Here is a 42,029-nt window from a genome sequence, read left to right on the forward strand (position 1 = left end):
TTTTTACTTCATCTTTTCAAGCAGTCAGATTCATTATTTTTCCGCTTTGCTTTTCATTCCGAGGTATTTTTGCCAACTCGTTATATCATCTCAAATATACACTTATAATACAATTTTTTACTGGATAAAGAATAACAAGGTGATTGTGGCGAAAAGCTATTAGGTTCGCCAATCGCCTGTCGAGGCTGACTTGGTTTATTAAGTAAGGTGAACACGATGCAATTGTGCAGCAGCGGGGGCCGCGCGAAGGCTTAATTATTATGTTAAGTTTTTTTATTTTTTCTCAAAGAAAGCTTTTACTTCAGAGTAATAATCTTCACCGTATTGTTTATAAAATTCACCGTTTGGTTTAATGATTAAAAATCCAGCACAATTTTGATGTTCCGTAAAAACATTTTCATAGAAGAAGCCTGAATCCATTATAAATTCAGGCATTTGCTCATAAATCTCTTTGTTATATGAATCTTTGGCATAAACAAAGAAATCAACTGCATTATAATTAGAACTCATTCTTGAAGAGATTCTAATTCGATTATTAGCTACTTGTTTGTTGTTTTTAACACTGTAACCAACATATATACAATTTGGTGCTTTTTGGTTATAATTTATTAGAATTGACTTGTCATTTGGAATTGTAGTTTTTAATTCTACTTCCAATCTTTTAATCAGTTCTTTGTATTCATGTTTATTTAAGGTTCCTGAGTAAGCTGTTCTGCTTTTCTTGTATTTGGTATTTGGTTGGGTGTTTACATTAGTATTAGTAATAGCTTTATTAGTTCCACAAGAGATGAATAAAATGCTGAAAATTAAATAGATTACTTTTTTTAATTTTTTGTTCATAGACTTTGATTTAATCAAATTAAGCACATCCGGTTTTTTAACTCAATTATGCACTTTAAATACAATTATTTGTTGGATAAAGCGCAGCAAGTTTTAGGTGACGCACGGGAGCAGGTGCACAGGCCACAAGAAGGTTTAGTTGTTGGCAATAGGTTTTATTTTATTTCTGTTGTATTTAACAATATTGCAGGGGTTAAAAGTATTCTTTTGTGAGGAGTTTTAAACAAGTAATTTGCAAAATCATATTTAATCCTTAAATTACTATTTGTTAAATTAGCTGACTGTTCAGAGGTTGTTGTATTAAAAGTTTTGGAATAATAATTATTTTCATTGGATAATTGAAATTTCAATTTAGTACGATCTTTATTTTTTGGAAGAATTTTTTTATCGTTTTCATCTAAGTAATATAAAGCTTCTATATATACAAATAATTTCGTGTTTTCTTTGAATAAAATATCCTCTTTGTGTTCAATCTCAATTCTGTTTTTCTGTTTTGAGTTTAAATAGAGGGTATCGGTGGAGTAAATGTTTTGATTAAACTGTAGTGTTTGTAAGTTACCAAATGGTAAACTTTCTTCTACTTCAAAAAAGTGAATCTTATAGGCTGTTTTATATTTTACTTTATCTACATAAAAAATAGTATGATTAATGTTTAAGTTATTTTTGTAATTATGAAAAATAGTACCAAAGGTTAGTTCTGGCATCAATAATCTACTTCTTGAATGTCTAATTCTATTTGATTCTCCTAATATAATATATTCGTTTTTTTTTGAAGAGACTACAACATCATCTAATCTTATGTATTCTTTAGTTAAAAAAACAGGTTCGTTCAGGTTTTCCATTTTTATTATACTTGTTTTATAACCTGTTTTAATAAACTCTATTTTGTTATACTTAATATTACTAGGTATAACAGTAGCACTATTATTTTTTGTTACATTGGTGTAAACAACTTTATCGTCATTATAAAGTATAAAAGTAACAGAATCTATTAAATCATACGTATCAGTATCTAAAACAATAAATTTTTGGCCAAAAATGTTTAAAGAAAAAAATAATAAAATATAAAAAATTGTTTTCCTCATTTTATCCTATTTAAGAATAAGCCGTACTGTTGAATTCAACAGTACGGCTTTCGGTTCATTATTATTTAAGGTTGATATTCTTCATTACACCCAACTGTTTCTTGTCCATAGCCATTTTCTTTCATAACTGGCTCATCGTCTGTAAGTTTGAAACCTAGAAAATAATATGCTCTATATACACCTCTTTCACCATTTACACAAGCTCCATAAGAATAGCGCCAACCTAGCGCGATTGGTTGAGGATTGCCTGTTACTGGATCTGGAATGGTAGGATTTCTAATAATTCAGATAATATCAAACTGGTCTGTTGGTTCATACTCATGATATTGACTGATTTCATTATAAACTACTCTTTCTGATGTTTCTGTATTTGTTACAGTTAATGTAAAGTTTACTCTGTCTACATCTACAGTAGTACCCGCTCCATCTGTTTGAGTATTTTCAAATGAATATCTACTAGCTATTTCTTCATCTCCAACAAAAACTTCTCTAATAATATAACCATCAATTTCAGCTGTTCTGATTGTTGATTCGGTGTAGTTTTGAGAGGAGATTAAACCTTCATTTAATGATTCTCCTTCAATTGCTGCTTTTTCGTCAATTTGTTGATTGTCTACTGAACAACCTGTAAAAATAATCGCACTAACGAAAAGTGCAATTAAAAAATGCAATGATAACTTTAAATTTTTCATAATTATTAAAATTTAGTTTGTGCCTACTATTGTTTTATGGTTCCTGTTCGGCTAATTTCCCCATTTTTTTTCTAATTATTGCCAACTGATAACATCTAATCAACATACACTCTTAATACACTTTATACTGGATAAGTGCAAAAAGTTATTGAAGTGAAAATTTAGCAGGTTCGCCAATAGCCTGTCAAGGTTGACTTAAATTTCAAGTCAAGGAGAACACGTTAAAATCGGGTACCAGAAAGAGCATTTTGTTTGTATTCCCAAAAATATATAACTTTTTAGAAATATGTTATTATTTACAGAGATTTTTATTAAATAGCATTAGGTTTTATGTTTATTTAAGAAGCAGGTGATATCGTTTTCAAGGTCTTGTTTTAAATATGCTAATGCCCCCCTACTCCTGGAAATGGTGATTTCACAAAGCTGAAGTCAAGTATTTTTTGATAGATGCATTGCTCTACTAGGTAAGGCACTAAGTGCTCATAAATTTGATTGTTTGTACTTGCTGTGGCTTGAATAAAGATATATTCTGGCAGTTTATCATTACAGCATAACGCCTTGATTCTTCACAATATTCATTTATAAAATAGGTGAGTTCACTGAACTGGAATTTTTATTATTTGTTTTGATGATAATGGAGCCGTTTTTATTGTCATCTGCTGTGCTATCGGCTTCTTCAAAGGCTGTAATTTCAATTCTTTCTAACTTTGGTGGTTATTGAACCAAAGCGACAATAGCTTATATAAATATTGGGTTTCCTCTGGCATAGAAATTTATAAAAATTTGCGCGTTTACCTAACTAACGGTAAAGGACAAATCTTTGTAGTAACATTTAATCTTTGAAATTAGAATTTTCTAATTAATTAATGCCAGAATTTTAGAGTAGTCTACAAAAAGGAGAGGCCTAACTGCAAAATCAGAGTACAATTGAAATTAAAAAGATAGACTTGGATTACTTTGAAGAGTGAAAAAATTGAGCTTAAAATGATTAATGTATCAGTTAAAGAAATAAAAGAACCTTTTCTAGCCTCTAGCAATACATTTTTGATACATTTATCGCAATAAAAAAACCTTAAACACTTACTATTTAAGTGTTTAGGGTTCTTAAAGTCGGGGTGGCAGGATTCGAACCTGCGACCTCCTGCTCCCAAAGCAGGCGCGATGACCGGGCTACGCTACACCCCGAGTGGTGTATTTGGGTTTGCAAATATAAAACTATTTTTTAAACTCACAAACATTTTTTTTTGCGGAGAGACCGGGATTCGAACCCGGGCATCCAAAAAGGATGACAGCTTAGCAGGCTGCTGCATTACCACTCTGCCACCTCTCCAATATGTATGAACGTTGCAACCTAAATTGCGATTGCAAATATAGAGTCTTAATATGTTCTTACCAAACTTTTGCGAGGCTTTTTCTTACTAATTTTAAGACAAAAAGCTAGCATACTATAAACTAGTTATTTATACTTAAAATAAAAAAAATAATTAGCTTAATTTAATGGGAAAACATTCTATTATTGAAAGATTTCCATTTCAAAACAAACCTTTCCAATGCTAAAACGGATAAATTTTTAGCCAAAAAGCTAAGATTGCTTTATCGAAAAAATGTTGTATTTTTAAAAGTAAGTAAAATGTTATGATTGCAGAGTCGAGTTTAATTGATTTTATAGCTGAAAAAAGATGTTGTGCCAAGAAGGAATATATTTTTAAACAAGACCAACCAGCTTTATTTTATCTTCAAATTGCTTCTGGAGAGGTAAAAATGAATAATTACCAGCCAAATGGTAAGGAGTTTATTCAGGCCATTTTTTCGGCGCTTAGAAGTTTTGGAGAGCCTCCTCTATCTGCCGATATCGTTTATCCTTCCAAAACTATGGCAACCTAGAGAAGTTATATTTGGCGGCTTCCTAAATCGGCTTTTTACAATTTACTTCGTCAAGAGCCTGATACGCACATTAGAGTAAGTCAAGCTATTGCCAAACGTTTACGCTAAAAAGCCTTAATGCCAGCTGGAATTACCACAGCAAAGTCCGGTAAATAGGATTTTGAAAATTCGTTTTCTATATTTAAGGCGTGCAACGTATAATTGTCAAACGCATTTATGAAACGCCCACCAACATGATGGATATAGGGTTTTAATTGATAAAATTTGGCCGCGAGGTATAAGCAAGGAAGATGCTGAGCTTGACGAATGGCTTAAGGAAATTGCTCCTTCTCCAGTTTTCAAAAAAATTTCACCAATGAGATGATCGTTTCGAAGAATTCAGTAAAAAATACCAAGAAGAGCTGAGTGAGAATCATGAGGAGGTCATAAAAGAACTTAAAAAGAAACGAGAAAAGCATCAAATTTGTTAGCTTTACGGAGATAAAAACACCCAATCGAACCACGTGAAGGTTCTTGAGGAATATCTAAAAAACAATAAATTTTGCCACCTTTGAAAAGAGTAGAACAGATACGAGATTTTAGTAGAGAACATCATTTTGGTTTGTTATTAGGATGGAAAATTAAAACAGGTTTAAATAAAAATATAGACCCTAATCGTATACTAAGGTATGTGAACTGGTTCTGGAAAAACCATCTCATTCCCCATTTTGAAGAAGAAGAACGTTTATTATTTCCTTTATTACCCGAAAACAATTCGCTAAGAAAAAAGGCATTAGAACAGCATGAGGAAATTTACAAGAAAATTACAAATCTACAAGCAGAAGCTTCAAGTTTACTAGCTTTTAAAGACCTTTTAGATGCTCATATTCGCTTCGAAGAAAGAGAACTCTTTATGGAAATTCAAAACAGAGCCACATCTCAACAACTCGACCAAGTTGCAGAACTACATCAATCAACCAATTTTGTTGAAAATACCGAAGATATGTTCTGGAAATAATTTTTATTACTTTTGCCTAAAAATATAGCATGTCTAGCTTTATCAAAATCAGTTTAGTAAAAAATATCATCTTCGGATTGCTTTTTGGGGTAATTTATCTTCTGTTAAATTATTATTCTGGATTAGAACCGACCTACAACTTAATAATTGCTATGTGCATTGGTTACTTTATCTCACCAAGATTGCGCAAGCATAAAACTCAAATGGGATATATAACTCAAGTTTTTTGGTTGGGTAAAAAAGTTTATCAAGAATAATGGTTTAGCTTAAAAATTCTTTTAATAGCTTTTGCGTTGAAGCATCTAGTTGCTGATTTATTTCTTTCTCTTTAAGTTGCGGTATAATTTTTTTTGCCAATTGTTTTCCCAGCTCAACTCCCCATTGATCGTAACTAAAAATATTCCAAATTACTCCTTGAACAAATATTTTATGTTCATATATCGCTAAAAGCTTACCCATAGAACTTGGGGTGAGCTTATTTATTAAAATACTCGTACTAGGCTTATTCCCCTTAAAAACCTTGTAAGCAGCTTGACGTTTTTTAAGATCTGGTGTAAATCCGGCTATTTCTTTTTCAACCTCTTCGGCACTTTTCCCTGTTAATAAGGCCTGACTTTGAGCAAAGAAATTTGCCATTAAAATACCGTGATGCTCTTTATTGGGATGCAAAGGTTTTTTAAAACCGATTAAATCTAAAGGAATTAATTTGGTTCCTTGATGTAATAACTGAAAAAAAGCGTGTTGTGCATTGCTTCCTACTGCTCCCCATACAATGGTACCGGTTTGATAATTTATTGGTTCTCCTGATCGATCGGTTTGTTTTCCGTTGCTTTCCATAACGGCCTGTTGTAAGTAGGGTATCAATTTCTCTAAATAAGTAGAATAAGGCACTACGGCTTCAGTTTCGGTTTTAAAAAAGTTATTATACCATACACTTATCAAGCCCATTAAAACTGGAATATTTTGCCTAAAAGGTGCTTGCGAAAAATGCGAGTCCATTTTTTGAGCTCCAGCCAACAAATCAGTAAAGTTTTTATATCCTAGCGCACAGGCTATAGACAGTCCAACCGAACTCCATAAAGAAAAACGACCTCCCACCCAATCCCACATAGGGAAAGTGTTTTCTGGTAAAATTCCAAAATCTTGAACAGCTTTAAGATTGCTCGATACCGCTACAAAATGATGCTCAACTGCCTCTTGACTCGCTTTTTCTACAAACCATGATCTTATAGTAGAAGCATTTACAAGGGTTTCTTGAGTGCCAAAGCTTTTGCTTACCACGATAAAAAGGGTTGTTTCTGGATTTATTTTTTTAAAAAGCTCTGCTGTATGATCGCTATCGATATTTGAAATAAAATGTGTTTGCAAGTGATTTTTATAATGTTGCAATGCTTCTACTACCATTTTTGGCCCTAAATCACTACCTCCAATACCAATATTTACAATATCTGTAAACGCCTTTCCGGAATAACCTTTTTTCTCTCCCCTAATTAGTTTTTCTGAAAAAATGTTTATTTGCTCCAGATTTTGCTGCACTTCTTTAGGTTTTTCTGCAGCACGCAAGGCAGTATGCCATACCGCTCTATTCTCTGTTTTATTGATTTTTACTCCATTAAATTGATCTTGAATAGCTTGTTCTAATTGCATCTCATGCGCTAAATCAAGCAACAGCTCAACTGTTTTTTCATCAATTCTATTTTTTGAAAAATCTACATAAAAATCCTCCCATTCTAAACTGAGCTGCTCTACTCGTTTAGCATCCTGCTTAAACCAAGTCAACATTTCGGCTGTCTCAATTTTCTCAAAGTGGGCTTGTAGTTGCGCCCAGGCTTTTGTTTCTGTAGGATTTTTTGCAATTAATGCCATTACATATTTTGTTTATGAAAATCAATAAGACCTTCAATAGGGTGCCTAATAATTTTTCCAGGGGCTAAATTCTTATTTTTTAAGCAATCTACAAGGATTTCTTTAAAAAAATAAGCTATTGAACCAATAAAATGCACGGGGTAATCTCGAGTGCGTTCATCGGGTAATAAACGATTGTCGATAAAAAGATTAAAACCGTTTTCTAATAACGATTTAAAATAAGGTTTTTCTTGGCTGTAGTATTCATAGATAAACTTAGAAAACTGAGCTAAGTAAACATTAGGAGCTTCTTCTTTATACAATTTGTTTTTAAGGATATCTGGACTTAGCTCAAACCTATTTTCAAAATGAATTTTTAGTTTTTCGGGCATTCTATTGTAAAAAAAATCCTGCAAAAGTTGCTTACCAAAATAACTACCACCGGCTTCATCCATTAAAGTATAACCAAGTGCCAAAAAAGGTAAATCCACTTTATTACCATCAAAAAAACAGGAATTAGATCCCGTTCCCAAAATACAAACCACTCCAGGGGCATTGGTCACCGCCAAACAAGCGCCAAGCATGTCTTCACTTACATGTATTTTAGCCTGTTTAAATGCGGTTTGCAAACAGTGCTCAACAATAGCTGTTGGTTCTTTTGTGTTGCACCCAGCACCATAAAAATATACCTCTTGAATTTGTGAAGCATGAGCCAACACTTTCTCATTTTCTAATATTATAGTTTGAAGTTGCGACACACTTAATACGGCAGGGTTTAATCCTGCCGTATTGGTTTTTAATACTGTATTTTTATGGTAATCTAATAATGCCCAGTCGCATTTGGTCGATCCGCTATCAGCTATTAAAATCATTTTAAACTTGCGCTATATTCGGCCAAATCGACTAACTTACTGGCATAGCCATACTCATTATCATACCAGGCAATTAACTTAAAAAAGTTATCATTTAACTCCATACTAGCATTGGCATCAAAAACACAGATGTTTGGTTCCGACACAAAATCTTGTGACACCAATTCTTCTTCGGTATAACCCAAAATGCCTTTCAAATCATTTTCGGCCTGGTGTTTAAATACTTTTCTAATTTCTTCTAAACTAGTTGATTTTTTTGTTTTAAGAGTTAAATCTACTACCGAAACATTGGGTGTAGGTACTCTAAAAGCCATACCCGTTAATTTACCTTTCAATTCGGGTACTACTTTTGTAACCGCTATGGCAGCTCCTGTTGTAGTAGGAATAATATTATTTAAGGCACTGCGCCCTATTCTATAGTTTTTACGAGACGGAGAATCAACTACAGACTGTGAGGTGGTCGAAGCATGCACGGTAGTCATTAGCCCTTCTTCCAAACCAAAATGATCATTCACAATTTTTGCTAATGGCGCCAAGCAATTTGTTGTACATGAGGCATTACTAAATACTTTTTGATCTGCAAGCAAATCCTTGTGATTAACGCCCATAACAAACATAGGAGCATCTTTTGATGGTGCCGAGATAAGTACTTTTTGAGCACCAGCGCTTAGGTGAGCACTAGCACTTTCTACTGTTTTAAATAAACCGGTACAATCTAAAACCAATTGAGCATTAACCTCATTCCATTTTAAATTTTCAGGATTTTTTTCTGCGGTTACCCGGATTTGTTTACCATCTACCACCAAATCTCCGTTTTTGGTAGAAACTTCAGCGTCAAATCTGCCGTGTACAGAATCGTATTTTAATAAATAAGCTAAATGATTTACATCAACCAAATCATTTATTGCCACTACCTCAAAAGCATCATTTTTACTGGCAATTCTAAAAGCCAATCTTCCTATTCTACCAAAGCCATTTATAGCTATTTTAATTTTCTTCATATTTTTATTATTAGATTGATGTTATTATATGGATGTTATATCGGCTACTCGTAACAAATCGATATCAATTTCATTACTTCCTGCTAGCGCCTGCTCAAAAGGAACATTCACAATTTTCTTATGAGAAATTCCTACCATTACCGCTTTTTGCTGATTGATTAAAGCATCAACCGCGCCGATTCCTAACCTGCTGGCCAATACCCGATCATAACAACTAGGTGAACCTCCACGCTGAATATGACCTAAAACGGTCACTTTCACTTCATAAGAATCTAAATTAGTATCGATATAATCGGCTAATTCAAAAATGTTTTTCCCAATTTGATCTCCTTCCGCTACGACGATAATACTAGAGGTTTTACCAGATTTTCTACTGCGTTTCAATGATTCTAGTAGGCGTTCTTTTCCTAAATTTTCTTCGGGTATTAAAATTTCTTCTGCCCCTGCTCCTATCCCAGCATTTAAAGCAATATCACCCGCATTGCGCCCCATTACTTCAACGAGAAACAAACGATTGTGCGAATTGGCAGTATCTCTTATTTTATCTATTGCTTCCACTACGGTATTCAGGGCGGTGTCGTACCCTATGGTATGATCTGTACCGCGAATATCGTTATCTATAGTTCCTGGTACGCCGACAATAGGAAATTGAAATTCATTGCCAAAAACTTCGGCTCCTTTAAAGGTTCCATCTCCTCCTATTACCACCAGCGCATCTATAGTATGCTTCTTTAAGTGTTCAAAAGCTTGTTTTCTACCCTCCCTAGTCATAAATGCTTTAGATCGAGCCGACTTTAAGAAGGTTCCTCCCCTATTTATAAGATTTTTTACCGTTCGCGGACCTAGCTCTTTAAAGTCTCCTTCGATAAGACCTTGATAGCCACGATAAACTCCTGTACATTTAATTTCATGAAAGGCACAAGCCCGAGAAACCGCCCTTATAGCGGCATTCATTCCGGGCGAATCACCACCAGAAGTGAGCACGGCGATATGTTTTATTTTGTTTGTCATAAGACCAAAGTTATTTGATTTATACTTGAAATCCTATCTTTTAAAAAAATTGTCTATAGAAATCTGATATTTCTCAATCTTTAGGCTTATTCAGCTTTATTTGTTTGAGGTATATAATCAAATTCAATATAAGAATCTCCAAAAACCGTATGTTCTTGGGCTTCGAAATCGCTTTCTTTGGCCTTGAAAATATTCTCTACATAGTTTTGCGGATTGATATCTATCAGTGGAAACCAAGTGCTCTGAACCTGTATTTGTAACTTATGACCAGGTTTAAAAGTGTGGTTAATGTCTTGAATTACAAAATTTACATCTGTTTTTTTGTGAGGTACAAAGGGTTCTGGCTTGGCGAAACTATTTCTAAAACGCCCCCTTATAACTTCACTTCTCACCATCATATGATAATTGCCCATGGGTCTGGCCTTATTGTTCTCTTTATGATTCTTGGCCTCTGGAGGGTGAACATCAATTATTTTAACCACCCAATCGGCAGCGGTACCTGTCGTGGCTACTTTTAGTTTAGCCATAATTTCACCGCTTAATTTTAGTTCTTCTTGTAATACATCGGTTTCAAAGACCAACACATCTTGTCTTTTGGCGGCAAAACGCTGGTCACCTGTCATATAAGGACGAGGTGTAAATCTAAAGTTCAAATTTTCTGTATGCGGCACAGGTTTCAAAGGATCGCTTATAAAGCTATGCTTTTTTTCGGCTTTTGGACTTGTGCTCAACTGATTTTTATCGGCTAGATAAAATTGCATTTTTTTAGTTTGTTTTGGTGGCCAAGCGCTTAAACTATCCCATTTTTTTAATCCGGTGTCATAAACTAAAGCTTCTGGTAAGGAATTTCTTTTTTGGTTATTGGTTTTTAAATGCTGCTCAAAAAATTGCGTCTCAACCTCTTCTTGAAAAAACTGACTGATGTTTTCACCGAAAAACACTTCTCCAACAGCCTGACGTTTTTTAGTACTCGCCCAACCTCCGTGACTCCAAGGACCAAAAACCAAGGTATTCACATTCTTTTGATGAGCCTCAATAGTTTTGTAAGTATGAAAAGGGCCATACAAATCTTCTGCATCAAAAAGTCCGCCTACAGTCATTACTGCGGGTTTTATTTTTTGACTTTTTAAATGCTGAATGATGCCTCTTTTTTGCCAAAAAGAATCATAATTAGGGTGTTCTTTAAGTTGCTGCCAAAAGAAATTATCTTTGTAATAAGTATCTAGCTTACTTAACGGTGTATGATCTAAATAAAATTGATACGCATCTGGAGTACCGGGTTTAGGAAAATTGTACCAAGCCTTTTGAGTAGGACCATCGTGCTGCTCACCAAACAAGGCTGTGGCCATCCAATAACTTAGCATATAAGCTCCGTTGTGATGAAAATCATCAAAGAAGAAATCTCCTATACAAGCCTGAGGTGAAACAGCTTTAAGAGCAGGGTGATTCGCTAATAAAGAATAAGTAGCGTAAAACCCAGGGTAGGATATGCCCCAAGTACCCACGCGCCCATTATTATTAGGCACATTATTTACCAACCATTCAATGGTATCATAAGTATCTGATGCTTCGTCAATTTGGTTTTTCTTTTTTTTCGGAATAAAAGGACGCATATTATCATAGCTACCTTCGCTCATCCATCTACCCCTCACATCTTGATAAACCACTATATAACCCGCTTGCATCATTTTTTTATTGGGTCCTATTTTTCTAGGAAAATTCTCTTCCCCGTAAGGCCTACAGCTATAAGGAGTTCGCTGTAAAAGTATAGGATATTCTCTAGAAGTGTCTTTGGGGGTATAAATGCTCGTATGCAATTTTATACCATCGCGCATGGTAATTTGCACTTCTTGTTTATTATAATTTTCTTTTACCGAAAAGTTATCGGTTTGACCGAAAGCAAATCCGTTGAAAAACAAAAAAACTAGAAGTAGTTGAATGACTTTTTGGTGTATCATAGATCTAAATTTGACCTTAAAAATATAAAAAAGCACAAGTGCATCCTAGTGTTTAGCTTATGGATTAAGGCTAAGCTAAAAGCTAATTAAAAAACTAAAATTTAATTAATAATAAAAACAGAACCAAACAGTTTGACTATCAATTACTTGAACTTAAAGTATAACTTCAATTCCTTACTATAATAAAAATAGATTTGCTAAAAAACTTTACGTACCTTTGCAGCTTATTTATACTATATGAACAAATTTGAAGAATTAGGGCTTGATGCCCAAATAGTGAATGCTGTAAATGATATGGGTTTTGAAAGCCCAAGTGAAGTACAAGAGAAAGCTATACCTATTTTATTAGAACAAGATACCGATTTAGTGGCACTTGCTCAAACAGGAACTGGAAAAACCGCTGCCTTTGGTTTTCCACTTATCCAGCGTATAAACGCAAACTCAAAAAAAACACAAGGATTAATTTTATCGCCAACACGCGAACTTTGTTTGCAAATCACCAACGAATTAAAAAATTATTCTAAATATGTTAAAGGTTTATCTACCGTAGCTATTTACGGAGGGGCCAGCATAAGCGAACAAGCTAACCAGATTAAACGTGGTGCGCAAATCATTGTTGCCACTCCGGGTCGAATGAAGGATATGGTAGGCAGAAGAATGATTGATATTTCAACCATAGACTACTGTATACTAGATGAAGCTGATGAAATGCTAAACATGGGTTTTTACGAAGATATTACCGACATTTTATCGCACACGCCTAAAGAGAAAAAAACCTGGTTGTTTAGTGCAACTATGCCAAAAGAAGTTGCTACCATTGCATCTAAATTTATGCACAAACCGGTAGAAATTACCGTGGGAACCAAAAATGAAGGTTCTAAAAATGTAAACCACGAGTATTTTTTAGTAGGGCCAAGAGATCGTTATGCCGCCCTAAAAAGATTGGCAGATGCACACCCAGATATATTCTCGGTTATCTTTTGCCGAACTAAAAGAGATACACAAAAAGTTGCCGAAAAACTGATAGAAGACGGTTATAACGCCGCCGCTTTACACGGAGATTTAAGTCAGAATCAAAGAGATTTGGTTATGCGCAGCTTTAGAAGTAGACAAATACAAATGCTTGTAGCTACCGATGTGGCCGCACGAGGGATAGATGTAGACGACATTACCCATGTAATTAATTACCAACTTCCTGATGAAGTAGAAACGTACACACACCGAAGTGGGCGAACAGGTAGAGCGGGTAAAAAAGGAACGTCTATGGTAATTATCACCAAAAGTGAAATGCGTAAAATTAAAAGTATTGAGCGCATAATAAAACAATCTTTTGAGCGAAAAGAAGTACCTAGCGGAGAAGAGATTTGCCAAGTACAGTTATTGCATTTAGCAAAAGACATCAAAAACACCACGATTAATCACGAGATTGAAGAGTACTTACCTCAAATTGAGGCGCTTTTAGCGGATTTCTCTAAAGAAGAGATTATAAAAAAGGTTTTTAGTGTAGAATTTACACGTTTCCATAATTACTATAAAAATGCAAATACCATAAATTCGCCTAAGCCTGGAGATCACGCTGCCGAAGATAATGGATTTAGCACTCGCTTCTTTATAAACGTAGGTGAAAAAGATGGTTTTGACTGGATGTCCTTGAAGGATTTCTTGAAAGAACAACTCGATTTAGGTAGAGATGCTGTTTCACGTGTAGATGTGAAAAATAACTTTTCTTTCTTTAATACCGATACTGCCGAAGTTGAAAATGTATTGAGTACCTTTAAAGAATTTAGCTATCAAGGCAGAGCAATTAACGCCGAAGTAACAAAAGCTAACGAAGGAAGACCCGATAAATTTAAGCGTAAACGCGGTGAACGCAAAGGAGGAAGAAAAAAGTTTGACGATCGAGGAGGTGATCAAAAAAGGTCTTCAAGACGATCAAAACCTAGAAACGCTGGCGGTAAACGTTCTGCAAATATTAAAAGTTCTGTAAATAGAAGACGTAATAAAAAATAATTTATTTACTTTACAAAAAGTAGTAAAATGAAGCCCCAAGCTGTACGTTATATACTCTTTTTACTGCTGGCTACCTCTTTTTATACGGTGCGAGCGCAAAAAGATTCTTTACAAACCATAAAAGGAAAGGTGCTAAACGCAGCTAATGATGTACCGCTTGATAATGTAAATATCATCAACTTAAATGAGGTAAAGGGCACTACTACAAACAAAGAAGGATATTTTGAAATAAAAGCTCGAGTAAACGATACCTTGTATTTTAGTTTCTTGGGCTTTAAATCTATTCAAGTTAAGGTAACCAATGACTGGACTCGCTTTGGCGATGTAAAGGTTAAAATGACTGAAATAGCCATTGCTCTAGAAGAGGTTACACTATCTCCGCTAAAACTTACGGGGTTTCTAGAAATAGACGCCAAAAATATACCTATATACGAAGATTCCAGGTATAGTATATCTGGACTTGATTACGGGTATGAAGCAGGAAATAACACTCCGGGTGCCTTTACTAAGACCCTACAAGCCATCACCAATCCCGCTGATTTGCTTTATAATGTCTTTGGAAAAAAACCTAAGCAAATGCGTAAATTGCGCAAAATGAAGCAAGATGATGAGATCAGAAACTTGCTGCAAGATAAATTTAATCGCGAGACTTTAAGTGCTCTATTGCAAGTAAGGCGAGTGGATATTGATGAAATTTTACAAAAATGCAATTACTCTAAGCAATTTATCAAAACCGCTAATGACCTTCAAATTCTTGAAGCCATTAGTAGTTGCTATGAAGAATACAAGGTTTTAAACAGGAATTAGTTATTCTGCTTTTTTTTGACGCAGGTATTTTTCTATAATTTTATCGCTGCTTTTTATACTATTGCTAGCCCATAACATACGCGTTTCTAATTGTTCCTTTGGAGTGAGCCTCCAGTCTATTTCCTTGCGTTTAATCGCACTGGTTACACTCTGCAAAATAATAGCCGCAGAAACCGAAATATTTAAACTCTCTGTAAAACCAGCCATAGGAATTTTTAAGAATCCGTCGGCTTTTTGCATTACTTCATCACTTAAGCCAGCTTTCTCGGTACCAAAGAAAAATGCAGCAGGTTTATCTATATTAAAATCGGGTAATAAACAAGCGTCGTTATGCGGCGTAGTAGCTACAATTTGATATCCATCCTGCTTTAAACGAGTAATACAATCAGCTACTTGATTATATCGATTTACTTTAACCCATTTTTGAGCACCCATTGCAATCTCTCTGTCAATTCTCTTTTTATTTCTTTCTTCAATAATATGAATGTTTTGTAAACCAAAAACATCGCAACTTCTTATAACAGCACTGGTATTATGTAATTGGTAAACATCTTCTGTAGCCACGGTGAAATAATTGGTACGCTGTGCCAATACTTCTTGAAATCGTTGTAACCTTTCTGGCGTTAAGAAACTTTCTAAATGGGCAAGGAGATTCTGGTCTATCATGAATTTATCTATAAAGAAAAAGGCAAAATTAGTGTAATTTTTGTATACTCGTGGTTTATTCTGGATTTTATGACACAAGATGAACTGATTACGTTAATCAACAAAAAAGATGAGCAGGCTTTTGACTATTTATACGATATGTATGCTCAAAGCTTGTTTGGTGTCATAGAAAACATAATTAAAAATAAAGCCCAATCTGAAGATGTCTTGCAAGAAGTGATGGTGAAAATTTGGAGAAATTTACCCCAATACGATCCAGAAAAAGGTAGGTTTTTTACTTGGATTGTGAATATAGCACGTAATTCAGCTATAGATAAGTATAGATCTAAAGCATATAAAAAAGAAAGACAAAACTTAGCTTCGCCCATAATTCCTGGCACATCTACACTCCCTAAAGCATAGGTTTTTGAAGTCATTGTCAACTCGTTTTGGCCTATATCGCCTTGAGCAACTAAAGTAGCCAAATCGTCTGCACTTTTATGCACATTTACATAACCATCAAAATTGAGTAAATCTTCATAGGTAATAGCCATACCGTTGTTCAATTGACTAAAAGTGGTTGTACTCATACCAGTAGAACCATCGATAGGTTCTAAACTTACGGCGATGTCGCCTCCTTCTGCTGCGGTGTTCATATGAATATGAGCAGGATACATATCTCCTGGTTCTGTACCTTCTAATTCTACCATTACTCGTGTCATATTATTATTCGTTTTTTCAAAGGTTACCGTACCCATAATGCTTGGGTCTGACACTGACATAAGCGGATAAGTTTTACTTTCAGGCATTATAGGTGTCATTCCAGCGTCGTCGTCATCGCTACAGCTAGCTAAACATAAAAAGGCCAGTACTAAGGTTGTCAAAATTTTTGTTTTCATAATTTCTTTTATTTGATTAAACATTTTTGATTCTACCTTACTTACGAGCAAAAATGTAGTTCGGTTTTTAAAAAACTGATTTATTTTTAAAAAAAATTGAGAACAACTGATAAGTCATTGATTATAAACACCCAAGAAATCCATAAAAATTTTATTATTTTTTATTTTTTAAATTGCTATTTAATTATTCAACTAATATGAAAAAAAAGCTAGTAGTTTTAAGTGGTGCTGGAATATCTGCAGAAAGCGGTATTCAAACTTTTCGCGATGCTAATGGTTTATGGGAAAATCATGATATTATGCAAGTAGCCTCTCCCAGAGGATGGGAAGAAAACCCCGATTTGGTCCTTTCATTTTATAATCAAAGACGCAGACAATTGAAAAAGGTACAACCTAATGCAGCTCATTTGGCTCTAAAAGATTTAGAAAAATTTTATGAGGTTTGCATCATCACCCAAAATGTAGACGATCTTCATGAACGCGCCGGAAGCACCTCTGTTATTCATCTTCACGGTGAACTCTTAAAAGCCAGAAGTTGTGTAAATGAAAATGAAGTGCTTTACTGGCCAAATGATTTAAATATTGGGGATTTTTGTTCGCAGGGAAAACAACTAAGGCCACACATTGTTTGGTTTGGCGAGGCTGTACCTAAGCTGGAATTGGCCATTTCAAAAGTTACTCAAGCCGATATTATAATGATTGTAGGCACTTCTATGCAAGTCTATCCCGCAGCAGGTTTAGTTGATTATGCCGCCCCAAAAACTCCTATTCATGTAATTGATTTAAATCCGCACACTAAACCAAAAGGCAATATTTTTGTCTATCCAGAAAAGGCGAGCCTAGCTTTACCCCAACTGGCTAAGGTACTCATAAAACAGGCTTAACCCATTTTAGGCGATTTAGGTTTTATATTTTTTACTCTGATTTTTCTTGATAAAATCCTACTAGATTTATCAAAGGGAATAAATGTTATTGCAATACCACTCAACAATATTAAGCTACCTACAAGCATTTGAAAGCTTATGGGTTCATTTAAAAGCAACCAGGCTAAAAAAGCTGTTAAAACCGCCTGGCCTAGTAAAGCCAAACTAACGCGTGTGGCCCGCATTTTACTAACGGCATAATTTAGCGCTAGCCAAGCTATTAATTGGCATACCACAGCCTGGGTAAGCAAAACAAACCAAGCTTGTGCAGAGTGATTGATTAAGTTTTCTTGTGCGATTAAATTTAGTATTCCTAAAAAAACCGAAGAAGCGGCTAGGTTAATCAGCATGAAGCTGGTAATTTTCATATGGTCTAACACACGTTTAGACACTAAAAAATAAATAGAGTAAAAAACACCCGATAAAATTCCGAATAAAAAGGCTCGATCAAATTCAAGATTTAAAATAAATTTGAACCCTACAATGGTTACCATACCCAAAAGTGCTACTACTGTTCCTACCCAAAAATTTGTTCTTGGTTTATCAGCTAAAAACAAGAAAGCGCCTATACCTACCCAAATCGGCGACAAATTGGTGAGTAAGGTGGCTTGGGTAGCCGTTGACTCCTCGATTGCAATATTCCATACGGCAACATCGGCACCAAATAGGGCACCACAAAGTAATGCTAAAAATATAAATTTTAAAGATGACCATCTAAAGGCTTTAGTAAACAAAACTATTGGGAGTAAAATAATAAAAGCAAAAAACATGCGATAAAAGGCCGAAACCAATCCAGATGTATACCCCATTTTAACCAATATAGGGAAAACCGATATACCTAAAATACCGGTTACTAAAGCTAACTTTTCCCGTTGCATAGCACCAAATTTAAAAGGCCAAAATTAGTTCAAATTTCAATACGATTATTTTTTTAACAAAATTATAATCAACTCTTTTTAAGTAAATTAAAAAGCCTGTTTCTTAAATTTAAATTGTTATAACTCTAGTGCTGTCCTTTTCGGATTTAATTCGTAAAAAGCCAAGGCAATTTAGGCTCAATATATTTTAAGCTAACAAAAAAGAAATTATCTTTGTTTGCTTATTGAAAACAACACAACTATTTTTATGAATGCACTACAAGCCATAAGTCCGATTGACGGAAGGTACGCTTCAAAGACAAAAGAATTGATACCTTTTTTTAGCGAAGAGGCTTTGATTAAGTATCGCGTTAAAATTGAAATTGAATATTTTATCGCTTTATGCGAAATACCCCTACCCCAACTGAGTCATATTGAAGCTGACTTGTTTCCAAAATTACGCACCATTTATGAAAACTTTACCAGTGATGATGCACAGAAAGTTAAAGATATAGAAAAAGTTACCAATCACGATGTTAAGGCCGTTGAGTATTTTATAAAAGAAAAATTTGATCAATTAAAACTAAGTGAAGCTAAAGAGTTTATACATTTTGGGCTCACCTCTCAAGATATTAACAATACGGCTGTGCCCCTAAGTTTAAAAGATGCATTAGATCAAGTCTATATCCCAGAAATAGACGCGGTTATTGAAAAATTAAACCAACTAGCACAAGAATGGGAAGCGATTTCACTATTGGCGAGAACTCACGGTCAACCCGCTTCTCCTACTCGATTAGGGAAAGAAATCGCCGTATTTGTAGAACGTCTTAATCAACAGCGCAAACTTTTATTAGAGCTACCAACAGCAGCCAAATTTGGCGGTGCTACAGGTAATTTTAACGCACATCACGTAGCTTATCCTAATGTAGACTGGAAAAATTTTGCAGAGAGTTTTGTCGAAGGTTTAGGGATGAAACATTCTTTTCCTACAACTCAAATTGAACATTACGACTATCTAGCCGCTTGTTTTGATGCTCTTAAACGAATCAATACAATTTTAATTGATTTAGATAGAGATATATGGACCTATGTTTCAATGGATTATTTTAAACAAAAAATAAAAAAAGGAGAAGTTGGTTCATCGGCAATGCCACACAAAGTTAACCCAATTGATTTTGAAAATAGTGAAGGTAATTTAGGAATTGCAAATGCCCTATATGAGCATTTGGCAGCAAAATTACCTATAAGCAGATTACAACGTGACCTTACCGATAGTACTGTACTGCGTGCAATTGGTGTGCCTTTAGGGCATAGTTTAATCGCATTTAAAGCTACCTTGAAAGGATTAAATAAGTTACTTTTAAATGAAGAAAAACTACAAGCAGATTTAGAGAGCAATTGGGCGGTCGTTGCCGAAGCTATTCAAACCATATTAAGAAGAGAAGCCTACCCATCGCCTTATGAGGCATTAAAAGGACTTACTCGAACCAATGAAAAAATAAATGCCGAGAGTATTGCTGCTTTTATAGAAACTCTAGAAATAACCGACGAGGTTAAAAATGAACTTAAACAAATAACACCACAAAATTACACGGGTATTTAAAAAACCAGACGCCCGAATGGTTTTATTACCCAATTATAAAAGGTTATTGTATTAACTTTTCAATAACTAAAAATCTATTTTAAGATGAAAAAAAATTATATTGTACTTTACCTAATCTGCATATTGAGCTTAATAGCTTGCCAAGAAAATACAAAAAAGACGGAAAAAGGTGTAGAAAAAACTAAAATTAACGCTAAGAATAAGGAAACCAGTACAGTTGGTTTTAAAGACAATCAAACCGAAACCGATTTTAAGTACTATTTAGCACTACAAGAACAATTGGTAGCGGGCCAAGCAGAAAAATCTAATGCCATAGCTAAGGATTATATTCAAAATGCCATTAATAAAGACACTGAAATTTTTGAAATATACCAGTCTATCACTAATGCCAACGATATAGAATCTATACGTGAGCATTTTTTAAAATTATCTATTGTTTTAGAACAAGAAATCGATAAGCATTTAAATTCTGGTACTATTTATAAAATTAACTGCCCTATGGCATTTAATAATGGAGGTGGTTTCTGGTTTTCTAAATCTGAAGAAGTTCTTAATCCATATTTTGGAGATAAGATGCTACGTTGTGGAAGCGTTACCGCTACGCTTAGAAAATAAGTTGGAATAAAACGAGTGTAGTCCTAATTGCACTAATAGAAAAATATGGTTTATCTGGTTGTTTTAAATGGGTAAACCATATTTTTTTAAAAGCCATAGTTTCTATTTTCTCGCCTATTACAAAGAAAAAATCGCATTTAATGCTAGTTTTCTAATGCTACATTAAATTCAACACCTACTTATAAATACTTAAAACGCAAGGCGAGTTTCTTAATTGAAAGTAGGATATGAACAATGATTTTAACCCTAAAAAGATTTACAGATTTTGAATTACTAACTCCTTGATGCTAGATCTTGGTAAATAAACCCTACTTACCTATTAATTATTATAGAGGGTTTATAAAGATGATTAAAATGCTCTCCTATTGCAGCAAAATCTGAAGTGAAAATTTAGTCTACCTACTAACAAGCCTAAAGCTAAAACTAGCTTTTTGAACAAATAACCAAATCAAAATTACCATTTCGCTAATTTGCTATTCTAAAACATTCAAAAAGAAATTGTACCTTTACAAGAGTAACTAACCTAAGATGGTCGAAGTTAATAATCAATAGGTATTGTTTCAAATATCAGCTCGAAATAGGATTAAGCTAGTAACAATTAAGTATGCCGTTGGAGATTGAATAGAAGAGATAGCTTTCAGCATTATTTTTGTATAGCAATATCATAAATATAGCAACAGTAAATTAATTTTCCTGTTTTTAGAATTAATTAAAACGTATGCTAGTTATAAATAAATTAGTACAGGAGTACTCGTAAGCGCTTTGAACTCTGGAAATATTTTTAATGAAAAACACCATATTATTTATCATTTTATTGGTAGCTGGAGGATATTTAGCCTATATCGTTTTCAATAAAGAAATGCCAAAACCAAGAAGCTATTTAACTGAAAATTCACCAGAAACTTCTCAAAACAAAAAATCAACTAATCATAGTCACGTAAACTTGATAGGGCAAAATCAATGCTTGGTTTGTAAGCAAGAAATTAACATAAATGAAGAAAGTTCAGTTCAAATAAAACCAAAACAATTTTTAGTTTCAAACAGTTTATATGCTAGTTCTGAGATAAAGATAAGGAGTGTACAACCCGATTTGTCCCATTACTACCAGTTAAAAGTAAAACCTAAATCTTATAATCCTATTTACTACCGCCAGGCTCGGCCCTCACCAGGAACTTTTAAATTAAACCCAGCACTAAATAAGTTCCTAATCACGCAACCGGGAGAAGTAATCGGTAAATTTTTTCCTAAAAACTTCGCTGGCTACCAGCTTGCTTATTTAAAAGCTTTAAGATCTTCAAATAAAACAAATAATATAATCTCATTAGAAAATAATTTGTACCAAATTGGATTAAACGCAGAAGAGATAAAAAAAATTAAAAAAACGGGTAAACCCTTGCCCTATATTGAATTTAAAGCACCAAATTACGGAAAAATAATCTTAATTGATTCTAGTGAAGCAAATGAGGAGCAATTTGATTTGCCGCTTTTTGAATTTAGCAATAAGAATCTCAAAGAGCTTACATTTAAGATTCCTGATAGTTGGAAAATGGCAAAAAACTTTACCGAAAAAATTTTTGTTACCATTAACAATAACGACATTCCTTTAACCTACCTTGAAAAACATGGTTTGATTCTCAAAAATGAACAAGAAACCTTAATTAAAATACTAGTTGACTTTAAGAATATTCCTTTTGAAGACGCCGAATTACTTAACGTTTTTCTACCAAAACAAAGATCCGAAAAGGAAAAAAAACCGCTTTTAATTCCTCAAGAGTCTTTAACAACGAATGCCAAAGGAGAACAAATTCTATATGTAAAAACCTACCCTAAGCATTTAATTTTTGAATCGCGCAAAGTGGTAGTTAAAAAACACTCCAAACTCAATTACGAAGTTATAAAGGGGCTTCGACCAGGTGAGTATATTGTAACTCAAAATGTAGAAACGCTAAACGCCATAGAGAGTATCTACGAATCAAACTATCAAAATTAGAACCATATTTACTTACAAAACACAATAAACAAGAATAATTTTAGTTTTAGAATAGCATAGTAAATTTAAATATATGTCGGCTATTTTACAAAAAGCATATAATCATTGTTTTCGTATATTAAAAGAGAGTAGATGTAATTTCCTAGACTTTCATAATTGCCAACACACCCAAGAAGTCTATAACATTGTAAAAACAATTGGGACATATGAAAAGCTAGATAAAGATGAATTGGAAATCGTTTTATTAGCAGCGCTTTTTCATGATACAGGAAATACACAAACTTTTCAAGGTCACGAGATGCTTAGCGCACATAAAGCTAGCTGTTTTTTGAATCAAAATAAATATCCCAAAACAGGTATTGAAAAATTAACCAATTGCATCTTAGGAACCAAAATGCCGCAACAACCTAAAACTATTTTAGAGAAAGTGCTTTGCGATGCAGATTTAGCACATTTAGGATCAACCGATTTCCAAGAAAAGAATAAATGTTTACGTTTAGAGTGGCACAACCAACTCAATTTATCTTTTACAACCAAAGAGTGGCTAGAGCTGAATTGCTCTTTTCTGGAGAATCATACTTATTTTACAAGTTTCGGAAAAAAGTTTCTAGAGCCTCAGAAGCAAAAAAACATGATTAAAATAAAGAATTTATTAAACCAAAACAACATTCAAAAAATTGCTTAAGTAGTATAAGTTCCCAAAAAATTTAAGTAATTTTGTTTTATGAGGTTAGTTGTTTTTATCTTTTCTGTATACCTGTTGGGACTTAATTTGGTTCCTTGCGATGATGGTTTACACAATGAAAACAACCTTAGTAATTCAAATTATATAGAACAAACGACTGCCAATTTTTTGGTTCTTGAAGCTATTCAAGAGTATAATGATTTAGAGCATCACCACGAGTTTGACCTTTGCTCTCCTTTTTGCCAATGTCATTGTTGTCACATCCACATCATTTCAATGCCAAGTTTGAAATACCAGTTGAATTTGAGTTTAAAAAAACGACAAAAGCCTCAATTGGAGCAACAATTCCTAGAAAACTATCCAAAAAACCTATTGCAGCCTCCCCAGGTCTAAAAATTATTCCATAAAAAAAACTTGGCCTCATAGGCTAAGCCTTATTGTTTAATTTTTTATATCTATTATATGATTAACCGCATTATTGATTTTTCAATCAAGCATAAAATGCTTATTGGAGTGTTCATTCTAATTTGGGTAATACTGGGGCTTTATAGCGTTAACCAAGTACCAATAGACGCCACTCCAGATATTACCAATAATCAAGTTCAAGTAATTACCGAATCGCCAAATTTAAGTACAGAAGACGTTGAGCAATTTGTTACCTACCCTATAGAGTTGGCCATGAGTAACCTTCCAGATGTTGAAGAAGTACGCTCAATTTCTCGCTTTGGATTATCGGTAGTAACCATTGTGTTTAAAGATGAAATGGGCACCTACCTACCTAGGCAATTGGTAAGTGAAAAACTAGAGTTGGTTCGCGCCGAAATACCAGAAGGCTTTGGCAACCCTAATTTAAGTCCTATTTCAACAGGTTTAGGAGAGATTTATCAATATACCTTAGCCGTAGACGATAACTTTAAAGATGAATACACCCTAACCGATTTAAGAGTAATTCAAGATTGGATAATAAGCAGGCAATTAGCCTTGGTATCTGGTGTTGTAGAGGTAAATGCCTTTGGCGGAAAGGAAAAGCAATTTGAAGTGGCAGTTGACCCTCGTCGATTAAAAGCTCTAGACCTAACCATCGCCGATGTTTTTCGCAGTTTAAAATCTAACAATCAAAATGCTGGAGGTGCTTATATCGAAAAGAATCATCAAGCTAATTTTATTAGAGCCAAAGGCTTAGCTAAAAATATCAAAGACATAGAACAAATGCTTATTACCACCAAAGCAGGGGTACCGGTGCGCGTTAAAGATGTAGCTAAAGTAAAAATAGGACACAATTTAAGGTATGGAGCGCTCACTAAAAACGGTAAAGGCGAAACGGTTGGCGGTATGATCTTGATGCTCAAAGGAGCAAACTCCAATGAGGTCATTCAAAATGTAAAAGATAGAATGACCCAAATAGAAAAAAACCTACCAGAAGGGATTAAAATTGAACCTTATTTAGATAGAAGCAATTTAATTGAACGCACTACCAGTACCGTAAAAAATAATTTACTAGAAGGAGGCTTAATCGTTATTTTTATCTTAGTCTTGGTTTTAGGAAACTGGCGAGGAGGGCTCATTGTAGCCTCTACTATTCCATTATCTTTACTTTTTGCATTTATTTTAATGCATTACTTTGGGGTATGGGCCAATCTTATGAGCTTAGGAGCAATTGATTTTGGTATTATTGTAGATGGTGCTGTAATAATTGTAGAAAGTAGTGTTTTTTACCTGAGCGCCTATTTATTAAAGCATAAAAAAATAACGCAATCTAACAAAGAGAAGCTTGTTTCAAACTCCTCAAAGAAAATGATGAATGCCGCTTTTTTTGGTCAGCTCATTATTATCATTGTTTTTATTCCTATTTTGAGTTTAGAGGGTGTTGAGGGTAAGATGTTTAAACCCATGGCCCTAACATTTATCTTTGCCATGCTCGGCGCTATGATTCTCTGCCTCACATACGTACCTATGATGACGGCCTTGTTTCTTAAAGCAAAGCCTGCAAAAGTAAAACGATTTAAAAAAATAAATCAAAACATTAAAAAGTTAGAATCGGCTTACACTAAAGCCCTGAGTAAAAGTTTAAACTGGGGGCGCTGGTTTGTGGGCAGTGCAATAATTTTATTAGCGCTTGCCTCCTATACTTTTATTCAGATTGGAGCAGAATTTATTCCGCAACTTGATGAAGGTGATATTGCTTTTCACACCATACTTAAACCTGGAAGTTCGCTTAGCGAAACGGTTGCCACTACCACACAGGTAGAGAAAATAATTTTAGATAAATATCCAGAAGTCAAATCGGTAATCAGTCGTATTGGTGTAGCCGAAGTCGCTACAGATCCTATGCCTATGGATATCGCCGATACTTTTATCATATTTCATAATGATCTTGAATGGACTACTGTGCCAGACAAAGAGGCTTTTATAGCCGCTGTAAAAGATGATCTTAATCAAATACCCGGTATTTCATACGAGTTTACGCAGCCTATAGAAATGAGATTCAATGAGTTACTTACAGGAGTTCGAGAAGATGTGGCGATTAAGATTTTTGGTGAAGATTTAAATCTTTTAGCGCTTAAAGCGGAAGAAATAAATGAACTCATAAAAAATGTGCCAGGAATAGCTGAGGCTAAAGTTGAAGCTACCACTGGATTACCTCAAATAACTATCGATTACAAGCGGAATAAACTGGCACAATACGGTTTGAGTATAGAACAAATAAATGACCTCATTACTACCAGTTTCTCAGGAAAAAAAGCCGGGGTAATTTTTGAAGGCATTAAAAAATTTGATTTAGTAGTGCGACTCCCTGAAAATCAACGAGCCAATGCCAAAAGTATTGAGAATCTATTTATAAAACTGCCCACAGGTAATCAAATACCCTTACGAGAAGTAGCAGCGGTTAAGTTTGAAACTGGCCCTATGCAAATAAGTAGAGATAATACCAACCGGCGTACCTATGTGGGTATAAATATAAGAGATCGAGATGTGGCTTCGGTAGTACAGGACATACAACAAATTTTAGACAAAAAACTAGTACTCCCACCTGGATATTACTTAGAGTATGGAGGCGCTTTTGAAAACTTAGAACGAGCAACAAAGAAACTTAAAACCCTAGTCCCACTCGCTCTATTACTCATTTTTATACTCATTTATTTTGCCTTAAAATCCGTAAAGCAAACCTTAATAATCTACATGGCTATTCCGCTAGCAGCCATCGGCGGTGTGTTTGCTTTGGTTTTGCGTGGGATGCCTTTTAGTATATCGGCGGGTATTGGTTTTATTGTACTTTTTGGGGTGGCCGTTTTAAACGGACTTGTTTTAATTAGTAGTTTTAACGCGCTCAAGCAAAATAAAGAGTTATCCTTACGTGAGCGCATATTAACCGGAACCAACCAGCGTTTGCGCCCTATTATGCTTACCGCATTAACCGATATTTTAGGTTTTTTACCTATGGCGCTATCAACCTCGGCAGGTGCTGAAGTGCAGCAACCACTAGCCACTGTGGTCATAGGTGGCCTTATAACAGCAACTTTACTAACCCTATTTATTTTACCTATTTTGTATCAATGGATTGAAACAAGAAAACATAAGAATACCAATAAAAAATGGGCATTGGCTACCATTACATTGCTATTGGTAAGCATCCCTACACAAGCGCAAAGCATTGAAAATCTACCAGCGTTAAGCCTAAAAGCCGCAATTGATACGGCAACAACCAATTTTCCACAAATTAAAAATGATTTACTTACGGTAGAACAGAGTTTACAAGCAAAATCAGAAGCTTATAATTGGGGGAATACGCAAATTTTCACCGGTGCCGAAGAACTTAAAGATGGTCGCGGAGTGTATAATCTTATTGGTATTAGTCAAAACAACATTGAACTTTTAGGTATAGGCAGTAAAACAGCTTGGGCTAGGGCAAAACTAGAACAGGCAGAAGGTTTAAAAAAGCTTTCTTATGAAAATCTAAAAAAGACCGTAAGCATTAAATGGACAGAAGCTTTAATTGCCAAAAAAACGCTTGAAGTATATTTAGCTCTTGACAGTATCTACCAAGAATTTGAACGTGCTATAAATATGCAATATGAAGTTGAAGCAATATCCACCATGCAAAGGGATGCAGCAAAAAACCTAATCTTGCAAAAAAATATAGCCTTACGCCAAGCGAAAAGTGATGTAGAGACTAAGCTTTTAGGCCTAAATCTATTTTTATTTACCAATACAATTTATGATGTAGCCGATCATCTAAACACAATAGATAACTGGTCAACAAAAAACTTTGAGGAAAAAGAACATCCAGAATTTATTCTCAGTCAAAAAAACGAAGCCTTGGCCCAAGCAGTTTGGCAAAAAGAAAAAAGTAAACGCCTGCCTAGCTTTAACCTAGAATATGTTTTTCAAGAAGTAAATAATCAAAAAGGTTTTGCAGCCTATCAAATTGGTCTAAATATTCCTATTGTAGATGGGACCTTAAAAAGCCGAATAAACCAGGCTAAACTTGCCTATCAAAAACAAAAAAACAACCTCGACTTTAAAAAACGAGAACTAGACCTTAAGTTTAAAATGGCTTATAGCAACTATCTGCAAGCAAAAAGCAACTGGGAAAGTTACCAAAACACCGGTTTAAACTTAATTAAAAAACAGAAAAAAGGAGCGCTCTTTGCGTTTAAAGAAGGTGCCATTAACTATATTGAATTCACACAATTGGTTAATCAAGCAGTTGAAACCGAACTAGATGCATTGCAAAGCTTACAAGCTTATTTAATGGCAGTTCACAATCTTAATTATTACAATCCTAATTAATCATGAAATATATACTATTATCTTTATTGTTGTTTGGCTTTACCGCCTGCCAGAAACAAGATAAACCTAATCAAGAAAAAAACGAAATTGCAACTGGTGTCGAGCACCACGATGATATTTTACTTAGTAAAAAACAGGTAGAAGTATTAGATCTTAAATTAGAGCGTTTGCAAAAGCGCAATATGGGGCAAACCATCACGGTAAACGGCACTTTAGAAGTTCCACCACAAAATGAAGCAAGGGTAAACAGCCCCATAGGAGCAAATGTTCAAAATATTTTGGTCATTGAAGGGCAACAAGTAAAAGCCAATGAAATCATAGCCTATCTGCAACATCCCGACATTATCGAATTGCAAACTACCTATTTAGAAAACTATAACGACCTGATTTACTTGAAAAAAGAGTATGAACGGCAAAAAAAATTATACGAAGCCGGTGTAGGATCGGGAATGAACTTTCAAAAAGCTGAAGCCGATTTTAGAGCTAAAAACGGTCTAATAAAAGGCTTGGAAGAAAAATTAAAACTGCTAAATATTTCGGTGACCAGCTTGCAACAAGGAACAATACAAAATAAAGTAGCCATTAAAAGTCCACTTGATGGATATATACAAAAGGTAAAAGTCAATATAGGGCAGTTTGTAGCTCCTCAAACTACTCTAATTACTATTCTTAATGACCATCACGTTCACGCCGATTTTTTGGTTTATGAAGACCAAGCTCATTTGGTAGAAGAAAACCAGAAAATCAAATTTAGAATCGGGTCAAGTGAAAAAGAATTCGAAGCGATTATCTTTGCCACCTCAAAATCTCTTGAAAAAGAAGCCAATGCTATTCACGTTCATGCCGAAATTAAAGAAGATGACTTTAAATTCATTCCGGGAATGTATTTAGAAGGCCGTATTTACTTAGAAGAAACAATGCAGTGGGCTTTTCCCAATGAAGCCATTGTAAAAGAGGGTACAAATGCTTTTGTTTTTGCGGTAAACCCTAATAAAGAAAATTATAGCTTTGAGCCTATATCGGTAATTCCTCAAACTAACGATGGCAGCCATACGGCTGTAAAATTTTTAGATGAGCAGCCAGATAAAACGCTTTATGCTATGAACAACGCTTATTATATTTTGGCTGAATCTAAAAAAGGAGAAGCCGATCACAGTCATTAATATCCATTCACATGAGAAATTCAGACACTTTTACATTTTGGGTAGCAGCCATTATAGTTTTACATTTTATCGTTGGCTTTATTTGGCTTATTATCAAAATGTCACCTAAAAAATCAGATAAAAAAAGAGAATTAGACCAAGATAATGAGTAAGCGGCTTTATAAAAAGCATAATTATTTCTTAATTTTGCCTAAAAATTAATTAAATGCTAATAATTGGAATTGCTGGTGGTACTGGCGGTGGTAAAACGACAGTAGTAAACACCATTGTAGATGAATTGAAACACGAAGAGGTGGCTGTAATCTCACAAGACTCTTACTATAGAGACACCAGTGAACTCAGTTATGAAGAACGTACACAAATCAATTTTGACCACCCACAATCAATCGATTTTGATTTATTGGTTAACCACCTAAAAGCTTTAAAAAAGGGAGAAGCAATAAATCAACCTATTTACAGTTTCAAAGAGCATAACCGTACAGGAGAAACCATTTTAACCCACCCTAAAAAGGTGATGATTGTAGAAGGAATCTTAATTCTAACCAACCCGAAGTTACGCAAAATGTGTGATATTAAAATTTATGTGCACGCTGATAGCGATGAGCGACTCATAAGACGTTTGAAGCGAGACATGAATGAAAGAGGCAGAGATCTTGATGAAGTTTTAAACAGGTACCAAACCACCTTAAAACCCATGCACCAACAATTCATTGAACCTACAAAAGAATTTGCCGATATAATTATACCCTACAACCGCTACAATACAGTGGCGGTAGATATAGTGCAAACTATTATAAAAGAAAAATTAGCTTAGTCTCAAAATCCTTACTCAATTCTGTTGGTAAGGATTTTTTTTCAAAATCATTACCCTAACTCAGCAATCGAATATTTTGTATCTTCGTACTATGCGATTAAAAGCCTTATTTCAAAATCCTTGGTTTAAATTCTTGAGTAATAAATATGTGCTCCTGCTTTTGCTATTCGGGATCTGGATGCTTTTTCTAGACAGCAATTCTTGGTTGGTTCATCAAGAACTAAATGAAGAAATTCACGAATTAGAAGAGAACAAGGCTTTTTATGTAGAAGAAATTAAAAAAGACACCAGCATTTTAAGGAAACTCGCTGAACCAAAGGAGTTAGAGCGCTTCGCACGCGAAACTTATTTTATGAAAAAAGAAAATGAAGAGGTGTATATCATAGAATATAAAACAAAACATGAGCAAGAATAATACAACGCTTTTAGCGGATTTTAATTCGGTTTCTGCAAAAGAGTGGAAAACAAAAATACAAGCCGATCTTAAAGGGGAAGATTATAACAACTTAATTTTTCAAGATAGAAACGGAATTGATATAAAACCATTTTATCACCAAGAAGAGACTGAAATTGGCTATATGCCAAAATCTCCAAAAAATTGGTTAATTACAGAGTCTTTCGAAATTAGTGCAAATACAAATATAGATGATGTTCTTGAAGTTCTAGAAAAGGGAACACAAGCACTTTGGCTCAAGTTTAAACAAAATAGCCCTAACCCTATCGCTTTTGTCGAGGCTCTTTACTCTAAAAACATTCCGGTTTATCTAGATTTTGAATATCAAAAGGAAGAAGAAATTAATACTTTAATAGAGTTCCTATCCGGCAAGAATCACCAGTTTTCTATAGGGGTAGACTGTATCGGTCATTTAGCTAGCACAGGAAATTGGCATCAAAACCTAAGAAAAGATTTTGAAGATTTTAACTGGTTGATTAAGGCGCAAGGTACTTTCCCCATATTCCTAAGTATTCGTACAGAAATCTATGAAAATGCCGGGGCCAATCATATACAACAGGTTGCTTATGCGATGGCTCACGTAAACGAATACTTAAATCATTTAAGTGTTCATTTTCCAGAAAAATCGAAAAATTTTAAACCGCTATTCCATGTAAGCATAGGTGGAAATTATTTTGCAGAAATCGCCAAATTAAAAGCTTTACGAATAATATACAGCGAGATTGCCGAAGCCTACGAAATACCACAAGATATAGAAATCTTAGCATTTCCTAGTTTAAGAAATAAAACTTTATATGATTACAATGTAAATATGTTGCGCACCACAACAGAAAGCATGAGTGCCATCTTAGGTGGTGCAAATTGGGTAGCAAATACAGCCTATGACTCCGTTTTTCACCATGATAACAATTTTGGCCGACGTATTGCTCGTAATCAATTGCTAGTTTTAAAAAATGAAAGTTATTTTGATAAAGTGAGTAATCCTGCAGATGGAAGTTATTACTTAGAAAGCCTAACCCAGCAAATATCCGAAAAGGCATTAAGTATTTTTAAATCTATAGAACAAGCTGGTGGTTTTATAACTGCTTTAACGGATGGAACCATACAACGTAAAATAGAAGAGATTGCACAAGAAGAATTAAAATCTTTTGAACAGAAAGAAAAAATACTAGTGGGAACAAACAAGTATTTGAACCTTGATGATAAAATGAAGAATGAACTTGAAAAAACACCTTTTCTAGAGAAATTTCCTCGCAAAACTTTAATCAAACCGATTATTCAAAAACGTCTTGCAGAAGGAATAGAAAATGAGCGTTTAACTAACGAATAAAGCAGCCATCAAGATTATGAAAAGAAAAGATTTACAACATATTCAAATTAAAAAGCAATCGGTAAAAGTCCCGAATACAAACGAAACTTTTCTCACAGCCGAAAAAATAAGAATTAAAAAAGTATACAGTCCACAAGATATTGCCAGTTTTAAGCACCTCAACTATGCAGCAGGAATACCGCCTTATCTAAGAGGTCCTTACAGTACGATGTATGTAAAAAGGCCGTGGACCATTAGACAATACGCAGGGTTTTCAACTGCCGAAGAAAGTAACGCATTTTATAGACGCAACCTAGCGGCTGGTCAAAAAGGACTATCGGTTGCCTTCGATTTACCAACCCACCGAGGCTATGACTCCGATCACGACCGCGTGGTTGGAGATGTAGGAAAAGCTGGTGTTGCCATTGATTCGGTTGAGGACATGAAAATACTCTTCGACCAGATTCCATTAGATAAAATGTCGGTTTCTATGACTATGAATGGTGCCGTACTGCCTATCATGGCTTTTTATATTGTCGCCGCAGAAGAACAAGGCGTAGCACCTGAGCAATTAGCAGGTACCATTCAAAATGATATTTTAAAAGAATTTATGGTGCGTAATACCTACATATATCCGCCTAGCCCTTCGATGAAAATCATTGCCGATATTTTCGAATACACCTCGCAAAACATGCCTCGTTTTAACAGTATTAGTATATCTGGTTACCACATGCAAGAAGCAGGCGCTACTTGTGATATCGAGTTGGCTTATACCCTAGCCGATGGTCTAGAATACATCCGTAAAGGATTAGAAGCAGGAATGGATATTGATAGCTTTGCTCCGCGTTTATCCTTTTTCTGGGCCATAGGTATGAATCATTTTATGGAAATAGCCAAAATGAGAGCCGCTAGAATGTTATGGGCAAAACTTGTAAAACAATTTAACCCTAAAAACCCAAAGTCGTTGTCTCTACGCACACATTGCCAAACTAGTGGATGGTCGCTTACCGAGCAAGACCCCTTTAATAACGTGGCCAGAACCTGTATTGAAGCTGCCGCAGCAGCCTTTGGCGGCACCCAAAGTTTGCACACCAACGCACTAGACGAAGCCATTGCGCTACCTACCGATTTTTCGGCACGCATTGCCCGTAACACACAATTATACCTACAAGAAGAAACTCAAATCACCAAAACAGTAGATCCTTGGGCAGGAAGCTATTACGTAGAAAGCCTAACAAATGACATCGCCCATAAAGCTTGGGAACTCATTCAAGAAGTAGAAGAATTGGGAGGAATGACCAAAGCCATTGAAAAAGGTATTCCTAAAATGCGTATTGAAGAGGCTGCTGCACGTAAACAGGCTAGAATTGATAGCGGGCAAGATATTATTGTAGGCACCAATCAATACCGACTAGAACAAGAAGACCCAATTGTAACCCTTGAGGTAGACAACCAAAGTGTGCGTAAACAACAAATCAAACGCCTAGAATCATTACGCAAAAATCGTAATGAAAATAAAGTACAAGAGAGTTTAGAAAAATTAACTCAAGCCGCAAAAACAGGCAAAGAAAATTTACTGGCCCTAGCGGTAGATGCGGCAAGAAACAGAGCTAGCATTGGCGAAATTAGTCTAGCACTCGAAAAAGTTTACGGAAGACATAAAGCACAAATAAAATCATTTAGCGGCGTGTATAGCAAAGAAATAAAAGACGACGAAAGCTTTAAGAAGGCGAGAGAAATGGCCAATCAATTCGCTACACTTGAAGGTAGAAGGCCTAGAATTATGATAGCCAAGATGGGGCAAGATGGGCATGACCGAGGCGCAAAAGTAGTAGCCACAGGATACGCCGATGTAGGATTTGATGTAGACATCGGTCCTCTTTTTCAAACCCCGCAAGAAGCAGCAAAGCAAGCCGTAGAAAATGATGTGCACGTTTTGGGTGTGTCGTCTTTGGCGGCCGGACATAAAACTCTGGTTCCTCAAGTTATCGAGGAACTTAAAACTTTGGGTAGAGAAGATATTATGGTCATAGTGGGTGGAGTAATTCCTTCTGCCGATTATGAGTATTTATTCAATGCTGGTGCCGTTGCCGTTTTTGGGCCCGGAACAAAAATTAGCGATGCAGCTATTCAAATACTAGAAATTCTTATCGATGAAGAGTAAAATTAGTTTAGTCATCCTTTTTAGGGCGTTACCCTAAAGGGTCGGGCTTTTGTTACAATCTTTGAGGTGTAAAAAAACCTCAAAGTATTTTCACGACAATCCCTAACGCAAAGCCATAGGATTTCTAATTTTAATTATTTTTATTAAATCAATGCCTATGAAAACTACTAAGACGCTTGTTTTTACTGTATTTATAATGTGCTGCCTCCACGCTATTGCCCAAGAAAAAATTGCCAATTCCAATTTTGATGATGCTTTAGCTCAAAAGTATGAAGCCGATGATTACGGAATGAAGTCTTACTTTCTGGTGATTTTAAAAACCGGTAAAAATAAAAGTCAAAACCAAGAATTATTGGCTAAAAGTATGCGCGGTCACTTAGATAATATTAAACGATTAGTTGAAAATGGCAAGTTGGTGGTAGCTGGCCCGTTAGGCACCAATCAAAAAAATTATCGCGGTATCTTCATTTTTCAAGGGGTAGAAAGTCAAGAAAAACTAGAAGCCATCTTAGCTACAGATCAAGCAATTAAAAATAATTTTTTGGCCTATGAGATTTATCCGTGGTACGGTTCTGCCGCCTTGCCAGCTTACTTACCCGTATCTGATAAAATTTGGAAGAAAAAGCCTTAGCATTTAAAAAACAATCCCAAATATACTCAGCATATACGGGATTGTTTTTTGCCTTATTATTCGTTTATCATTTCTTTATAAGTTTTTGAGTATATATAATATCATCAGCTTGAAGCTGAATATAATAAAATCCGTTTGGTAAGCCTTTCAAAGCATGAATTGATTCCTCTCCGCTAAAAGAATCAAGATTTAATTCCTTAATTCGCATACCCAATTGATTATAAATCGAAATCCTTAGGTTTTTACCGATAAGAGATTCGGCCTTGACCTGAAAATAATCCGTAAAGGGATTAGGGTAAACCAGCAAACTAGACTTTTTTAATAGTGGGTTAGCCAAGTTCTTTTGCTTGAACAACAAAGCAAACCGATTGGCAGCGATACTCTGCTGTATATCTTCATCGATTGTGAAATCTACTTGATTTGCCCCTATCGTAAGAGGAGTCTCTTGGTTTAAGTATCGATCTAATAAAAATACACTAACACCACCAAATGCTGGTAGATCAAAATTAAGACGGTAATTATTAAATCGGTAATTATTTACAAAGAGGTCTAAAGTGTCACCTATTACTGGCATTTCCCTTCGTTCTATACTTAAGTAATCGTTTTGATTGATTATGGCAATATTCTCATCTAGATTTCCCATTTTGGCAGCATCGGCCTCAGTCACTTGGTTGGTGTAAGCAGCATCAAAGCGTATAATAAAACTATCGGTTAAGTGCATATTAGAAGCCTCATTGGCATACAATTGACCGATTAAAGCCAAATCTTGCGGTTTATTCGATCTAAAAACCTGTGTGAAATTTTGCTTTACTTTATCTGCTTGGTTAAAAATTATTTTAGGGTTTGCTCCTCCGGTACGCACAAAAAACGCTTGATTTACCTGAATAATAGCATTTGCTTCTGAGCCGTCTGAATTGGTACCCGAAGGTAAATCTACCACAACAAAACCACCCCGCACATTCTTATTAGGATCCCAAATATAATATTGGTTCGGATTAATGTCTACAGATCGCGAAAGAACCTGATTTAAGTCAACTTGTGCTTGATAAGGATTACCGACAAAATTAAACGCTCCCGGTGTTGCGTTTAACTCACTGCTAGGCACTTCAAAATTGCCAGCTTGAGTCAAATTACCACGCATACGCAGGCGCGTGGTGTCTGGCTGACTTGCGTTTTGGGTCACATTTATGTCTCGACTACCACGCACCATTAAACGATAAGGAGTTCCTGCTTGCAAAGAGGTAGTCAAAGTGCTGCTAACAGCAAACCACTGTTGGTTCACATTATCAAAACGCCATAAAGAAGGGTTACCCGAAGGCGTTGCATCAAAACCGTTTTGACCAGTAGTTGAACCTGTAATATGCGTGCCGTAACCTGGATTAGGATTTAAAAAATTTGAATAATCCAGGTTGTTTGCCCCTTCTTGCCATTGATCGTGAATAGTTCTCGTGCTGGTTACCGAACTACTTAACAATCTGTAGGCTCTCTTTGGAGGGATAATTCTTTCTACCTCAACTTCTCCCTGTATATTCATGGTATTTGGTATGGGTCCTAAAGTACCCATTTGAACGGGGCTTTTGCTTCCAAAAATTAATTCACCGTCTATTTGCATTTTGTTTCCGCTCAATTGTAAATAATGGTGATTGATTAGTTTTTTATTTGGAGCAATAAATAGGTTCTTACCGCTAAAATCATTTTCACTCATCCAATCATCACCAATAAGTATATCTTTTGTGGTGGTAGCATCTGGCGACAATTGATTTACCCACTCATTGTTCATGAATAACAAGTAGTCTAGCTCGCCAGGATTTGCTTGGGCACTATCGGTTTCAATAAATTCGTTGGTAAGTATATTTTGGTAATTTCGCTTATCTTCTACTGCAATGTCGTTTTGCGTATCATCTAATAAGTTGCCATCTGCGGTATTCGCTGTACCGCCAATGAACATACGCCACCTTCTTGCTTTACCTGTTCCAAAAAACATATTTTGACTACCAGCAATAAACTGAGTATTGGTATTGATTGCCCCAAATTCTTGTTCAAAGGCTGCTTGTGTGGCTCCGCGTGAAATTAGCATAAAAGCATTTGGATGAATGTACGTATCAGCATTAGATCCTACCGCCAAGTCGCCTACCCTCCAAACGTTATTATTGTCCATTACCAATTTTATGTCTTTCATTTCAATAATTTGGTCTGAGGCATTAAAAATCTCGATAAATTCATTTTGATAATCAGCCGCATCGCTTATTTCGGTTATAAAAACAGTTCCGGGAGTAGGAACAACCGTAGCATTAAATACAGAAAAACTCAGGCTATTTTGCAGGGGAAACAAACCATCGTCAACACTTAATTGTAATCCTGTACCACTTTGAGTATGCGATATATTGTCAAATGATACCTTTCCGTTTACCGCGGTTTCGGTAACAGGACTACCTGCTAAACTACCTGTTGAGGTTAGGTTAACACTGAGGTTATAATCGGTGTCTATATTTCCGTTGGCATCGGTAGCAATGACCTGCACAGGTGGACTCATAACTTGATTTACAAAAACATCACTAGGCTGTTGCATAAAGCGTAATTCGCTGGCATCGACCTCAATACTAAAAACATTACTCGTAATGTCTCCCAGCAATAGTGGATCTGAAAAAGTTGAACCATTGTTTGCGGCTGTAAATCTGTGATTTGTCGCTGGAATTTTAAATTGAAGATCGGCTCCGTCTACTATATTAGTTTCTTTCAAATAAACACCCAGCAAAAATTCTAAAGACGCACCATCGCCTATGCTAATAGGCGGATTAAATTCTAAAATGATTTCTTGATTGCTAATATTGATTTGATTAATAGCATAGGAATTTAAATTTTCATCGATTAAGGTAAAATCTGCTAAATGGTCTTCCCACAAAGCCGTATTACCAGAAGCGGGCACAAAGCGCATTTGATTTACATAAGTAGGTAAATTGTCTCCGCTGCCTTGATCTTCTATAATGAACCCAAAAACCTCCTCTGCATTACCAGAAAGTGTAGCATTTAAAGCATCGATATTGGTTCCTGTCACCTGACTTAAAGGAGAGTAAACTTCTGTGGTGGCATCACCATTAATAGTGGGTGTGCCGTATATTTCTATATGATCTATAGCGATATCTTCATCTCCACTGTTTAAATTGAATTCAATTTTTAAGTTTAAGGATTGTCCTGTGGCAGGAATACTTTCCACAAATTGTTGAAAACTAGGACTCAATGCAATACCATCTCCTACCCCATCGAAATTGGTATCTATAGCTGGTTCTGTATTTGTACTACCCCCTCTAGACTCTATATGCAGTAAAGGAGTATAGCTACCGCTATTATCAACCTCATAAGAAATATGCACATAATCAGACGAATCCCAATCTTCATTGCCGTCTGAAGCATCCTCTTCTGCTAAGTAAACACGAAATTCTAAATTGGTATAGTAGGCGATATTGATATTTGAAAGCATTAAGCTTTGTTGAGCCGAAGCTCCCTCTCCATCAATATCTTGCGCGGCAAAAAAGAAATTACCTAACTTTCCCAAATAGCTCGGGTTTATATCTGTGCCGTCAGTGCGGATAAAATAATCTTCACTATTATCTGTAAACTCGAAGATACTGGTGCTATACCCCGCATTGGTTTCAAAATCTTGCAGATAAATCTGAGTTTGGGCTTTTAGCGAAAAAGTTAAAATAAAAAAGAAAACAATAAAAAAATAGGTTGAATAACCCTTGAAGGAAGCAAACATAATTTTAAATTTTTAACAAAAAAAATTTACAAATTATTTTACTTAAATGTTAATTTAATTTGAACAAAACGCTACAAAACATTAATCTTTTCAATTATAAACCCTAAAAATTTAATCAAATAGCAAACTAATTAAGTGATATAATAAACCCCAAATCATAAAACAATTTGGGGCGTATTGGTGTTAAGTATTTAATTTTTAATGATTTTTTTACCGATAGAACCTCTAATGGTATTGATTTTTACAAAATAAGTCCCTTGTGAAAGGCTTAAAATATCTACCCCTATTGATGCTTTTGAATGAAGGATTTGTTTACCAGATAAATCAAAGATTTTAAGCGAATTTATTACTATTCCTTTGGGCGTATTAATTTTTAATTCGTTCACCGCAGGATTCGGATACAGTTTTACCTCGACTAACTCCATCTGATTTGCAGAAAGACTCCCATTGTAATAGCACATATTATCGTAATAAGCATCCTCTCCATAATTATTATGCAACATATTAAAACCTTCAATATTTAATTGAGAAAAATTATTGGGGGTGTAAATTAAAGTATTATCTAAATAGTACTTTACTGCAGAAGCACTTACTTCTATACGAACATTTACCCAGCTTTGAGGTACCCAGCTAGCAGAAGTATAATCTGAAGAATAATTTTCATCGATAATAATATACACCATACCACGATTTTCCATTCCTATTCCGGCAACGGGCACAAATGTATCATTCGCATCAATTCCGTAAAGGGTGAATTCAAAATCTGAGCCTAAAGTATCGGTGATGAATGTATCATAAGAAAATGTAAAATCTTGACAGTTTCACATCCAGCAAGTTATCCTTCTTTAATAATAAGTATTTTAGCGTCTGTTTTTTCCTTTACGGACTTTATTCTTAACGTAAATTAATTTGTATTTGCTTTTTGACGTTTCCCGTTGTTCTATTTCAAATTGTTGAGTGGCTTTTATTAAAGGAGTCAGTTTTTCAAAGCCATAATTTCGGGAATCAAAGTTTGGTCTTTTTTTCTGGATTAATCCGCCTACGTCACCCAAAAAAGCCCAACCATCATCGTCAGACAAATCGTTTATAGTAGATCGGATTAAACCGATTTCCTTCTCGGTTATTTTATCTAAATTTTCTTCCGATTCGCCCTTATCGGCCGACTTATTTTCACTTTGATTTTTAAGAATTTCGATATAAATGAACTTATCGCAAGCCACAATAAATGGATTGGGGGTCTTTTTTTCACCTATTCCTATAACTTGCATTCCCGCCTCCCTTAAACGGGTAGCCAAACGTGTAAAATCGCTATCGCTAGAAACCAAGCAAAAACCATCCACCTTCTCACTATATAAAATATCCATCGCATCAATTATCATAGCAGAGTCGGTTGCATTTTTACCCGTGGTATACCCATATTGTTGTATGGGGGTAATGGCATTTTCTAACAACAAACTTTTCCAACGATTCAATCCTGGACGGGTCCAGTCACCATAAATCCGTTTGATTGTAGGATTTCCATATTTAGCAATTTCTTCCATCATTTCTTTTACTGGAGAAGAAGGAATATTATCACCATCTATTAATACGGCTAAATTTATATTTTGACTCATAATTTTTTAAAGTTAATAAAACAAAATGCGTTAACGCTGGCGTTCTAGGCAGAAAGTTACAGTTTTTGGAGGTAAATCCAAAACCAACTATAGTGTTTTAGTTAATTTAAAAGGGACTATGATTTGTACAAATTTTTATTTGCATTTAACTTTTTATACTTTCCAAAAAATTATGAAATACTGCTCTTTAGGATTTGACCTATAAATCTTTAATTTCTTTTAACTTTGTAAATTCTAAGGCTATTTTATGAAAAAGCAAGTACAAAATTACTTTTTGAGCATTTTATTTTTATTGCTAGCAACGCTTAGCGTGTCTGCTCAACTACAGGAAATAGATACAACCCTAACAACAAATTCACTAAAGGTAGGAATCGCGGGGAGCCAGCCTTTTGTTTTTAATAATGAAGAGCAAGATGGCATCGCATTAGAAATTTGGGATCGAATTGCGAACAAACAAGAATGGGATTACGAATTAAAGAGTTTTTCGACTATAGAAACAGGACTCCAGCAGTTAAATAGTAACCAAATAGATATGCTTATTGGCCCTATAAGTATTACTTCAAGACGAGTAAAGAGTTACAAATTTACGCAACCTTTTTATCAATCTAGTTTAGGTATTGCTTCTAGACAAGACGAAAGCGGGCTGTGGCAAAGAATCAAGCCTTTTTTTAGCATAGAACTTCTTTTAGCTGTAAGCGGATTTTTACTCATATTAGCGGTAGTAGGTACGTTACTTTGGTTAGCAGAGCGTCACGAATCACCAGATCAATTCCCTAAAGATCCTGTAAAAGGAATAGGGAATGGTATGTGGCTTGCTATTGTAACGATGAGCACTACGGGTTATGGCGATATGGCGCCCATTACTTTAAAAGGGCGAATCATTGCTGGAGCATGGATGGTCATTACATTGATTTTTGCTGGATCAATGATTGCGGGTATCGCAAGTACATTAACTTTAAGTGGATTAGGTACCTCTACAATCGATAAAATTGAAGAAATTTCAGGAAAAAATACGGCCACACTAACGGATTCACCTGCCATCGCAATTATTAAAGAACACAAGGCTAAAGTTACACAAGTAAGTAGTTTACCTGAAGCAATGCAACTGCTCAAAGACAAAAAAGTAGATGCCGTAGTTTACGATCGCCCACAGCTACTTTATTATCAAGTCAACCACCCCGAAGAAGAAATTTATGTGGCTAAAGCCGAATATTATAAACAAGGATATGGTTTTGCTTTCCCAGAATATACCAATAGACTAAGTACTATAAACTTGAAGCTACTCGAGTTAGCTGAAGAACAGGAAATACAAAAGATAGTTGACCGGTACCTTGGTAAAGACGACTAAGTTTTGTTTTTTTTTAATTAGGATTTTGAACAATAAATTAAAAACAACTTAAAATACAAGAAATCATTTAATGGAAAAACGACGTGTTTTTCAAACTCAATTATAACCGTACATATTCCTTTTTACATTATCGAGAATAATTAAAAGTTGCAGATTTATTTTATTCAAAGCTATTGTGACAAACTACCTAAAACGCTAAGTAAGTGTTATAACAGAATGCTTTAAAAGTAATGCTGGCCGATAAATTGCACAAAGAGTGCAATGGCCCTAATCTAAACCAATGAAATTCTGATAATTATTGTTGCGCTAAAATTATAATTATCTATTTATCATTTCAAAAAGCCTCTCCCCCAGTAACATTTTAGACCCATTATAGAAAAAACAAGCATTAATTTGAATGAGCTATTATCATATTCCTGTTGTATAGCAGCCCCTGCGCAAACGCTTAATCCTTAAAGGGAGAAATTCATTAAATTCTTTTTGTAGGCTTCCCCTAATTAGAACTGCTTAGTTTCCCAAAATTATATTATTATTTTGTTTTTTAATTCATCTTTTCAAGCGGTCAGATTCATTATTTTTCCGCTTTGCTTTTCATTCCGAGGTATTTTTGCCAGCGGCAGTCAGTCTCAAAACTACCAATTAATGCTCTTAAAAATAATATTTTTCTGATTTTTATGAAATTTATCGAGGAGTCAATATTTTTTGAAAATGATTTTTAGGGGCGTAAAAACAGTTTAAAATGAGTGCTAGTTGCATTTCTAGGTGA

Annotated in this window: 35 protein-coding genes and 2 tRNA genes; 22 read left to right on the forward strand and 15 right to left on the reverse strand. The window is 35.0% G+C overall.

Going from position 1 to position 42,029, the window contains the following annotated elements:
* Positions 1-273: 273 nt before the first annotated feature.
* The 5 genes from FT993_RS11700 to FT993_RS11720 all read right to left on the reverse strand — a co-directional run bounded on the left by FT993_RS11700 (position 274) and on the right by FT993_RS11720 (position 3,947).
* Entirely contained in the window at positions 274-840 is a 567-nt protein-coding gene (locus FT993_RS11700) for a hypothetical protein (protein ID WP_147862746.1), read from the reverse strand.
* Between the two features lie 155 nt (positions 841-995).
* Positions 996-1,925 carry a hypothetical protein gene (locus FT993_RS11705; protein WP_147862747.1) on the reverse strand — a complete coding sequence of 310 codons (930 nt, stop codon included), beginning with the start codon at positions 1,923-1,925 and terminating at the stop codon, positions 996-998.
* 284 nt (positions 1,926-2,209) lie between these two features.
* Positions 2,210-2,617, reverse strand: a complete 408-nt coding sequence (locus tag FT993_RS11710; RefSeq protein ID WP_147862748.1) for a hypothetical protein — start codon at positions 2,615-2,617, stop codon at positions 2,210-2,212.
* Between the two features lie 1,110 nt (positions 2,618-3,727).
* Positions 3,728-3,802: transfer RNA gene (locus FT993_RS11715), tRNA-Pro, on the reverse strand.
* 62 nt (positions 3,803-3,864) lie between these two features.
* Positions 3,865-3,947 (reverse strand) — tRNA-Ser (locus tag FT993_RS11720).
* A 305-nt stretch (positions 3,948-4,252) separates the two neighbouring features.
* Here FT993_RS11720 and FT993_RS11725 point away from each other — a divergent pair.
* The 4 genes from FT993_RS11725 to FT993_RS11740 all read left to right on the forward strand — a co-directional run bounded on the left by FT993_RS11725 (position 4,253) and on the right by FT993_RS11740 (position 5,755).
* Entirely contained in the window at positions 4,253-4,501 is a 249-nt protein-coding gene (locus tag FT993_RS11725; RefSeq protein WP_147862749.1) for a cyclic nucleotide-binding domain-containing protein, read from the forward strand.
* Between the two features lie 277 nt (positions 4,502-4,778).
* Positions 4,779-4,865, forward strand: a complete 87-nt coding sequence (locus FT993_RS12530; protein WP_255504499.1) for a hypothetical protein — start codon at positions 4,779-4,781, stop codon at positions 4,863-4,865.
* A gap of 186 nt (positions 4,866-5,051) precedes the next feature.
* Entirely contained in the window at positions 5,052-5,498 is a 447-nt protein-coding gene (locus tag FT993_RS11735) for a hemerythrin domain-containing protein (protein WP_255504497.1), read from the forward strand.
* Positions 5,499-5,527: 29 nt separating this feature from the next.
* Complete coding sequence (locus FT993_RS11740; protein WP_147862751.1) at positions 5,528-5,755, forward strand: hypothetical protein; 228 nt, start codon at positions 5,528-5,530, stop codon at positions 5,753-5,755.
* A gap of 4 nt (positions 5,756-5,759) precedes the next feature.
* Here the strand turns inward: FT993_RS11740 and pgi are convergent, their stop codons facing one another.
* The 5 genes from pgi to FT993_RS11765 form a co-directional block, all read right to left on the reverse strand.
* On the reverse strand, positions 5,760-7,364 hold the full coding sequence (gene pgi / locus FT993_RS11745) for a glucose-6-phosphate isomerase (protein ID WP_147862752.1): 1,605 nt from the start codon (positions 7,362-7,364) through the stop codon (positions 5,760-5,762).
* On the reverse strand, positions 7,364-8,215 hold the full coding sequence (locus tag FT993_RS11750) for an N-acetylglucosamine kinase (protein WP_147862753.1): 852 nt from the start codon (positions 8,213-8,215) through the stop codon (positions 7,364-7,366). The genes pgi and FT993_RS11750 overlap by 1 nt, the downstream gene beginning before the upstream one ends.
* Entirely contained in the window at positions 8,212-9,216 is a 1,005-nt protein-coding gene (gap, locus tag FT993_RS11755) for a type I glyceraldehyde-3-phosphate dehydrogenase (RefSeq protein ID WP_147862754.1), read from the reverse strand. Before gap ends, FT993_RS11750 begins: the two co-directional genes overlap by 4 nt.
* Positions 9,217-9,240: 24 nt before the next feature.
* Positions 9,241-10,227: a 6-phosphofructokinase gene (gene pfkA / locus FT993_RS11760; RefSeq protein WP_147862755.1), complete on the reverse strand. Its 987-nt coding sequence runs from the start codon at positions 10,225-10,227 to the stop codon at positions 9,241-9,243.
* A gap of 86 nt (positions 10,228-10,313) precedes the next feature.
* The gene (locus FT993_RS11765; RefSeq protein WP_147862756.1) at positions 10,314-12,185 is read right to left on the reverse strand and encodes a CocE/NonD family hydrolase; all 1,872 of its coding nucleotides are present in this window, start codon (positions 12,183-12,185) and stop codon (positions 10,314-10,316) included.
* A gap of 237 nt (positions 12,186-12,422) precedes the next feature.
* Between FT993_RS11765 and FT993_RS11770 the strand changes: the two genes are divergently transcribed.
* Both FT993_RS11770 and FT993_RS11775 read left to right on the forward strand, forming a co-directional pair.
* Positions 12,423-14,195, forward strand: coding sequence for a DEAD/DEAH box helicase (locus tag FT993_RS11770; RefSeq protein ID WP_147862757.1), 1,773 nt, complete (start codon positions 12,423-12,425; stop codon positions 14,193-14,195).
* Positions 14,196-14,222: 27 nt separating this feature from the next.
* Positions 14,223-15,002 carry a carboxypeptidase-like regulatory domain-containing protein gene (locus tag FT993_RS11775; RefSeq protein ID WP_147862758.1) on the forward strand — a complete coding sequence of 260 codons (780 nt, stop codon included), beginning with the start codon at positions 14,223-14,225 and terminating at the stop codon, positions 15,000-15,002.
* Here the strand turns inward: FT993_RS11775 and FT993_RS11780 are convergent, their stop codons facing one another.
* A complete protein-coding gene (locus FT993_RS11780) occupies positions 15,003-15,668 on the reverse strand; it encodes an RNA methyltransferase (RefSeq protein ID WP_147862759.1) in 666 nt (221 codons plus the stop codon).
* A gap of 138 nt (positions 15,669-15,806) precedes the next feature.
* Between FT993_RS11780 and FT993_RS11785 the strand changes: the two genes are divergently transcribed.
* Positions 15,807-16,070 (forward strand): sigma-70 family RNA polymerase sigma factor, encoded by a 264-nt coding sequence (locus FT993_RS11785; protein WP_255504500.1) that lies wholly within the window; start codon positions 15,807-15,809, stop codon positions 16,068-16,070.
* A 673-nt stretch (positions 16,071-16,743) separates the two neighbouring features.
* On the forward strand, positions 16,744-17,430 hold the full coding sequence (locus FT993_RS11790; RefSeq protein WP_147862760.1) for an NAD-dependent deacylase: 687 nt from the start codon (positions 16,744-16,746) through the stop codon (positions 17,428-17,430).
* Here FT993_RS11790 and FT993_RS11795 read toward each other — a convergent pair.
* Positions 17,427-18,347 carry a DMT family transporter gene (locus FT993_RS11795; protein WP_147862761.1) on the reverse strand — a complete coding sequence of 307 codons (921 nt, stop codon included), beginning with the start codon at positions 18,345-18,347 and terminating at the stop codon, positions 17,427-17,429. The two genes, FT993_RS11790 and FT993_RS11795, sit on opposite strands and share 4 nt — an antisense overlap.
* Positions 18,348-18,594: 247 nt before the next feature.
* On the opposite strand from FT993_RS11795, the gene purB reads away from it, so the two are divergent.
* From purB to FT993_RS11855, 13 genes are all read left to right on the forward strand, one after another.
* Positions 18,595-19,929, forward strand: coding sequence for an adenylosuccinate lyase (purB, locus tag FT993_RS11800; RefSeq protein ID WP_370450902.1), 1,335 nt, complete (start codon positions 18,595-18,597; stop codon positions 19,927-19,929).
* Positions 19,930-20,013: 84 nt separating this feature from the next.
* Complete coding sequence (locus FT993_RS11805) at positions 20,014-20,544, forward strand: DUF3347 domain-containing protein (protein ID WP_147862762.1); 531 nt, start codon at positions 20,014-20,016, stop codon at positions 20,542-20,544.
* A 784-nt stretch (positions 20,545-21,328) separates the two neighbouring features.
* Entirely contained in the window at positions 21,329-22,534 is a 1,206-nt protein-coding gene (locus FT993_RS11810; RefSeq protein WP_147862763.1) for a hypothetical protein, read from the forward strand.
* A gap of 73 nt (positions 22,535-22,607) precedes the next feature.
* Positions 22,608-23,219 carry an HD domain-containing protein gene (locus FT993_RS11815; protein WP_147862764.1) on the forward strand — a complete coding sequence of 204 codons (612 nt, stop codon included), beginning with the start codon at positions 22,608-22,610 and terminating at the stop codon, positions 23,217-23,219.
* Between the two features lie 39 nt (positions 23,220-23,258).
* Positions 23,259-23,612 carry a DUF6660 family protein gene (locus tag FT993_RS11820; RefSeq protein ID WP_147862765.1) on the forward strand — a complete coding sequence of 118 codons (354 nt, stop codon included), beginning with the start codon at positions 23,259-23,261 and terminating at the stop codon, positions 23,610-23,612.
* A 69-nt stretch (positions 23,613-23,681) separates the two neighbouring features.
* Entirely contained in the window at positions 23,682-28,010 is a 4,329-nt protein-coding gene (locus FT993_RS11825) for a CusA/CzcA family heavy metal efflux RND transporter (protein WP_147862766.1), read from the forward strand.
* A gap of 2 nt (positions 28,011-28,012) precedes the next feature.
* Positions 28,013-29,173, forward strand: coding sequence for an efflux RND transporter periplasmic adaptor subunit (locus FT993_RS11830; RefSeq protein ID WP_147862767.1), 1,161 nt, complete (start codon positions 28,013-28,015; stop codon positions 29,171-29,173).
* 11 nt (positions 29,174-29,184) lie between these two features.
* A complete protein-coding gene (locus tag FT993_RS12375; protein ID WP_187240811.1) occupies positions 29,185-29,325 on the forward strand; it encodes a hypothetical protein in 141 nt (46 codons plus the stop codon).
* Between the two features lie 53 nt (positions 29,326-29,378).
* On the forward strand, positions 29,379-29,987 hold the full coding sequence (gene udk, locus FT993_RS11835) for a uridine kinase (protein WP_147862768.1): 609 nt from the start codon (positions 29,379-29,381) through the stop codon (positions 29,985-29,987).
* Positions 29,988-30,078: 91 nt separating this feature from the next.
* Positions 30,079-30,402: a septum formation initiator family protein gene (locus FT993_RS11840; protein WP_147862769.1), complete on the forward strand. Its 324-nt coding sequence runs from the start codon at positions 30,079-30,081 to the stop codon at positions 30,400-30,402.
* The gene (locus tag FT993_RS11845; protein WP_147862770.1) at positions 30,389-31,771 is read left to right on the forward strand and encodes a methylmalonyl-CoA mutase subunit beta; all 1,383 of its coding nucleotides are present in this window, start codon (positions 30,389-30,391) and stop codon (positions 31,769-31,771) included. Before FT993_RS11840 ends, FT993_RS11845 begins: the two co-directional genes overlap by 14 nt.
* 16 nt (positions 31,772-31,787) lie before the next feature.
* Positions 31,788-33,914, forward strand: coding sequence for a methylmalonyl-CoA mutase (gene scpA / locus FT993_RS11850; RefSeq protein WP_147862771.1), 2,127 nt, complete (start codon positions 31,788-31,790; stop codon positions 33,912-33,914).
* A 157-nt stretch (positions 33,915-34,071) separates the two neighbouring features.
* Positions 34,072-34,545, forward strand: coding sequence for a YciI family protein (locus FT993_RS11855; protein WP_255504498.1), 474 nt, complete (start codon positions 34,072-34,074; stop codon positions 34,543-34,545).
* A gap of 67 nt (positions 34,546-34,612) precedes the next feature.
* Here FT993_RS11855 and FT993_RS11860 read toward each other — a convergent pair whose 3' ends face one another.
* The 3 genes from FT993_RS11860 to FT993_RS11870 form a co-directional block, all read right to left on the reverse strand.
* Entirely contained in the window at positions 34,613-38,302 is a 3,690-nt protein-coding gene (locus tag FT993_RS11860) for a T9SS type A sorting domain-containing protein (protein ID WP_147862772.1), read from the reverse strand.
* Between the two features lie 191 nt (positions 38,303-38,493).
* Positions 38,494-39,021 carry a T9SS type A sorting domain-containing protein gene (locus tag FT993_RS11865; protein ID WP_147862773.1) on the reverse strand — a complete coding sequence of 176 codons (528 nt, stop codon included), beginning with the start codon at positions 39,019-39,021 and terminating at the stop codon, positions 38,494-38,496.
* 141 nt (positions 39,022-39,162) lie between these two features.
* Positions 39,163-39,915: an NYN domain-containing protein gene (locus tag FT993_RS11870; protein ID WP_147862774.1), complete on the reverse strand. Its 753-nt coding sequence runs from the start codon at positions 39,913-39,915 to the stop codon at positions 39,163-39,165.
* A 247-nt stretch (positions 39,916-40,162) separates the two neighbouring features.
* On the opposite strand from FT993_RS11870, the gene FT993_RS11875 reads away from it, so the two are divergent.
* Positions 40,163-41,263: a transporter substrate-binding domain-containing protein gene (locus FT993_RS11875; RefSeq protein WP_147862775.1), complete on the forward strand. Its 1,101-nt coding sequence runs from the start codon at positions 40,163-40,165 to the stop codon at positions 41,261-41,263.
* Positions 41,264-42,029: the final 766 nt, after the last annotated feature.

It is taken from the genome of Mesonia sp. HuA40 (assembly GCF_008017835.1).
Lineage (GTDB): Bacteria > Bacteroidota > Bacteroidia > Flavobacteriales > Flavobacteriaceae > Mesonia.

Excerpts from the sequence above, each read along its gene's own strand:
- FT993_RS11700 (WP_147862746.1), bottom strand. The coding sequence starts at position 840 with ATGAACAAAAAATTAAAAAAAGTAATCTATTTAATTTTCAGCATTTTA.
- FT993_RS11705 (WP_147862747.1), bottom strand. The coding sequence starts at position 1,925 with ATGAGGAAAACAATTTTTTATATTTTATTATTTTTTTCTTTAAACATT.
- FT993_RS11710 (WP_147862748.1), bottom strand. The coding sequence starts at position 2,617 with ATGAAAAATTTAAAGTTATCATTGCATTTTTTAATTGCACTTTTCGTT.
- FT993_RS11725 (WP_147862749.1), top strand. The coding sequence starts at position 4,253 with ATGATTGCAGAGTCGAGTTTAATTGATTTTATAGCTGAAAAAAGATGT.
- FT993_RS11740 (WP_147862751.1), top strand. The coding sequence starts at position 5,528 with ATGTCTAGCTTTATCAAAATCAGTTTAGTAAAAAATATCATCTTCGGA.
- pgi (WP_147862752.1), bottom strand. The coding sequence starts at position 7,364 with ATGGCATTAATTGCAAAAAATCCTACAGAAACAAAAGCCTGGGCGCAA.
- FT993_RS11750 (WP_147862753.1), bottom strand. The coding sequence starts at position 8,215 with ATGATTTTAATAGCTGATAGCGGATCGACCAAATGCGACTGGGCATTA.
- gap (WP_147862754.1), bottom strand. The coding sequence starts at position 9,216 with ATGAAGAAAATTAAAATAGCTATAAATGGCTTTGGTAGAATAGGAAGA.
- pfkA (WP_147862755.1), bottom strand. The coding sequence starts at position 10,227 with ATGACAAACAAAATAAAACATATCGCCGTGCTCACTTCTGGTGGTGAT.
- FT993_RS11765 (WP_147862756.1), bottom strand. The coding sequence starts at position 12,185 with ATGATACACCAAAAAGTCATTCAACTACTTCTAGTTTTTTTGTTTTTC.
- FT993_RS11770 (WP_147862757.1), top strand. The coding sequence starts at position 12,423 with ATGAACAAATTTGAAGAATTAGGGCTTGATGCCCAAATAGTGAATGCT.
- FT993_RS11775 (WP_147862758.1), top strand. The coding sequence starts at position 14,223 with ATGAAGCCCCAAGCTGTACGTTATATACTCTTTTTACTGCTGGCTACC.
- FT993_RS11780 (WP_147862759.1), bottom strand. The coding sequence starts at position 15,668 with ATGATAGACCAGAATCTCCTTGCCCATTTAGAAAGTTTCTTAACGCCA.
- FT993_RS11785 (WP_255504500.1), top strand. The coding sequence starts at position 15,807 with ATGTATGCTCAAAGCTTGTTTGGTGTCATAGAAAACATAATTAAAAAT.
- FT993_RS11790 (WP_147862760.1), top strand. The coding sequence starts at position 16,744 with ATGAAAAAAAAGCTAGTAGTTTTAAGTGGTGCTGGAATATCTGCAGAA.
- FT993_RS11795 (WP_147862761.1), bottom strand. The coding sequence starts at position 18,347 with ATGCAACGGGAAAAGTTAGCTTTAGTAACCGGTATTTTAGGTATATCG.
- purB (WP_370450902.1), top strand. The coding sequence starts at position 18,595 with ATGAATGCACTACAAGCCATAAGTCCGATTGACGGAAGGTACGCTTCA.
- FT993_RS11805 (WP_147862762.1), top strand. The coding sequence starts at position 20,014 with ATGAAAAAAAATTATATTGTACTTTACCTAATCTGCATATTGAGCTTA.
- FT993_RS11810 (WP_147862763.1), top strand. The coding sequence starts at position 21,329 with ATGAAAAACACCATATTATTTATCATTTTATTGGTAGCTGGAGGATAT.
- FT993_RS11815 (WP_147862764.1), top strand. The coding sequence starts at position 22,608 with ATGTCGGCTATTTTACAAAAAGCATATAATCATTGTTTTCGTATATTA.
- FT993_RS11820 (WP_147862765.1), top strand. The coding sequence starts at position 23,259 with ATGAGGTTAGTTGTTTTTATCTTTTCTGTATACCTGTTGGGACTTAAT.
- FT993_RS11825 (WP_147862766.1), top strand. The coding sequence starts at position 23,682 with ATGATTAACCGCATTATTGATTTTTCAATCAAGCATAAAATGCTTATT.
- FT993_RS11830 (WP_147862767.1), top strand. The coding sequence starts at position 28,013 with ATGAAATATATACTATTATCTTTATTGTTGTTTGGCTTTACCGCCTGC.
- FT993_RS12375 (WP_187240811.1), top strand. The coding sequence starts at position 29,185 with ATGAGAAATTCAGACACTTTTACATTTTGGGTAGCAGCCATTATAGTT.
- udk (WP_147862768.1), top strand. The coding sequence starts at position 29,379 with ATGCTAATAATTGGAATTGCTGGTGGTACTGGCGGTGGTAAAACGACA.
- FT993_RS11840 (WP_147862769.1), top strand. The coding sequence starts at position 30,079 with ATGCGATTAAAAGCCTTATTTCAAAATCCTTGGTTTAAATTCTTGAGT.
- FT993_RS11845 (WP_147862770.1), top strand. The coding sequence starts at position 30,389 with ATGAGCAAGAATAATACAACGCTTTTAGCGGATTTTAATTCGGTTTCT.
- scpA (WP_147862771.1), top strand. The coding sequence starts at position 31,788 with ATGAAAAGAAAAGATTTACAACATATTCAAATTAAAAAGCAATCGGTA.
- FT993_RS11855 (WP_255504498.1), top strand. The coding sequence starts at position 34,072 with ATGAAAACTACTAAGACGCTTGTTTTTACTGTATTTATAATGTGCTGC.
- FT993_RS11860 (WP_147862772.1), bottom strand. The coding sequence starts at position 38,302 with ATGTTTGCTTCCTTCAAGGGTTATTCAACCTATTTTTTTATTGTTTTC.
- FT993_RS11870 (WP_147862774.1), bottom strand. The coding sequence starts at position 39,915 with ATGAGTCAAAATATAAATTTAGCCGTATTAATAGATGGTGATAATATT.
- FT993_RS11875 (WP_147862775.1), top strand. The coding sequence starts at position 40,163 with ATGAAAAAGCAAGTACAAAATTACTTTTTGAGCATTTTATTTTTATTG.